Source organism: Paenibacillus sp. V4I7, assembly GCF_030817275.1.
GTDB lineage: Bacteria > Bacillota > Bacilli > Paenibacillales > NBRC-103111 > Paenibacillus_E.
The window spans coordinates 2,767,243-2,823,021 of sequence record NZ_JAUSZD010000002.1 but is presented as its reverse complement, the minus strand read 5'-3'; the positions used below and the strand labels follow the sequence as shown (position 1 = coordinate 2,823,021).

63 protein-coding genes and 8 pseudogenes (1 of these 71 only partly in view) are annotated in these 55,779 nt (G+C 43.5%); 12 read left to right on the top strand and 59 right to left on the bottom strand.

Annotation, left to right across the window (positions count from 1 at the left end; translation table 11 throughout):
* Positions 1–49 precede the first annotated feature (49 nt).
* From QFZ80_RS14075 to QFZ80_RS14040, 8 genes and pseudogenes are all read right to left on the bottom strand, one after another.
* Positions 50–334, bottom strand: a pseudogene (locus QFZ80_RS14075) (VOC family protein); the annotation flags it as partial.
* 219 nt (positions 335–553) lie between these two features.
* A complete protein-coding gene (locus QFZ80_RS14070) occupies positions 554–2,086 on the bottom strand; it encodes a type 2 periplasmic-binding domain-containing protein (RefSeq protein ID WP_307559459.1) in 1,533 nt (510 codons plus the stop codon).
* Between the two features lie 90 nt (positions 2,087–2,176).
* On the bottom strand, positions 2,177–3,037 hold the full coding sequence (locus QFZ80_RS14065) for a carbohydrate ABC transporter permease (protein ID WP_307546059.1): 861 nt from the start codon (positions 3,035–3,037) through the stop codon (positions 2,177–2,179).
* Entirely contained in the window at positions 3,031–3,999 is a 969-nt protein-coding gene (locus QFZ80_RS14060) for an ABC transporter permease (RefSeq protein WP_373460081.1), read from the bottom strand. The genes QFZ80_RS14065 and QFZ80_RS14060 overlap by 7 nt, the downstream gene beginning before the upstream one ends.
* A gap of 375 nt (positions 4,000–4,374) precedes the next feature.
* Positions 4,375–5,793 carry a response regulator transcription factor gene (locus QFZ80_RS14055; RefSeq protein ID WP_307559457.1) on the bottom strand — a complete coding sequence of 473 codons (1,419 nt, stop codon included), beginning with the start codon at positions 5,791–5,793 and terminating at the stop codon, positions 4,375–4,377.
* Between the two features lie 2 nt (positions 5,794–5,795).
* Entirely contained in the window at positions 5,796–7,181 is a 1,386-nt protein-coding gene (locus tag QFZ80_RS14050; protein ID WP_307559455.1) for a sensor histidine kinase, read from the bottom strand.
* Positions 7,117–7,449 (bottom strand): hypothetical protein, encoded by a 333-nt coding sequence (locus QFZ80_RS14045; RefSeq protein ID WP_307546062.1) that lies wholly within the window; start codon positions 7,447–7,449, stop codon positions 7,117–7,119. The genes QFZ80_RS14050 and QFZ80_RS14045 overlap by 65 nt, the downstream gene beginning before the upstream one ends.
* Positions 7,450–7,978: 529 nt before the next feature.
* Positions 7,979–8,242 carry a hypothetical protein gene (locus QFZ80_RS14040; protein ID WP_307546063.1) on the bottom strand — a complete coding sequence of 88 codons (264 nt, stop codon included), beginning with the start codon at positions 8,240–8,242 and terminating at the stop codon, positions 7,979–7,981.
* Positions 8,243–8,363: 121 nt separating this feature from the next.
* Between QFZ80_RS14040 and QFZ80_RS14035 the strand changes: the two genes are divergently transcribed.
* On the top strand, positions 8,364–8,831 hold the full coding sequence (locus QFZ80_RS14035) for a hypothetical protein (RefSeq protein ID WP_307559453.1): 468 nt from the start codon (positions 8,364–8,366) through the stop codon (positions 8,829–8,831).
* A 192-nt stretch (positions 8,832–9,023) separates the two neighbouring features.
* Here QFZ80_RS14035 and QFZ80_RS14030 read toward each other — a convergent pair whose 3' ends face one another.
* The 26 genes and pseudogenes from QFZ80_RS14030 to QFZ80_RS13900 form a co-directional block, all read right to left on the bottom strand.
* Positions 9,024–9,458 (bottom strand): ABA4-like family protein, encoded by a 435-nt coding sequence (locus QFZ80_RS14030; RefSeq protein WP_307546065.1) that lies wholly within the window; start codon positions 9,456–9,458, stop codon positions 9,024–9,026.
* 36 nt (positions 9,459–9,494) lie between these two features.
* Positions 9,495–10,382: a hypothetical protein gene (locus QFZ80_RS14025; RefSeq protein WP_307546066.1), complete on the bottom strand. Its 888-nt coding sequence runs from the start codon at positions 10,380–10,382 to the stop codon at positions 9,495–9,497.
* A gap of 148 nt (positions 10,383–10,530) precedes the next feature.
* Complete coding sequence (locus QFZ80_RS14020) at positions 10,531–11,040, bottom strand: TetR/AcrR family transcriptional regulator (protein ID WP_307546067.1); 510 nt, start codon at positions 11,038–11,040, stop codon at positions 10,531–10,533.
* 437 nt (positions 11,041–11,477) lie between these two features.
* A complete protein-coding gene (locus QFZ80_RS14015) occupies positions 11,478–11,810 on the bottom strand; it encodes a GNAT family N-acetyltransferase (protein WP_307546068.1) in 333 nt (110 codons plus the stop codon).
* 177 nt (positions 11,811–11,987) lie between these two features.
* Positions 11,988–12,431, bottom strand: a complete 444-nt coding sequence (locus tag QFZ80_RS14010) for a cell wall hydrolase (protein ID WP_307546069.1) — start codon at positions 12,429–12,431, stop codon at positions 11,988–11,990.
* Positions 12,432–12,607: 176 nt separating this feature from the next.
* Positions 12,608–12,844 (bottom strand): tautomerase family protein, encoded by a 237-nt coding sequence (locus tag QFZ80_RS14005; protein WP_307559449.1) that lies wholly within the window; start codon positions 12,842–12,844, stop codon positions 12,608–12,610.
* Positions 12,845–12,897: 53 nt separating this feature from the next.
* The gene (locus QFZ80_RS14000; protein ID WP_307559448.1) at positions 12,898–13,635 is read right to left on the bottom strand and encodes an SDR family NAD(P)-dependent oxidoreductase; all 738 of its coding nucleotides are present in this window, start codon (positions 13,633–13,635) and stop codon (positions 12,898–12,900) included.
* Positions 13,636–13,695: 60 nt separating this feature from the next.
* The gene (gene wrbA, locus QFZ80_RS13995; protein ID WP_307559447.1) at positions 13,696–14,355 is read right to left on the bottom strand and encodes an NAD(P)H:quinone oxidoreductase; all 660 of its coding nucleotides are present in this window, start codon (positions 14,353–14,355) and stop codon (positions 13,696–13,698) included.
* 78 nt (positions 14,356–14,433) lie between these two features.
* The gene (locus tag QFZ80_RS13990; protein ID WP_307559445.1) at positions 14,434–15,066 is read right to left on the bottom strand and encodes a DsbA family oxidoreductase; all 633 of its coding nucleotides are present in this window, start codon (positions 15,064–15,066) and stop codon (positions 14,434–14,436) included.
* The gene (locus QFZ80_RS13985; RefSeq protein WP_307546074.1) at positions 15,066–15,605 is read right to left on the bottom strand and encodes an NAD(P)H-dependent oxidoreductase; all 540 of its coding nucleotides are present in this window, start codon (positions 15,603–15,605) and stop codon (positions 15,066–15,068) included. The genes QFZ80_RS13990 and QFZ80_RS13985 overlap by 1 nt, the downstream gene beginning before the upstream one ends.
* Positions 15,606–15,675: 70 nt before the next feature.
* Positions 15,676–15,999, bottom strand: a complete 324-nt coding sequence (locus QFZ80_RS13980; protein WP_307559442.1) for an NIPSNAP family protein — start codon at positions 15,997–15,999, stop codon at positions 15,676–15,678.
* Positions 16,000–16,100: 101 nt separating this feature from the next.
* Positions 16,101–16,670 carry a TetR/AcrR family transcriptional regulator gene (locus QFZ80_RS13975; protein ID WP_307559440.1) on the bottom strand — a complete coding sequence of 190 codons (570 nt, stop codon included), beginning with the start codon at positions 16,668–16,670 and terminating at the stop codon, positions 16,101–16,103.
* A gap of 57 nt (positions 16,671–16,727) precedes the next feature.
* Positions 16,728–17,879 carry an MFS transporter gene (locus tag QFZ80_RS13970; protein WP_307564116.1) on the bottom strand — a complete coding sequence of 384 codons (1,152 nt, stop codon included), beginning with the start codon at positions 17,877–17,879 and terminating at the stop codon, positions 16,728–16,730.
* A gap of 101 nt (positions 17,880–17,980) precedes the next feature.
* Positions 17,981–18,538 (bottom strand): TetR/AcrR family transcriptional regulator, encoded by a 558-nt coding sequence (locus QFZ80_RS13965; RefSeq protein WP_307546078.1) that lies wholly within the window; start codon positions 18,536–18,538, stop codon positions 17,981–17,983.
* A gap of 89 nt (positions 18,539–18,627) precedes the next feature.
* Positions 18,628–19,256, bottom strand: a pseudogene (locus QFZ80_RS13960) (response regulator).
* Positions 19,257–19,285: 29 nt separating this feature from the next.
* Positions 19,286–19,990, bottom strand: a complete 705-nt coding sequence (locus tag QFZ80_RS13955) for a sensor histidine kinase (protein WP_307559437.1) — start codon at positions 19,988–19,990, stop codon at positions 19,286–19,288.
* A gap of 32 nt (positions 19,991–20,022) precedes the next feature.
* Positions 20,023–20,505: a hypothetical protein gene (locus tag QFZ80_RS13950; protein WP_307546079.1), complete on the bottom strand. Its 483-nt coding sequence runs from the start codon at positions 20,503–20,505 to the stop codon at positions 20,023–20,025.
* Positions 20,506–20,667: 162 nt separating this feature from the next.
* Positions 20,668–21,480, bottom strand: coding sequence for an SDR family NAD(P)-dependent oxidoreductase (locus QFZ80_RS13945; RefSeq protein WP_307546080.1), 813 nt, complete (start codon positions 21,478–21,480; stop codon positions 20,668–20,670).
* Entirely contained in the window at positions 21,473–21,904 is a 432-nt protein-coding gene (locus tag QFZ80_RS13940; RefSeq protein ID WP_307546081.1) for an alpha/beta fold hydrolase, read from the bottom strand. The genes QFZ80_RS13945 and QFZ80_RS13940 overlap by 8 nt, the downstream gene beginning before the upstream one ends.
* A gap of 365 nt (positions 21,905–22,269) precedes the next feature.
* Positions 22,270–22,503: a hypothetical protein gene (locus QFZ80_RS13935; RefSeq protein WP_307546082.1), complete on the bottom strand. Its 234-nt coding sequence runs from the start codon at positions 22,501–22,503 to the stop codon at positions 22,270–22,272.
* Positions 22,496–22,678 (bottom strand): annotated as a pseudogene (locus tag QFZ80_RS38965) (peptide-methionine (S)-S-oxide reductase); the annotation flags it as partial. The gene QFZ80_RS13935 and the pseudogene QFZ80_RS38965, both read right to left, overlap by 8 nt.
* Positions 22,679–23,622: 944 nt before the next feature.
* Entirely contained in the window at positions 23,623–24,708 is a 1,086-nt protein-coding gene (locus QFZ80_RS13925) for an LLM class flavin-dependent oxidoreductase (RefSeq protein WP_307546084.1), read from the bottom strand.
* A 43-nt stretch (positions 24,709–24,751) separates the two neighbouring features.
* On the bottom strand, positions 24,752–25,237 hold the full coding sequence (locus QFZ80_RS13920) for a MarR family winged helix-turn-helix transcriptional regulator (RefSeq protein WP_307546085.1): 486 nt from the start codon (positions 25,235–25,237) through the stop codon (positions 24,752–24,754).
* A gap of 12 nt (positions 25,238–25,249) precedes the next feature.
* Positions 25,250–26,023, bottom strand: coding sequence for a pirin family protein (locus tag QFZ80_RS13915; RefSeq protein WP_307546086.1), 774 nt, complete (start codon positions 26,021–26,023; stop codon positions 25,250–25,252).
* Between the two features lie 766 nt (positions 26,024–26,789).
* A complete protein-coding gene (locus tag QFZ80_RS13910) occupies positions 26,790–27,548 on the bottom strand; it encodes an extracellular solute-binding protein (protein ID WP_307564114.1) in 759 nt (252 codons plus the stop codon).
* Between the two features lie 115 nt (positions 27,549–27,663).
* Positions 27,664–28,188, bottom strand: coding sequence for a LacI family DNA-binding transcriptional regulator (locus QFZ80_RS13900; RefSeq protein WP_307559435.1), 525 nt, complete (start codon positions 28,186–28,188; stop codon positions 27,664–27,666).
* Positions 28,189–28,349: 161 nt separating this feature from the next.
* On the opposite strand from QFZ80_RS13900, the pseudogene QFZ80_RS13895 reads away from it, so the two are divergent.
* Positions 28,350–28,556: pseudogene (locus QFZ80_RS13895) on the top strand (transposase); the annotation flags it as partial.
* Positions 28,557–28,631: 75 nt separating this feature from the next.
* On the opposite strand, the gene QFZ80_RS13890 reads toward QFZ80_RS13895, so the two are convergent.
* From QFZ80_RS13890 to QFZ80_RS13860, 7 genes and pseudogenes are all read right to left on the bottom strand, one after another.
* The gene (locus QFZ80_RS13890; RefSeq protein ID WP_307559433.1) at positions 28,632–29,366 is read right to left on the bottom strand and encodes an aminoglycoside phosphotransferase family protein; all 735 of its coding nucleotides are present in this window, start codon (positions 29,364–29,366) and stop codon (positions 28,632–28,634) included.
* An 81-nt stretch (positions 29,367–29,447) separates the two neighbouring features.
* Complete coding sequence (locus QFZ80_RS13885; protein WP_307559431.1) at positions 29,448–30,233, bottom strand: DUF817 domain-containing protein; 786 nt, start codon at positions 30,231–30,233, stop codon at positions 29,448–29,450.
* A gap of 204 nt (positions 30,234–30,437) precedes the next feature.
* A complete protein-coding gene (locus QFZ80_RS13880) occupies positions 30,438–30,935 on the bottom strand; it encodes a hypothetical protein (RefSeq protein WP_307559429.1) in 498 nt (165 codons plus the stop codon).
* On the bottom strand, positions 30,932–31,360 hold the full coding sequence (locus QFZ80_RS13875; RefSeq protein WP_307559427.1) for a type II toxin-antitoxin system HicA family toxin: 429 nt from the start codon (positions 31,358–31,360) through the stop codon (positions 30,932–30,934). Before QFZ80_RS13875 ends, QFZ80_RS13880 begins: the two co-directional genes overlap by 4 nt.
* A 240-nt stretch (positions 31,361–31,600) precedes the next feature.
* A complete protein-coding gene (locus QFZ80_RS13870; protein WP_307546093.1) occupies positions 31,601–32,158 on the bottom strand; it encodes a YdeI/OmpD-associated family protein in 558 nt (185 codons plus the stop codon).
* A 15-nt stretch (positions 32,159–32,173) separates the two neighbouring features.
* A pseudogene (locus QFZ80_RS13865) lies at positions 32,174–32,603 on the bottom strand (VOC family protein).
* Between the two features lie 292 nt (positions 32,604–32,895).
* The gene (locus QFZ80_RS13860) at positions 32,896–33,663 is read right to left on the bottom strand and encodes a sugar phosphate isomerase/epimerase family protein (protein WP_307546095.1); all 768 of its coding nucleotides are present in this window, start codon (positions 33,661–33,663) and stop codon (positions 32,896–32,898) included.
* 206 nt (positions 33,664–33,869) lie between these two features.
* On the opposite strand from QFZ80_RS13860, the gene QFZ80_RS13855 reads away from it, so the two are divergent.
* Positions 33,870–34,169, top strand: coding sequence for a LysM peptidoglycan-binding domain-containing protein (locus tag QFZ80_RS13855; protein ID WP_307546096.1), 300 nt, complete (start codon positions 33,870–33,872; stop codon positions 34,167–34,169).
* Between the two features lie 464 nt (positions 34,170–34,633).
* Here the strand turns inward: QFZ80_RS13855 and QFZ80_RS13850 are convergent, their stop codons facing one another.
* The 4 genes and pseudogenes from QFZ80_RS13850 to QFZ80_RS13835 all read right to left on the bottom strand — a co-directional run.
* Complete coding sequence (locus QFZ80_RS13850; RefSeq protein ID WP_307559423.1) at positions 34,634–35,662, bottom strand: copper amine oxidase N-terminal domain-containing protein; 1,029 nt, start codon at positions 35,660–35,662, stop codon at positions 34,634–34,636.
* Between the two features lie 385 nt (positions 35,663–36,047).
* Complete coding sequence (locus QFZ80_RS13845; RefSeq protein WP_307559421.1) at positions 36,048–36,605, bottom strand: NAD-dependent epimerase/dehydratase family protein; 558 nt, start codon at positions 36,603–36,605, stop codon at positions 36,048–36,050.
* 94 nt (positions 36,606–36,699) lie between these two features.
* Positions 36,700–37,614, bottom strand: a complete 915-nt coding sequence (locus tag QFZ80_RS13840; protein ID WP_307546099.1) for an NAD(P)/FAD-dependent oxidoreductase — start codon at positions 37,612–37,614, stop codon at positions 36,700–36,702.
* Between the two features lie 134 nt (positions 37,615–37,748).
* Positions 37,749–37,934: pseudogene (locus QFZ80_RS13835) on the bottom strand (Rrf2 family transcriptional regulator); the annotation flags it as partial.
* Between the two features lie 234 nt (positions 37,935–38,168).
* Here QFZ80_RS13835 and QFZ80_RS38960 point away from each other — a divergent pair.
* Positions 38,169–38,330: pseudogene (locus tag QFZ80_RS38960) on the top strand (hypothetical protein); the annotation flags it as partial.
* 71 nt (positions 38,331–38,401) lie between these two features.
* Here QFZ80_RS38960 and QFZ80_RS13830 read toward each other — a convergent pair.
* Positions 38,402–38,902 (bottom strand): RrF2 family transcriptional regulator, encoded by a 501-nt coding sequence (locus tag QFZ80_RS13830; RefSeq protein ID WP_307559419.1) that lies wholly within the window; start codon positions 38,900–38,902, stop codon positions 38,402–38,404.
* 102 nt (positions 38,903–39,004) lie between these two features.
* On the opposite strand from QFZ80_RS13830, the pseudogene QFZ80_RS13825 reads away from it, so the two are divergent.
* Positions 39,005–39,576 (top strand): annotated as a pseudogene (locus QFZ80_RS13825) (NAD(P)H-dependent oxidoreductase).
* Between the two features lie 162 nt (positions 39,577–39,738).
* Here the strand turns inward: QFZ80_RS13825 and QFZ80_RS13820 are convergent.
* The 5 genes from QFZ80_RS13820 to QFZ80_RS13800 form a co-directional block, all read right to left on the bottom strand.
* Positions 39,739–40,446 (bottom strand): hypothetical protein, encoded by a 708-nt coding sequence (locus tag QFZ80_RS13820; RefSeq protein WP_307559417.1) that lies wholly within the window; start codon positions 40,444–40,446, stop codon positions 39,739–39,741.
* Positions 40,447–40,623: 177 nt separating this feature from the next.
* Positions 40,624–41,085: an NUDIX hydrolase gene (locus QFZ80_RS13815; protein ID WP_307546102.1), complete on the bottom strand. Its 462-nt coding sequence runs from the start codon at positions 41,083–41,085 to the stop codon at positions 40,624–40,626.
* Between the two features lie 186 nt (positions 41,086–41,271).
* Complete coding sequence (locus QFZ80_RS13810; protein ID WP_307546103.1) at positions 41,272–41,781, bottom strand: anthrone oxygenase family protein; 510 nt, start codon at positions 41,779–41,781, stop codon at positions 41,272–41,274.
* Positions 41,774–42,628, bottom strand: coding sequence for an alpha/beta fold macrolide esterase (gene mle, locus QFZ80_RS13805; RefSeq protein ID WP_307559415.1), 855 nt, complete (start codon positions 42,626–42,628; stop codon positions 41,774–41,776). The genes QFZ80_RS13810 and mle overlap by 8 nt, the downstream gene beginning before the upstream one ends.
* 70 nt (positions 42,629–42,698) lie before the next feature.
* On the bottom strand, positions 42,699–43,934 hold the full coding sequence (locus tag QFZ80_RS13800; RefSeq protein ID WP_307559413.1) for an MFS transporter: 1,236 nt from the start codon (positions 43,932–43,934) through the stop codon (positions 42,699–42,701).
* A gap of 198 nt (positions 43,935–44,132) precedes the next feature.
* On the opposite strand from QFZ80_RS13800, the gene QFZ80_RS13795 reads away from it, so the two are divergent.
* On the top strand, positions 44,133–44,300 hold the full coding sequence (locus QFZ80_RS13795) for a hypothetical protein (RefSeq protein WP_307559411.1): 168 nt from the start codon (positions 44,133–44,135) through the stop codon (positions 44,298–44,300).
* A gap of 427 nt (positions 44,301–44,727) precedes the next feature.
* Here QFZ80_RS13795 and QFZ80_RS13790 read toward each other — a convergent pair whose 3' ends face one another.
* Positions 44,728–44,892 (bottom strand): hypothetical protein, encoded by a 165-nt coding sequence (locus QFZ80_RS13790; RefSeq protein ID WP_307546107.1) that lies wholly within the window; start codon positions 44,890–44,892, stop codon positions 44,728–44,730.
* Between the two features lie 410 nt (positions 44,893–45,302).
* On the opposite strand from QFZ80_RS13790, the gene QFZ80_RS13785 reads away from it, so the two are divergent.
* Positions 45,303–46,766 carry an oligosaccharide flippase family protein gene (locus QFZ80_RS13785; RefSeq protein ID WP_307559409.1) on the top strand — a complete coding sequence of 488 codons (1,464 nt, stop codon included), beginning with the start codon at positions 45,303–45,305 and terminating at the stop codon, positions 46,764–46,766.
* A gap of 247 nt (positions 46,767–47,013) precedes the next feature.
* Complete coding sequence (locus QFZ80_RS38955) at positions 47,014–47,499, top strand: CBO0543 family protein (protein WP_373460080.1); 486 nt, start codon at positions 47,014–47,016, stop codon at positions 47,497–47,499.
* A 469-nt stretch (positions 47,500–47,968) separates the two neighbouring features.
* On the opposite strand, the gene QFZ80_RS13780 is transcribed toward QFZ80_RS38955, so the two are convergent.
* Positions 47,969–48,142, bottom strand: coding sequence for a hypothetical protein (locus tag QFZ80_RS13780; RefSeq protein WP_307559407.1), 174 nt, complete (start codon positions 48,140–48,142; stop codon positions 47,969–47,971).
* 390 nt (positions 48,143–48,532) lie between these two features.
* Between QFZ80_RS13780 and QFZ80_RS13775 the strand changes: the two genes are divergently transcribed.
* The 4 genes from QFZ80_RS13775 (at position 48,533) to QFZ80_RS13765 (ending at position 51,406) form a co-directional block, all read left to right on the top strand.
* Entirely contained in the window at positions 48,533–49,651 is a 1,119-nt protein-coding gene (locus QFZ80_RS13775; RefSeq protein WP_307546109.1) for a mandelate racemase/muconate lactonizing enzyme family protein, read from the top strand.
* 171 nt (positions 49,652–49,822) lie between these two features.
* Positions 49,823–49,981, top strand: coding sequence for a hypothetical protein (locus QFZ80_RS13770; RefSeq protein WP_307559405.1), 159 nt, complete (start codon positions 49,823–49,825; stop codon positions 49,979–49,981).
* A gap of 749 nt (positions 49,982–50,730) precedes the next feature.
* Complete coding sequence (locus QFZ80_RS38950) at positions 50,731–50,901, top strand: hypothetical protein (RefSeq protein ID WP_307546111.1); 171 nt, start codon at positions 50,731–50,733, stop codon at positions 50,899–50,901.
* Positions 50,885–51,406, top strand: coding sequence for a CBO0543 family protein (locus tag QFZ80_RS13765; protein WP_307559402.1), 522 nt, complete (start codon positions 50,885–50,887; stop codon positions 51,404–51,406). The genes QFZ80_RS38950 and QFZ80_RS13765 overlap by 17 nt, the downstream gene beginning before the upstream one ends.
* Positions 51,407–51,642: 236 nt before the next feature.
* Here QFZ80_RS13765 and QFZ80_RS13760 read toward each other — a convergent pair whose 3' ends face one another.
* The 6 genes from QFZ80_RS13760 to QFZ80_RS13735 all read right to left on the bottom strand — a co-directional run.
* Positions 51,643–52,002: a hypothetical protein gene (locus QFZ80_RS13760; protein WP_307546113.1), complete on the bottom strand. Its 360-nt coding sequence runs from the start codon at positions 52,000–52,002 to the stop codon at positions 51,643–51,645.
* 268 nt (positions 52,003–52,270) lie between these two features.
* A complete protein-coding gene (locus tag QFZ80_RS13755; protein WP_307546114.1) occupies positions 52,271–52,420 on the bottom strand; it encodes a hypothetical protein in 150 nt (49 codons plus the stop codon).
* A gap of 195 nt (positions 52,421–52,615) precedes the next feature.
* Positions 52,616–53,794 (bottom strand): GRAS family protein, encoded by a 1,179-nt coding sequence (locus QFZ80_RS13750; protein ID WP_307559399.1) that lies wholly within the window; start codon positions 53,792–53,794, stop codon positions 52,616–52,618.
* A gap of 201 nt (positions 53,795–53,995) precedes the next feature.
* Entirely contained in the window at positions 53,996–54,187 is a 192-nt protein-coding gene (locus tag QFZ80_RS13745) for a hypothetical protein (RefSeq protein ID WP_307559398.1), read from the bottom strand.
* 108 nt (positions 54,188–54,295) lie between these two features.
* Positions 54,296–55,195, bottom strand: coding sequence for a sensor histidine kinase (locus tag QFZ80_RS13740; protein WP_307559396.1), 900 nt, complete (start codon positions 55,193–55,195; stop codon positions 54,296–54,298).
* Positions 55,196–55,228: 33 nt separating this feature from the next.
* A protein-coding gene (locus QFZ80_RS13735; RefSeq protein WP_307559395.1) for an ABC transporter permease crosses the window boundary here: on the bottom strand, positions 55,229–55,779 show its 3' portion. The gene runs 211 nt beyond the window's last position; the window shows 551 of its 762 coding nt (coding positions 212–762); its start codon lies beyond the right edge, outside the window; its stop codon occupies positions 55,229–55,231.

The following is a 55,779-nucleotide window of genomic DNA, read 5'->3' as shown; positions in this document are numbered from 1 at the left end:
CTCCACTATCGTTCCTCGTTAGCGTAACGAAGGTATTGATTGTCAGAGTCTATCCACCGAATGAAATTCTATATCCATCTGGATCTTTAATCGTAAATTCACTAAAAAAGTCATTTAAATCAGGTCCTTTAACAATCTCTATTCCTTTTGTTTTAAACTCCTCAAGAATTCGTCTTACATCTATATAACAAAAAGCGTCAAAATATAATCCACCCTCGACCGAGGAAAAGGGCTTAACATCACTTTTATTCTTCGCAGGATGTAAAATGAAAGTAACCGCGTCTCTACTCATATGGACATGTTGTACATCAGATCCACTAATTCGTTCATACTTGAATCCAAGTTTCTTATACTATTCAATTGAATCTTCTAAATTACTGACAAGTAATACCATGGTGAGTCCTTTTATTTTCATTTCTTCCATAGCAATACCTCCAATTGTTTTTACATAAATCCTAAAGATTTATTCGAAGAGCAACCACATATACCAATAACCCCAATGACGAAAGAAACCCTCCCATCAGCTTGCGATGGAAGGGTTCCCTTGAACTGGTTACTTCGCGTAACCAAGCTCCTTCAATTGCTTATCGCCTTGCTCCAGAAGCTTCTTGTAGTTGAACTTCGTCTCCAGTGTGTTCAGGAACTTGTCGTAGTCGGCGGTTGGCGTTTTACCAACATAGAACTTCAACAACTCCTCCTGCACATAACGATTAACGTCTGCCGCGTTGTAACCATCCGGCGTATCGACGTTCGGGCCGTAGTTCTTGATCTCCGGGAACTTCGCTGTCTCCTGGATGTATCTCGCCTGATTCGGAAACTTCGTCGACAAATACTCCATCTCCGGACGCCCCGTAATCTGATACAGCCACGTGTAGTTGGCTTCGCTAGCCTTCTCGGTCAGCTTGACTTTGCTGCCATCGAGCTTGTAATGCACGTCCTGCACCCCATATTGCACCAGGTTCAATCCTTCGCCTTCGGATACATAGTTCAGCAGCTCTAAGATCCGGTTCAACTTGTCTTTGTCCTTCTCCAGGCTCTTCGGGATCGCGATGTAACCGTTCGGCCCGATATTGGCAGTGCGAACTGCCTGAGCGCCTTGCAGCGGCGGAAGTACGACCCAGTCCGCATTCTGATTCGCCGTCTTCCAGGTTTTCACCTGATCATCCTTCATAATGCTGGCCCATTGATCGAAGAAGATACCGGCCTGACCCTTGAATGCCTTGTCTTGTGCAGTTGTCACTTTCGCGCTCGAAAATTCCGGCTCGAACACGCCCGGCGTCGAGACGAACTTGCTAATCGTCTCCAGCGCTTTTTTCATGTCCGGGTCATACAAACTGTTAATCATCTTGTCGCCTTTGTTGTAGAAAGCCCCCGGCAGGCCGACACCGTAATAGCCGTACAACGGCGACATGACAGTGGCAAAATCGCCGACCAGGCCGAACGTATCTTTCTTGCCGTTTCCGTCCGGATCTTTCTCTGCAAACGCTTTCGCAGTCTCGTACAGCTCATCCATCGTCGTTGGCATCTTCATCCCGAGCTTGTCGAGCCAGTCCTTGCGTATCCAGTACGAATAAGGAACAAAACTCGGCGTTCTGGAGAAACCGTACGTCTTTCCGTTCACCTTCGCCTTGGTAAAGCCGTCGTCCCCGATTAGCTTCTTCACGCCACTCAGCTGTCCCATGTAGCTGTCCAGGTCCAGAAGCAGGCCGTTCTTCGCGAGCTGCTGGTACAGTGCTTTGTTTTTAATCTCCATCAGATCAGGCAGATTGTTCGACGCTGCCAGCACGTTCAGCTTATTATCCATGTCCGGCCCGTTCGCGATCAGATTCAGCTTGAAATCAACGTTCAGCTTGCTGTCGATCTGCTTCTTGACAAAGTTGTCGGCCGGGATAGACGAGGAACCGCCTTCTTTCAGCATTTCGATCGTAAACTTGGCAGACGACTTCGCTGCCTGCGGGGAGGACGAGTCTCCTGCGGCCGGTGAGGCCGTATTTCCCTTTTCTCCGCCTCCGCCGCAGCCGGCCAGCACGATGGCGCTGACGAACGATACGGTAAGAGCAGTTTGCATCCACTTTTTCTTCTGCATGTACAGATCCCTCTTTTCGAATAAATAGTAGAATGCCTATATGTTGAAATCAGCAGGCTGGAGCAAAGAACTGGACAAGCCTGCGTCAGATCAACCTTTAATCGCACCAATCAGCATACCCTTCGTGAAGTGTTTCTGGATGAGCGGGTAGACCACGATGACAGGGGCACTAGCCATAACGACCGCTGCCATCTGCAGCGTCGGTGTCGGAAGCGTCTCTTCCGCATTGATATTCTCGTTCTGCGTAGCCTGCAGAATTTCCCGGACGATGACCTGCAGCGGCTGAAGGTCCCGGTCCTGAACATACATGATAGCTTGAAAGAACTCGTTCCAATGCCCAACCACATAGAACAAGCCAACGGTAAGCATGGCCGGAATCGACAGCGGCACGGCAATCTGCAGTAAGACCCGCCATTCACCGGCACCGTCAATCCTTGCAGATTCAAACAACTCCTGAGGCAGCCCCTCCATGAACGTCTTGATGATGAGCAGATTAAACGTCCAGACCGCAGAAGGGAGAATCATCGCCCAGATCGTATCGAGAAGGCCGGTCGACTGAACCGCGAAGTAGGTCGGGATCAAGCCTCCATTGAACATCATCGTAAATACGATTAGGAACAGGAATAAGCTTCGTCCCCGCAGGTTCCGCCTGCTGAGCGGATACGCGAGAAGTACGGTCAGAATCATATTGACCAGCGTGCCAAGGACGGTAATCATAACGTTAACCATGAACGCCTTCGGCATCGCAGGCTTGCTGAACAAATAATCGTAAGCGAATAACGTAATCTCCTTCGGCAGCAGCACGAAGCCCCCGTTCTTAATCACAACTTCGTATGGCGTCAGTGACATGCTGAGCACGAACAGCAGAGGGAACACTGCGGCGGCGCCCACAATCGCCAGCAGGGTAATGATGACCATCTCGAAGATGACGTCCTGACGGCTTCTTACCATATGTTCTCTCCCCACTTCTTGGCAAGTTGGTTGGAGCCGATCACCAGCACGAGTCCGATCAGCGATTTGAACAGACCGACTGCCGATGCGAGACTGAAATTCATCTGCTCCAGACCGGTCCGGAATACCCACGTATCAATAATATCGGCGACCGGATACACCTTCACACTGTACATGATGTAGATCTGCTCGAAGCCTGCATCAAGAATATGGCCCAGCTTCAGAATGAGCAGCAGGATAATGACGCTGCGAATGCCCGGCAAGGTGATATGCCAGATGACCCGGAACCGGCCTGCGCCGTCTACCTTGGCGGCCTCGAACAACGTTGCATCAATCGATGACATAGCTGCCAGATAGATGATCGCTCCCCAGCCGATATCTTTCCAGATATCGCTGCCGATCAGTACCGCACGGAACCATTCCGTCGAAGTCAGGAAGGGGATCGAGTTCATCCCGGCTTCCTTGATCCACTTGTTTACGATACCGGATGTTTCGGAGAAGAATGCCAGCGCAATCCCATATATAATGACCCAGGATAGAAAATGCGGCATGTAGCTTAACGTCTGAATGAAGCTCTTGAACCGCTTGAAGCGGCATTCGTACAGCAAAAGCGCCATGATGATCGGCGGAATCGTGCCGAAAACGATCTTGTACAAGCTGATGACGAAGGTGTTGGTCATCAACTGGGTAAAGTAGGGGGATTCGACAAACTGCTGAAAATATTTGTACCATGGATCCGCCCAAGAGCTTCCCAGGAGCCCTGCCCCGAAGTTGTAATCTTTGAACGCGATCAAAATGCCGTACATCGGATAATATTTGTACACGGCGTAGAAGGCAAGTCCAGGCAGCATCATGATGTACAGCATTTTCATCGACCAAATGTCTTTCCATAAGCTGGAAGCCCCCGTCCGGCACCTGTTTGCCGCAAGTCCCCCCGAAGCTGCAGCTTTCTGTTCTCTCATTCCGATCACCTTCCTCTTCCAGTTCACTCGCTAGGATGTTTCAGCCTTCTTGTTTCCACTATACCAAGACTAAGGCTGTCGGATAATGAAGAGGTTTCGCAAAAAAACTGAACGATTTTGAGTTTCTGCATAAGGAGAAATATCCTAATCGATATGGTGTGGTTGGCCACATCATCGCCATCCGCTATATTCCCGCCATGTTAGCGGATGTACTTATCCACAGAAAAGTGCGACTTATATTTTCCTGGCAAGACAATGTAAAAGTGCAGGAAGCACGCTCCCTGCACCCGAGTAAGATAGGTAAGATCCTGAAGTCAATCATCGGCCAATTTCACCCGGCGCAGTTACAGTACGTTTAACCCGAACTTTCGACTACTACTTGTCCCGCTTGCGGAACTTACCCGGCGTCTCGCCGGTCCACCGCTTGAAGATGCGAAAGAAATAGTTCTCGTTAACAAAGCCGACCTGCTCATAAATATCCGTCAGGCTCAGGTCCGTCTCCAGCAGAAGCTTCTTCGCCTTCTCCACACGGCTCTTTTGCACATAGTTGATGAGCGTTTCGCCCGTCTTCTTAGGAAATAGCGCACTCAAATAATTCTCATCGATATTGACCAGCTTAGCCATCGACTTCAGCGTAATGTTCTCGCGGAGATTCCGGTGAATGTATGCGATGATCGTGTTGATGTCGTCCCGGTCCGTCACAGCTTCCTGCCGCAGCACCGCCGTATGGATGTCGTTGTCCAGCTTGTGATGCAGCCGAACAAGCAGCTCCCCGTGGCGGGGAATACTCAGAATCGAGTGCGACTCCATCAACGCCGGCCGGCCCAGCATGCGTGCGAACTTGCGGTCCAGGCGTTCCGCGGCTTGGACGACATGGACGAACAGAACGTCGTTCACCTCCAATTGTCGCCATAGCTCTTTAAGCAGGGCGCGTCCCCGATCCCATTCCGTCAGCTCAAGTGCGCGATTCAACTCGCTTTCCGTTCGCCACGGATAGCGAGCCTCTCCTTCGGTGCGATCCGCTCGTTCATCCGTCCTGCCGTACCATTCCGCATTCAGCGCGTACAGGCAATGCAGCCACGCTTCGTGCAGCCCTTCCGCCGGGAACACCGGCTGCCGGTACCGAGGATCGAGCCCGACCGGAGACAGAGCGTCCGCATCGTCCGACCAGCCGATCAAGCTCGTATGTCCGCACGACGAAATCTTCAGCCAATCGACGTCTGCCGATACGAACGCCTCCGGGGTCTCCACCTGATCGCCGAGCACAGACAGGACCGCCGCGAACTGTGGAAGCTCGCCAGGAACGACAGGCGGCGCTAGCATGCGTTCTTCGACCAAATCTTCGATATACGACCACAGCTTCTCTGTGTAGGAGTTCAGCTGCACATGCAGATGCCGCCGCTTGCGTTCCGATTCCTGCCGGAGCTCGCGTTCGATCTTCTCCAGCATCTGTCCCAGCGCCTGCTCATCGGCGGACAGCTTCAACAAATACCCGGAAGCGCCGAATTCCAGCGCCTGCCGCGCATATTCGAACTCGTTCACGCACGTGAGCATGACGAACTTCGCATCAGATACCAACTTCGCCTGCCGAAGGAGCTCCAGACCATCCATGCCGGGCATGACGATGTCCGAGATAACAAGATCCGGCTGCTTGCTCTGGATGAAAGCCATCGCCTCGTTACCGTCCTCCGCCTCCCCCACCAGCTCAAACCCGAACTCCCGCCAACGGATCTGATTGATCAAAGTTCTGCGAACGAACGGTTCATCCTCCACCATCAGTACCTTCCACATCATCTTCACCCCTCCGAATACGGCTTCGAATACAGGAACGGCATACGAATGCGGACACGGGTCCCTTGTTCCAGCGGGATCGTCTCCAGAGAAGCCGATCCGCGATAAAGCAGCTGCAGCCGCTCCCGGAGATTCGCCACACCGATCCCTTTGCGCTTGGACAGGCGAGGCAGCTTGCCGGAGGCCTCCAGCCCGATGCCGTTGTCTTCAACATCCATGACCAGCGTAGCGCAGTCCCGGTAGATTCGGATCGTGATCTCGCCGCCGGTCTTCATAAATTGCAAGCCGTGCACGATACAATTCTCAGCGAGCGGCTGCAAGCTCAGCTTCGGAACCAGCGTATGCACGAGTTCTTCCTCATGCCCAATCGTAAACTTGAAGCGCTGATCGTATCGGAAGTTCTGGATATAGGCATACGCCTGAAGCAGCTCCAGCTCGTTCTTCAGGAAGATCAGATCCGCGTCGTCGCTCAGACTTGCCTCAAGCAGCCGTCCGAGCGCTACGCATATTTCCGCCGTCTCCATGTCATTCTTGCTTGTCACATTCCATTTGATCGTATTCAGCGTATTGAGCAAAAAATGCGGATTCATTTGCTGCACCAGCATCTGAAACCGGATTGCCTCACGCTGGCGTTCTTCAAGCTTCAGCTGCTGCACCGCCTTCTGCAGGTCCTTCACCATTCCGTTGAAGGAGTCGGCCAGTTCCCGCAGCTCTCCTTGGTATTGAGCCGCCGGAACATGCGTGTTGAACTGCTTGGACACGACCTCCGACATCCTCCGCTGAAGCAGGTTGAGAGGACGAGTAATGGCAGAAGCGGTGAGATACGTAATGACGCCGAAAACGACCGCAAGCATCGCAATCGTAAAGAGCGCTTGGTGCTTTAAGCTCTCCAGGTCACCGAAATATTGATCCAGCGGTAGCTTGCTGATTAACTCCAGCTCGGTGCCTGGCAGCTCCAACCGGTGGGTGACGAAACCCGTCTCCTCAGGAAGAGCGCTTAATCTTCCGGTCGTGGCCACGATCTCCCCCTGCTTGTCCATCAAATAATACAATTGCTGCACCAACAGACCACGGGATTTCTCATAAAGCAGCGCTTCGACGTCAATCTCCTGCTTCAGCCAGCCAATCGGCTTATTATCGATGGAGGCTCGCAAGATGGAATACATCGTTTTGCCATTCGGATGCACCCATGTGCTCTGCGACTCGTTAAGCAGGGCAAAGCCTTCCTGCTGGACGAACTTCTGCGCATCCACCTCGGCCCCCGTATTCCATTTGTACACGTTCCCATGATCGTCCGCGATGACGATCCGAACGAACTGTGTGTAGTCAATAACCTTCGAACGCCCTTCGAGCCAGCCTTGGATATTCCCTGCCCTTGTCAAGTCGTCCATCGTCTCGGGGCTTCGAATCACTTCTTGGATCGCCGGGGATCGCTCCATCTGCACATACATCTCGAATACGTTCAGCCGCAGGTCGAGGAGCATCTTCTTCATATACTCCGCCTGCTGCAGACTCTTCTCGTTCATCTCCCGCCGCAGCAACGACTCGATCCGACTGTGTTGGTAGATCTGGAACGACAGCAGAGGAAGCAAAATCAGCAGCAGGAATGCCAAAAACAACCGGTTCCCCAGCCGCTTGGGGACGAATCGGTTCCACCATGTCGACATTGTTCGATCACCTCGCCCGGAAACATCTGTTAGTGAGTCTATAATAATATCTCGGAGTAACCATATTTGCTTTCCCTATCTGGAGGTTGATGCTTCATATTACACCTCTAATGTCTTTGCTTTTATATTACCATATTCAGGGTTTTCCGATCTGCTTTTTCTTTGGAACCAGTTAGAGTAACGAAAAATGGAGCAGCTGCCAATTGGCAAACTGCTCCTTTGTACTTTGAACTTTTGTTCTCCGTAATTTGTACGAATAGTTACCCACTATTAAAATCGAACGATGTTGGTGGACGAAGGACTGAGAAATAGTAATCCTCAGCCGAGTCCCATCGAAGATGCCATTCCACATCGTCAGTACCCTCTCTAATATTATGCCTATTGCGGCGAAGTTCGGGTAATACATTCACGAGAACTGTAAGATCGACAACATCGGATAGTTCAGGGAGCGAGCTATAATTCCCTCGAGAATAATTACTTCTGAAGGCTCTTTCGTAACAAAGTACAATGCCATACCATTATCAGTTGAAAAAGGAAAAAGGGTGATATTGTGCTTTTTCACCTCTAATCATTGGTAACAAGGCCTTATTTCGCATACGTTGCCAGTTGATACAATGACGACACTTTTTCTCCGATGTATAGGAGTCCCACTCATCGTACTGGATGTACTCCCTCGTCTCGGGAAGCCCAACATAGGTCTGCCCGCAGTCAACCTCCATGAAATGCCGAAAATCTTCGGTCGTAATATCCGGTTTCTTTCGTATCACGGTCAGCACCGTGATCATAGGTTCTTCACCTTCCAAATACTCAAGTATTGTGTGAGTGTGGCTACTTCATTAGAGTCCTCTATTCAACGTTTTCTGTCCCTTGAATATGGTTTGCTTTTGCTGGATAAGCTGATAAAATATGGAGGGGAAAATTATTAACTACAGTGACTTTCAATTTTCCGCAAATCGATGGAAGGACTTTTTAACCCCTAAAGACAAACCTCTGGCTCAACTTATTAAGATGGATCACGAAAGGATCTACACTTCCGTCTTATTTTTTGCGCTTACAAGCCAGGAACTGTTTCAAGTAGTGGTCGATTTGTCCAAACGGGATAGATCTATCAGAAATAAGCTTGTTGACCTTTATCATGCTCTATCTTCGAAGGATTTACCTGAGTACGTACAGCCATTAGCACAAAATATAAAGAACTTATTTTTTCTACCTGTTGTTATGGATCTAATAAAGAATATCTCCCCATCCAAAACCAGTAAATACATGGAGAAATATATGAATAATCTAGTTTATGAGTACAAGGTGGAACATCAAGATGATAACGAGAATGCAGGGGTGTTAACAGATTTAGGCTTAAAAAATCCAACTATGTAGCCACAGCGATTTCCCTATCCTCAAATATAAAGCCCAAGTCATTCACATAACGTTCGAAACGTTCGAGAAATGCTAGGAAAGTCCTTTATTCTACTTTACTACGCCCTGCAGGACATATGTACAAAAATAATTATTTTGTAAGCAAGCAACAGGCTGCCGCGGCAGCCTGTTTGTCGTATTTCAGATAAAGATTCAGCTAAATTTGACCCGTTTCCGTACAGTCCGCAAAGCAAGATAACACAAGAACCCTAATGGACCGAACATAAGAATAAGAAATAAGAGGATTGACTGCACCGGAAGCAGCACATACCTATGTTCCATATTATCCCGATAGACGTAATGGCCGACCGCCTGATCGAAGCAGAGAATATGCAGCCACACGAGCAAAGCAAAGTCCCGGACCGACATCAGCCGGATGACTCCTTCTACCGAACCGAAATCTTGCATAAAGCCAAAGCCCGAGCTTCCGATAGCCGCAATGATCCCGACAGCGTACAGTACAGCGAGATAGATAGGAAAAATAGCCGAATTCGCCAGAAACCTTGTTACCCTCCATGTTGGAAGCAGCATCATAAGCAACCAGAACGGCGTAGCTATGCTAGCGAGAGCAAATAACTTTTCATACATAATGGAGATTCTCCTTCTTTCCGAGCAAAATTAGTTTTAAAGGGGATGCGGTGTTTCAGACACCTTCGTCGACCTTAAGAGTTCGAGACCCGCGGTAACAAAGGTGGCCAGCCAGACGATCAACGCGACTCCAGCAAGGAGTGGCAGTGATGTCCATTCAAAAACGGGACGTCCGAGGGCGGTTTGCAGGCCAATCAGTAGGATTGAAATCGACCAAAAGATGCCGCCGATATGGATTATGCGTCTCGCACGCTGCACATCGGAATGTGCCCTCTCAAGCAGCCACCCGAGTAACGGTAATGCCTGCAGCGCGTGAAATCCTAAACCGTGTAGGACGATCAAATTACCTGCTGCGCCTGTATAGCGCCCTTGCACCACAATCATCCACAGGCCTGCGGCGAAAGCAATCATGGTCGAAACAAACGCATAGCGGATACCGAGTACAACAAGCGGTCGTTCATTCGTCCGTCTTCGGCGAAAGAACGGGATGGCGAACAGTGCAGTCACTACGATGATCAACAGCGAATCGATGCCGAATAAAGCGCCAGCTATATTATCGATGATCGATCCTTCACGTGAAAAACGAGGATTAATGCCGCGAAAGTGCTGTATGGTTTCGATCCCATAAGCATACAAGGTAGCCGGTATGAAAAACCATCGAACATTTCTTCGTTTACGGGAGTTTAGTCCTGATACCGGTATTATCGCAGCAATCGACAAAATGAACATCGCAATGGCAGCATTGAACGAAAACGCTCGCTCCACGTCACCTTCCGGCAAAATGACCGATCCATACAAGCTGATGTACAGGGCGATGCCTGCCGCAAGTGCGAAGCCTACAAGACCGACAATGACAAGTAGTTTTTCTCCAGCGAACAACTTCATCTCCGTTGCCTCGGATATTGGGTTAATACTCTTTCTCATCCATTGATCATTCCTTTCTGATTTTTTCTCCCCATTCGCGCCGTAATTTATTTATTAATAAATAAATTATTAAGGAGATAAAAAGGCAGTATCATTGCTGCCTTTTTAGTGTGTATGCTGCTGGTTCATTTGCGGGAGCTAGGGTTCATTAATCTTTAAAACAAAGCATTTCAGGTAAATCCAATACTTCCGATACTGTGATCAGGAAGCCCATGCCAAAAAATTGGCTGGCCGCCGCTTCAGCGTTCGGAATCCCGGCATTTTCAAATTTAGCTACGATGGATGTAAGAATGATCTTGAATTTCTCTCTGACATGCTCCCGAATTACGGGCTCGGAAATAGCGTGTGATTGCATGACCATAATAATTTCATCCCGATGAGCGTACATAATTTGCATGAACGCATGCCCAATCGTATGCATCAATTGATCGGCAGGAGCCTCGACCTGGGAAAAGGTTTCGTAAATCCGACTAACTGCCCGGTCGATGACAGCGTTGAAGAGTTCTTCCTTATTTTTAAAAAAGTGAAATACATAGGGCTGTGTAACTCCTGCTGCTTTGGCCACTAGTGCCGTCGTTGCCTTATAATACCCCAACTCCGCGAATATCCCTACGGCTTTATCCATGATTTGTTCTTTGCGATCTTCGCGGACGACCATAGCTACCACCTTTCTTTCTTTATTTATTGATAAATAAATAATATGCAAGTATGGAGCAAAAGTCAAGGATATCATTCACAAGGCTGTCCTACTCAGAAGCATCCCAAACTTACGAAATGTGGTGCTAGACATCCACAATCCTGAAGATAGAGTTGAGAGAAAGCGCAAATCTGAGGAAGTATACGAAGAGCTTAAAAAGAAAGGTTGGATTGCGGATCTGACCGAAGGATTTCTATATGAGACCGTAGGACGCTTTCATCATCCGATACATCAAATGAACAATTGAACTATTAGTACTTTCAAATGATGCTTGGGGTAGAAAATATACTAATAATTCCCTTTCATTCTTTGTATCCTGCCCGTTACTTCAACGAGACAAAAAGGTGCCGCAACTAACATTCTTCAGTAGCGTAATAAAGTGCTCTGTATTGTTCATTTTAGACGTTAATCGCAAATAAGCGGACTTCTTCATCTGTACCCGCATATGGGATCATGCCTTCAAAATGCAACCCCAGCTTTTCTAATAGTTTGGCCGACGCATGATTATCTTCAGAGGTTATAGCCACAATGCGTTTTAGCCCTAAAACACATTGTGCATAACCCCTCACTGCGGAAGCAGCCTCAAAGGCGTATCCTTTACCCCAGAACCTAAGTAGAAAAGCAAATCCAACATCTACATCTTCTTCTAAGAAATCTCTTTTTACCAACCCACAAATTCCGATCGGAATGCTACTATCTTTCAATTCAGTCAAATAAAATCCGAAACCCAAACGGGCATACTAGCCCTGCCAACAACAATATGAAGTGGGATGGGGATTCCACCGCAGATTTTGCCAGTTTTACGCATGAAGCTCCTCAAATCAAGAAAACTTTAGGACCGTGAACATCGAAGGCTGCCGATGATCGGCAGCCTTTGCTTGAATCCTGAGCTCTTTTCGTTCATAAAATTAAAACGTATTATATACATTTTCACATTCTTTCGCGGTCGGTTCATAAAAACAATGGAGCTTGTATCGTCCTACGTGCGGCTGATTATACCAGGTCGGCGGACATGGCAGGGGAGCTTTGGCCGTTCCCGGACGAAAATACCAAAGGGAGAATCTGGCCGGCCAATTCCGCTCCCCATTCACAGCCCTTCGCGCCAGACGGCGTTCACTCTCTCTTGCCTTTTGATAGTACATACCATGAAGCAACGCTTCGAACGCATGCGGCTGGTTGATCATTTGGGGAATTGTCCGGAGTTGTTTAAAATCGGAGCAATTCGCTCTTATTCGGTTAATGCCAACATTTCCAACAAGGAGCATACCCTTTTCGCCTTCGCCCACCGCTTCGGCTCGAAGCAACCTTGCCAACATATCAATATCCTGTTTCCTAGCTTTTACGACTGCCATCGGCTCACCTCTTTAGAATTGTATATCTAGACACATCATATTGTAGGTGAAGCTGATGTGTTACTGGGATAAAATTCGTGTCAATTGTCCGTGACATTAACTTTATCCCATAAAACAAAAAAAGCCGCGATTTACGCGGCATTTAATAAGATTATCTTCTTGTTACCCTATAGCGATTACTTCCTCTTATCGGCAAGCTGTTGGCGATACTCCAACACAGGCTGACCGCCCCAACCCCAATTCTCGGTGTCAACCTCTTCGATAACTACGAAAGTTGATTCTAACGGCTTGTTCAGAACGTTGAGCAAAAGCTCGCTGACCCCTTTAATAAGCGCCGCCTTCTCTTCCGCTGTGACAGACTCACGATTTGGTGCGGTGCCCTCACGGGTCACTTGGATCGTAACGAACGGCATGGATATTCTCCCCATTCAAATTAAATTAGTTTTATATCTGCTGTTGCATTTGCTTAGTGACCAGCATTCTGTCCGCCATCAACATAAAGGATCTCACCAGTTACGAAGTTGGCTGAATCCAAGTATAAGACTGCTTCGACGATATCATGTGACTCACCCATGCGTCCCATAGGATGCAATTTAGCTAGAGCATCGTGTGATTCAACAGGGTGCATTGGTGTTTTAATTACCCCAGGTGAGACTGCATTCACCCGAATTCCTTTGGAAGCATACTCAATGGCTAATGATTTCGTCGCCGATTTCAGACCGCCCTTCGTTAATGAGGCGAGTACGGAAGGAACGGCAACCGATGGTTGGTCAACCAGACTCGTCGTTATGGTAATGATGTGTCCCGTTCCTTGTTTAAGCATCTCACCCACCGCACGTTGGGTAACGTGGAAGAAGCCGACGACATTCGTGGATAAATACGTTGCAAAGTCCTCTTCTGAATATTCCGTAAATGGCTTGGACATGAAAATCCCTGCATTATTAACTAGGGTATCGATGCGTCCATAGTGAGCCAAACTTTCGTCGATTAAGCGCTGCGCGGTCTTAGGATCTGCAACATTACCGGCAACAAACCGCACTTGTTTTCCTGTAGGATCAATTTCTTTTGCAACTTCAGCCAACGCTTGTTCGCCGCGTCCATTGATGACTACATTCGCTCCTCGATTCACCATCTCAATCGCCATAGCTTTCCCAAGACCGCTGCTTCCGCCAGTTATCACAAAAACTTTTCCCTGAATATCCATGTGTTATTTCTCCTTATGAATTTCTAATTATGAAGAATAAATTAAGCGTAATGAATCTTATTATTGACCTAAACCGTTTTTAACCCATTTAGCAACAGTTACTGTACGTTTTGCTTGATGTTCAGCGGCCGCGCGCACGTCTTCCTTCATCGCTCCATTTTGATCCACTGTTACACTTGTACCGTATGGATTCCCTCCAGCAACAAATACCGATGGATCTGTAAATCCGGGAGCTGCCACAATCGCACCCCAGTGGTACATTGACGTGTACAGTTGAAGGATTGTTTGTTCCTGTCCAGCATTCGGATTTTGAGCGGAAGTCATGGCACTCACGACTTTATTCACCGTTTTGCCTTGGAACCAAAGACTACCTGTTGTATCGAGGAACTGTTTCATTTGAGCGGGAAGATTACCGAATCGGGTAGGCATACTAAAGATGATCGCATCAGCCCATTCCAAATCTGCCAAAGACACGGTAGGAATATCTTTGGTTGCTTCAAGATGAGCTTTCCAAGTTGGACTACCATCAATAACGGATTGTGGCGCAGTTTCCGGTACTTTTAGAATTTTTACATCTGCCCCAGCTTGAAGACCTCCTTCCGCTGCCCATTGAGCCAATTGAAAGTTAGTACCATTAGAACTGTAATAGATGACGGCTAAATTCACTTTTGATGACATTTGTGTAGTCTCCTTTTTAAATAGTTTTTGAAATATATTCATTGGTATCGCTCCAAACTTTTTTTATGTTGTTCAAATCCATGCATTGTACTCAAACAAGTCTATTATAGTCATCGTGGCTTAATTATTCTCAAACAATTTAATAAATTCATCTGGAGATTGTAGTCCAGATAAACTGATCTCCTCATTTATTACAAAGTAAGGAACCCCTCTAATCCCCAACTTTTGCGCATTACGTTGTCCTAATTCAACTTTCTCAATTCCATCACCATTCATAAGCCGCTTTTTTAGCTCAGCATCATCGTTAGTGACCCCGCTTGCTTTTGCTATTTGCACAAGTGCATCCACATCTCCGATGTTAATACCCTCTTCAAAATAAGCAGTATAGATATTCTCAATTAATTGCTCTTTCTTGTCCTCTGGAGCGATAGCTATTAATTGATGGGATAAAGTCGTATTGGGCATATATTTTACAATATCCATATTATATTTAAGGTCATAACTTTCCCCGTATTCGTTATATTGCTTCAATCTTGCTTCGAATTGAGGAATCCCGCCTAATCTGCCAATCATAACCTGCCGATAATCTTCACCTTCAGGACGAATACCAGTATTAATCTGAAAAGCATGCCAACGGACGGTTGCCTTTTTATCTTTGGGCAATTGTTTCAAAGCGGTTAACAAACTAGATGTTCCCATACGACACCAGGGACACATCGTATCCATATAAACGTCAATGATCAAGTCATTCATTAACTATTCACCAATGTCTTTACAGTTTTAATATGATGAATGTAATCGATGCTGCTCTGTGCTAATCGTTCAGCTGTAACATCAGAAGTATCGTTTAGTGCAAAGTGAGGCAAATAAGAGGCACTGATAAATCGAGCAAGCGCTTCTATCGGTCGTAATATTTCTTGCAGTGTAAAGCGATTGAACCCGCTTGCTTGATACGACTCTTCCGTACCGTAAGTCGAGATCGCAACACCGATTTCTTTACCTGCTGTTTTATTGCCATCTGGTCCGTAGGCCCAGTTGTATTGCAATACGGAATCAAACCACTTTTTGAGTAATGGCGGTGTACTGTACCAATAAAGCGGATATTGGAAAATAATCCGGTCATGCGCCTCAATCAACAGCTGCTCACTAGAAACATCGATATTTTCGTCTGGATATGCCTTATATAATTCATGAATCGTGATATCATCATGCTTCTGCAATTCTTCCAACCATGCTTTATTCCAGTTGGATGCGTCGATATTCGGGTGAGTAACGATTACTAAAGTTTTCATTTTATTTGCTCCATTTCATCATTTTATTTAGAAATCTTTTTTAAATTAAGGACAGGTTTCCAGCATGATTTCATTTATTCTCGAAAAATGATACGTTTTTCATAAATATACTTTCTTGTTTGTCCACTAATGGTCCATCAAGTTCTGTAATTCGCTTTAGTTCTATCCATTCAGGATCGTTGCGGAAACGATCGTAGTTGAGGTTACGCAATTCCATATTGGCATGCTCGACAACATAATAAAGACGGTTATTTGTTTCTTCAACGTCTTCCCAAAAATGCGTCACTTTCATGCCATGATTCATAAATAATTGAATTACATGATCTCTGAACCTATCTTGTATTGCCTGCATCTTGCCAGGATTCATATGATACACACGCAGCTCATACAACATCTCTTCACCTCCTCATTCAGTAAAATGACTCCTATTTCCTTCTTTTTAATCTATCTATTAAAAGGTAGGTTAAATTTTAAAAAAATATCCGCCTTTATTTTTTAAGTTAAAGCGGATAATAATCCTTCGGCTATCATGTTAAACTTAGCTAAATCCCGAAAACTTCTTGCAAGTAACTGCGCACCTTGAAGCGAAGCAAGAAATTGATGGGCTTGCACATCCGCAGCACCTTTAAAGTTTAGATGCTCTTCTCGCCGTCCCTGTTCCATGACTCTTTCCAACCATTCTAAATTAGCGGTGAAAAGCTGAGCCAGCCCTTCTCGTGTCTTACCTGATAAAGTAGCCAGGTCAGTTGAAAGCATGACGCCTAGACAAGTACAATAATCTTGAACAGGGCCACCGTAAAGCAAAGTGAATTTTCGTAGCTTTTCCAAATTGTTCTGTGTTTCGGTATCGATTTGAGCTATTGCAGAAATAAAATGTCTGTGATACCGTGCAATCAGCGCTTCCCCTAAATCCTCCTTGTTTGGGAAATGGTAATGAATACTGGCAGTGCGTATCCCTACTTTTTCTGCAATGTGTGCATAGCTGAATCCGTTAAACCCGGCATCCTGCACAATGGATTGGGCAGTATCCAAAATAATCTCTGCTGTATTCTTATTATTGTTCATGTTTGTATTCTACCTTTTAGTAGATAGTGTGTCAACCCATTTCATTCAGGGTGGTGATTATTGTGATATACCTTTAGAATAAAAACGATTAAATTTGACTGAATAAATTAACACATAGATAACCATTAGCGCAGCAAACAAATTTAGAAGAATCAACGAGAAGTTTAAACTAAAAAATTGAGTCAGCACTCCGACGCCAACAGGGGGAACAATGAATCCTGAGTATGCATAGAAATAAAATGCCGAAATGACTCGCGGACGTTCTTCCGGCTTCGGCAACTGGCTGGCAAATCTTAAAGAAACTTGAAACGTCCATCCGGCGCCAATTGCTTGAATGAATATGCCGGTCCAAAGCAAAAATAAACTCGCTGTCTGACCAGAAATAACAACAATCCACGATCCAATGGCAAGAAATAGGATTCCTATACGCATCCGTGTAACGGGATTACGCGGCCAAGGAAAGAACTGCATCAAGGCCCCCCCGCCTAGAAGCACCAATATTAACAACCCGGAAATAGAGAGATTGGTGGTGTGAATAACATTCTTAACGAAAGATGGAATAAGAGAAAACACACTTCCACCTAACGTGAAAAGAATAAAAATCGGAAGTCCAATAAAAGACAAGAACTGGGAACGAATATTTTCGGGAACACCAAGCGAAATTTTAGTTTTAGCCGGTTTCTGTGCTTGGGAATCTTCGCGCTTCGGTAACATTTCCAGAAATACCAAGGAACTCAATAACATGCCGAGCAGAAACCAATATGGCAAACGAAGAGGCTGAAAATGCATATATTGCACAATTAAGCCTGAAATAGCTGGGCCAAGGCCAAAACCGATGTTTACGATTACTCCCGATAACTTAATTGCTGTACCCACTTTATCGTGTGAGGTTTGTTTTAATAAAAAAGCGCTAGCAGTACCTGTAAAAGCACCATAGGCGATGCCTTCCAAGATCCTTGCCGCATAGAGCATCCATACGTTGAAACTCCCTATAAAGAGTAACGTCGATGCGATGGAAACCCATATACTGAAGCGAAGAACCCTTTTCAACCCCCAGGCGCTCCCTCTGGCGCCCACAACAAGCAAGGTCGGCAGCAGGATAGCGGCATATACGGCGAACAAAATGGTGATTTCCAAACTACTCAGCTTATAATGCTCCCCATACAAAGGGAATAATGAGGAAATAAACGTAGCTCCACAGGACATCATAAGAACAACCCAAAGCATTCTTTTCATTTTAGTAATTTCCCCTTCTTACTTTCATTATTTTACTTACTAGTAGATAAGTAATATTCATAGATAAACCGCCTTTAACTTTTAATAAGACGGTTTATCTGATTCAGAACTTGGGATACTACATCCTTCCCCAATGTTCGTTTATATTGCAGAGCACCTTTTATACATGACAGAATGGTATAAGCTAGTGCTTCAACCTCTTCTGATTTTTGAACGATATCTTCATTATACCCTTCTGTAAGAATACTTATTAAAACCTTTATTTCAAACTGACTTACCTCCTGTACCTTTTGTCTAATAATATCTGGTAAGGATACAAAATCAGATTGTAGAGATGATATTGGACATATCCCTTCCCCGCATATTTCAATTTGTCTAGCAATGAAATGCATAAGCTTCTCTTCTACTGTCATCGTAGAATTATTAATAAATAGTAAGTAATTCTCTAAATTTTGTTGTATCCGCTCGATAACGGCAACACCTAAATCCTCCTTTTTTTCAAAATGATAATGAATGCTTGCCTTGGTTACGCCCAATTGCTTAGACAGATCATCATAACTTATGGCAACATAACCTTTTTCTCGAATAAGTTTTAGCGCTAGGTTTAATATTTGTGTTTTTCGATTTTCCATAGCTGTAATATAACTTACTAGTAGATAAGTGTCAAGCCTAATGGAGCAGAATTCTCCCCCCGCGAGTTAATGATTCCATTATAATATCGCTATAAAAGATGACGTACGGAAAATACGGCTGCTTGTGTCCTGTCGCGTAGCCCTAGCTTCGCTATCAGATTGGAAACGTGATTTTTCACGGTACCTTCCGTAAGATACAGCAAGCCTGCTATTTCTTTATTATTGAGCCCTTGACCCAATAATGCGAGTACATCTTTCTCTCGTTCAGTCAATAGTCCCAACTCATCCGGCTCATTTTTACTTAATGGGTGTGCCTGTTCCGGGCTCCAATCCGACATTTTTTTTAATTCTTTGAGCAGCATCGCCGTGATATCGTGTTGAAGCACCGTCCCTCCACTGTACACCGACTGAATCGCACTGATGATCGCCTTCGATGGCATATCCTTCAATAAGTATCCATGAACGCCTTTCTCTAATACTTTCATAATGAGTTCCGCGTCATCGAAGTGGTCAGAATCAATACCTTCGTCTCCGGAAAGTGCTTGAGGATCAATTCTGTTCCTTCCATGCCGTCCATTCCTGGCATTCGAATATCCATCAACACTACATCCGGTTCCCATTCGATTACTTTCGAATAGGCATCTCTCCCATCCTCGGCAGTTCCAACCACTTCCATACCCGGCTCTAAACCTATGATGGTCGCAAGACCCTCTCTCATGAGCCGCTGATCGTCGACAATCAGGATTTTCAATTTTGTCGCTCCATTTCCGTTTTAGAATAAGGAAGCTTAACTTCAACAGCAAAGCCTGTCTTCTGATCCATCCTAAAATGCACTTCTCCGTTCCACTCCTTCACCCTTTCTTGCAAATTTATCAAACCAAACCCCGGCTTCAGTTCGGCAGGCAGCTCCCCGTCATTACGTATGCTTAGAGAAAATCCGGTTTCGGCATAGGTCAACAAAATGACAATATTGGTCGCATGGCCATGCTTCTGAGCATTGGTAAGGGATTCCTGTACAATTCGATAAGCCGTCAATTGAAGATCGCCCGGGAGGGCAACGGGTGTACCTTCGACTTCAAGAACAGTATGAACCTTTGCAAATTTGGTAAACTCTTCTGCTAAGCTGGTAAGGCTTTCATTTAAAGAAGTAGATGTAATAGACTCGTCTCGTATAGCCCTTACGGATAGACGTACCTCTTGCAAGGCAGATCTAATTAAATCCTCAGATTCCAAGTAGGCTTGCTCACTGCGTAAAGAATCCAGCCTGCTTAGCTTGCGAGCCACTTGCATTTGAACCAACAATGCCGTCAGTTTATGACCAACCGTATCATGAATATCCCGTGCAATTCTCACTCTTTCCCTTGCGGCTGCCCATTCCTCCGTTTGGAGTGCATACTCCTGCAGCCGCTCGTGGGATTGCATCAATTGTGCATACAGTTGCATTGTATCCATACGTGCCCTTTGATGGAAATTAATCAAAGAGCTCACAATACATGCGAATACAATGAACGAAGAGGAAATAAAATAGCTTGTTTCATCAACCGTTGATACAAATACCAATCAATGCTGCCCATCGTAACGATATAGAGTAATAGTAATAATATACCAGAGATGATGAGCACTCGGGTATTCTTTACAAACATGAAAATGGCTAAAGCCGTAATTCCAATAAATAGATGATTGGGGAATTTGCCGCCGATATAAACATAGCCATAAGAAGCGGATACCAAGAAATCGATGATCAGGAGGTGTAATAGCCAATGCTTTTTCATGCTGGAGTAAAATAGATAAACGAAAAGGAAAACCATCAAGGAAAATATAATAAAACTTAGTCTCCAAAAGATCGCAATCGAGTTTTCAAAATAAAACATCCCAGTCAGGACTAAATCAAATATGAGCTTCAGCCCGAAAAGCCATCTCAACGAAAGAGGATTCTTCCATACGATATCCGTTACTTTCAACATCATCTATAACTCCCTTATCATACAACTCCATGTTTGTCTGACGAAAGTTGAACAAAACGAAGCTTGACCAGGACAATCAGTCAAGCTTCGGCTTCTTAGGGTATACATAACCGCCTTACAGTAACCTTTTTAAAGTTATCTAAGCATATCTCTCCATTTCGCGGATTAGTCCGCTTCAGCCGAACGCTCCCACCATGTATTAACCTCTTCAAGCCGCTTGGTATAGGCTTCGCGAATCGTATATGCCGCTTGTGAGCCAACGGCCAAGCGAAGCGGCGAATGATCGCTTTTTATAACAGAAATGATCAATTCCACTGCTTTTGCTGGGTCTCCGATCTTGATGTTCGATATTCCTTTCTCATATGCTTCATACAGGTGAGCATATTCTTGTTTCTTCTCAGTCTGCTCCAGCGAGTTACCCAGAAACTCGGTAGCGAACACGGCAGGCTCAACAATCGTCGTCTTGATTCCGAAGCTTGCGAACTCTTTCTCGAATGCTTCGGAGAAGCCTTCGACGGCAAACTTGGATGCAGCGTACAGGCTGTACGGAGGCATGGACCAGGTTCCGAAGAACGATGAAAAATTAACGAAATGTCCCGATCCTTGACGTTTAAAGACGGGGAGGGTCGCTCGAATGACGTCCAGTACACCGAACACGTTGACGTCGAACTGCTTCCGGATCTGTTCATCCGTATACTCTTCCAGCATGCCGAACAGCCCGTATCCGGCATTATTCACAACAATATCGATTTTACCGAAAACGTCAACGGCTTCTTGAACAGCGGATTCAATTTGACCCTTGTTTGTAACGTCCATGGCAGCAAGGTGAACACGATCCGGTGCCATTTTTTTAAAATCCTGAATAGCTTCAAGTTTACGCGCCGTCGCGACGACTTTGTCCCCTGCTTGAAGCAGCTGCTCCACAAATTGTCGCCCAAATCCTGTCGAACTTCCTGTAATCAACCATACTTTACTCATCGTCTTGTTTTCTCCCTTTTAGTTTTTCCAAAAAATGTGTAAAAAAATTATAAGTCATGGATTTGCTTACGCGTCTCCTAACATAACCGTAGCGACTTGTTCCGGAATATCGAATTGTAACCAATGACAGGCCGGTTGAGTAGGCAAATGGAATCGACATGCTCCGGATGTTCGATCGCATAGTTGACCGCCGCGGGACCGGATGAATCATGCCCACCGGAACGATTTTGTCGAGTCCCAAGCTTTCGACTACCGCATGGAGATCGCCTAATTGCTGCTCGAAGCTATATTTTGCTCCAGCTGGTTTGTCGGAAGCGCCAAAGCCAATGAAATCGAATACGACGACTCTTCTTCCTCCTGCAACCAGGTAGGGAACCACATCATCGTAAATATGCAAATTGTCAGGAAAGCCGTGCATTAGCACAAAGGCAGGTCCGGTACCCGCGTAATCTCGAACATAGATGCTGTTCAGACCGCGGTCGATTCGATGCTCTTGAAAGTTCGTGTCATTGTGTTTATCCCACCCTTCTAGTTGATATACTTGGATTATGATTTCCTGTATTTATCAAGAAATACAGAAGCCGTAATGGCAATATAACAACTTTACTTACTAATAGATAAATTATGTCTCAAAAAAATTTAGCTTCTTTTTTCGAAGTGGTAATGAATTCTTGCCTTTGTAACGCCTAAGTGCTTAGATATATCGTCATAACTAAATTGCAACATATCCTTTTTCGCGAAACAGATCCAGCGATAGGTCAAGAATTTGTGTATTTCTGTTTTTCATATTCAAAATACTAACTTACTAGTTGATAAGTTGCCAAGAGTTCTTAACTCCTCTACATTTTCCTTCTTATTAAAATCTTTATTAGAACCTATCTTTGCAGGAATTATCACTTCCCTATCGTTGCCCCAAGTTTTATCCAAAAATATATAGCGACCAGATCCGAGCTCACTTATCTTGTAGCTGATTGGGGTTTTTTTGTAATAATCCTGATGTTCCACTTCAGCTTTCTTCTGCATAGGTGGGATTTTCCTTATGTCCTCCCGTATAACCACTTTTAACACGCAAGACACCGTCAAGCTTTTCGAAAGACTCTTCCATATGCCAGAAACAACCACCCGCAAAAATAGCGGTTTCGTAAGGCGTGCTCGAATCTTCATTAACTGTAGTTAAAACCTCTTGAGCATTCGCTATTTCCTTTTTCTGAAATGAACTGTAAAAGGAATAACCAATAAAGACTAATAGGGCAATGGTAAACATAAATAATTTACTTTTTTTAAAATTCATTTTCTTCTTCACCTAAGTGGTACTATTGGGGATCGTACCTCCCCTGGATTAGTTGTTCAAAAAACAATTAATTTCAAAAAAAGATCCAGCCGTTAGAATAATGAGAAGAAACACAATGATTAATCGCACCGTCAAGTTAGATTTTTTCACAAGCATCAAATCCACTCTCCTTTTTTTAGGCGCTCGGAATGAACGCGTTAGTTTTTCACTTATCCTTCTTTATTTTCTTACACTTGCATTTTAACAAGAAAAGAACGGAAGCAAATCTGTGGAAAGTCATGTATTCACAAAGAAAAAGGCAGAACATTTGGTCGCCAAAGCATGATAAATCTCACGCTCTATGCCAAAAGTCATGCTCATTGAAGTTTGTCGTTACTGTTTTTACTTTATTTTTCAAAACAAATTATCGGCGATACTCTAAGGGCGGGTAGCCCACCCCATCTAAACTATGAATCTTCGTGTATATATTGGCGACATAACGATGGTGAATTTAAATGGGATGATGGTATTTTATTTACAAACTAAACTTTTGGATAGTTAAAATAATATACACGCCTTTTAAAGAAGAGCCCTTTTGAGCCTCAGTCGGGAAACAATGGAAGTTCTTGTCCTCATCAAGGGACAAGAACTTCCATTGATAAAACGAAAAAGCCGCGCATAGCGCGGCTCCGTATCAACGTATGTTTTTGTCCCCCGTCAAAATAATAAGAAAAGGAACTCAAATTAACTTCTACTCTGTTTCTAATTTGTCCATTAACACAAACTCCCCATTAATGGTGACACAAAGTTCCCCTTATTTTAAGGTTTGAGGGGAACTTTATGTCATATCAATTTAAATTATCATGTTGATTCTAAAGGGTTTGTCGACTGTTATTATCATCAGAAAATTTTTCTTCAGCTTCCCATCTTGCGACCTCTTCACGAACTCGCGGGGCGACTTCCGTTCCCAATAGTTCAATGGCTTTCATAACATCCTCATGTGGCATGGTGCCGGCAGGTAAATGTAGGAAAAATCGTGAGAAGCCTAAATGTTTTTGCATATAAATAATTTTGTTGGCCACCGTTTCGGGATCGCCTACGTAGAATGCGCCTTCTGGGCTGCATGAGGCATCGAATTGTGAACGGCTATAATGTCCCCAACCACGCTCTTTACTCATTGAATTAAACACTGCCTGAGTGGGTGGGAAATACTTCTCGGCTGCAAGCGAGTTACTCTCCGCAATGAACCCGAGTGAGTGTACGGCAATCGGTAATTTCGATGCATCATGTCCTGCACGAGTAGCAGCGTTCTTATAGAGCGGCACGAGCGGAGCAAATTGCAAGGGGCTCCCGCCAATGATCGCCAAAACAAGAGGCAGTCCCAGTTCCCCTGCTCGTATTACCGATTGCGCATTACCCCCACTGCCAAGCCATACGGGTAAAGAGTTCTGAACCGGACGCGGATACACACCCAGATTCGTAATGGCCGATCGATGCTTTCCTTTCCAGGTTACCTTCTCCGAGTCCCTTATTTTTAATAATAGTTCCAATTTTTCCGCGTAAAGCTCATCATAGTCTTTTAAATCATAACCAAACAATGGGAACGCATCGACCATAGAGCCTCGACCCGCGATAATCTCAGCACGTCCATTTGAAATACCATCGAGCGTGGCAAATTGCTGAAACAAACGTACTGGATCAACTGCAGAGAGCACGGTAACCGAGCTGGTTAAGCGTATCCTTTTAGTCATGGACGCCGCTGCCGCCAGCACAACGACAGTAGCGGAATCCGCAAATTCCTTACGATGATGCTCACCGACCCCAAATATATCCAACCCAACCTGATCGGCAAGGACGATTTCTTCAACAACCTCACGCAACCGCTCCGCATGACTTATTGTCTTGCCCGTTTTAACATCCGGAGTTGTTTCGACAAATGTATCTACACCTATTTCCATTTTCAAATCCCCCTAAATATAAAATTATAGTAAAATCCTTCTTTCAAAAAGAATCTGATCCATCATTATTCGTATTGCCTTCACGATTCTTGATACCATATCCAATTTTCTTCAGCACGTGAATAAGTTCGAGCTTCTCCCCGTCCGTTGCGAAGGACAAATTGTCGGAGAGCGTTTGAACATGCTTTGGGAAGATATTATCGAAGTAACGTCGTCCTTCCCCGGTCAATGCCACATTTGTTTTACGTCGATCACCCGGGATGGGGAGCCGTTCCACGAACCCCTTCTTCTCCAGCTTATCGACCACGTAGGTGATACTCCCGCTGGGAATCGAGAAAGTATCGCTTATTATCTGGATGGAATGCGGACCTTTATTGTAAAGAAACTCGAGAATTCGGAAGGTTTCTAAACTGAGACCATAGCTGTCAATGGCACGTTCTAAGCTTACGAACAGCACTTTCATCGCGTTATTTATAACGCGTATCAGTCTTAAATCAAGAGCCTTACCCTCAGCGTCGCGATCAGCCATTCTTAAGCCCCCTTATTTGCGTTTATCATACAATGGATATTCCACTTCTGTAGGGACTTCGATTAGAAAAATTCGAAGCTTCTCTCCTTCAGCACGGATGCTGATTTCTCCCTCCTTTTCACATTGAACGATGGCAAAGTCTTTATTCTGAAATGTAACGGGATCTTGTCCAGGCACTAAAATGGAACCACCGGCGCCTTTAAACGACAATCCTGCAAGTGTCTGGTTCGGCAATAGCTTGTGGACGTATGACGCTCCTGGCTGAATCTCTACGTCAAACATTCGCGCAACAGCCACTAATTGTAGGACGGGTGAACCTTCTCCCAATATCGTCTTTACATTCACTCCATCCTGATGTGTCTGAGGAAACTGCTCGTGCTTGAACAGAGAATAGTTTGGTGCACGTTTTACCGCTTCATTCAAATAAGGCTCAAGCCAAATTTGAAAACCCTGGAAGCCCGCTTCGACGCTTTCGGCGTGCTGAACACCCGAGCCCGTTTGCATGAGTTGAAGATCACCAGGACCAAGGATACTTTCGCTTCCAGTTGTATCTCTGTGAAGTCCTTGGCCAGCTATTCCATAAGTCATAATCTCAAACCCAGAGTGTGGATGAAACCCGATACCTCCTTCCGCTTCGGCTTTTCCCCAAGCCCAGTAGAAAAGAGGACCAAGCCTAACCGTTACAGCTCCTTGCCCTGGGAACCCTAGAGGTTTCTGAGCCGTTATTTTGCCGTTATCGAATTCTTCTTTCGCTTGATATTCGGGGCCTAAAATTTGAATGTTCATTTGAAAGCTCCTCTATTAATCTTAATTTTAAATCCTAATAATATATATCCTAAAATTATTTATTCTATCTATATTTAGAATATATCTAGTTCATTTATTTGTCAACATGTGAAAGAAGCCTGAATAAATGGATAGCGGGTAATAACATCGAGATAATGTTCGTGTCAATTTCGAAAATGGGATAAAGTTCTTGTCAGTTAGCCGTGACAAGAACTTTATCCCATAAATCAAAAATGCCGCGATTTACGCGGCACTTAATGATATATGTTCTTGTGCATCTCAGCACGCATCCATTGAACACCGGTTAAATCAAGCTCTATGTCGATTTGCGACCGATTCTTCATCCTCCAACTTTTTCGGTTCTACGCGAATTCCACATGAAGCTTACGACATTCCTTATGCAAATGAAGGGTTTAGGTAATATGGCTCTTCGAATAGCTTGGTGTCACAGTTCCATCCGCAATCAGCAGTGTCTTCATCGTTGCTCCTCCTTCAACTTGAAAAACACCTTTCCCCTATAAGGGAAAGGTGCTCATTCCAAAGTATGACTTAATGTGACGAAACTTTATCGTCCTTGATCATCGTTTGGATGTAAAAATATCCCATAAAAGAGCACAAAACAAACATAAATACTGCAACGTATAATTTTCATCTCTAAAACTTTCGTGAATCGCCAGGATAATTGGTGCTATAACGACAAAACATAAAAGCAAGAAGGATGGGATGACTAGCGAAAGCCCAAAGATCCCCTGTTTCATATTTTTATTCATTGGCCTGCAACTTCTTGCTGCCAGCATTTTTGAATTTCTTTACCCAGATCACCTAGGTTGAAAGTTCGATAGCCTGCTGTCACATCCTTAAACTCATCTCTCAGTTTCGAAGGCATTTCCGACCATTTGATTCCTGGGTACCCGTACATTTTCTGAGTAATAACGGTTTGTGCTTCAGGTGTTAGTACAAAGTCTAGGAACTTAGCGACTGAATCTAAGCGCTCGGATAGCTTAGGAGCCATGAGATACGTCGGTCCTCCGGTGAAAGACGGGCTAATTTGTGTCAACTTCGTCGTTTCTGGAAGCAGCTTTTTGCTGATTTGCTCAAGCCCTTGATCGGACCATGCCGGGATCATATCTACCTCGCCGTTTGCCATTAATTCCAAAGTGCCTTGGTTTTTCTTCGGATATACGCCTTTTTGATACATCCTCGGATGAAGCTCCTTCAGCAGCTTAAAGCCTTTATCCCATTGCTTCGTCCATTTTGGATCTTGACTCGTGTTCGCTTCCGGTGGAAGGAAATTATAAATGACCGTTTGTACAAAAGAATCCCCAGACCCGCCGGTTGCTGGATCATTATAGGCAAAGCGGCCTGGATTTTTGCTAATCCACTCATAGAGCTCATCAGTCGTTTTGGGAGGATTCTTTACTTTCTCGCTGTTGTAGGCTAATACGACGGCTGAGGCACGGTAAGGAACGCCCTTCCCGTCCAAGTTCTTCAAATTATTTTCATCAATTTTACCTAAGTTGGGAATTAATGTTCCTCTAAAGGCAAACTTGCATTAGTCAGAGCCTGCTTACAACCGCGGATACGCTCACGATTGCTGCTGTTATCCATATCCTCTACCAGGATGGCGATCCGCTTGTGCCCTAGCTCCACCAAATGATTCCCGCCGGGTTACCTCCGAGGTAGTCATCGACCATCACGGTATCCACAGCCAGCGTTGGCATTTCACCTGTAATTAAAGCCATAGGGATATTTTGCTGAATCAGCTTTTTTAAGAATTGATCATTTTGAATCCGAGTTGCGGAGGTAATGCCGTCTACCCTCTTTTGCGTGAGCAGAGATAAATATTTCACTTCTTTGTCTGGGTCATTATCTGTGCTGCAAATAAATACACTAAAACCGTATTCATGTCCCAGATCCTCGACAGACCGGGCGATTTCAGCAAAAAATGGGTTTGCTAAATCCGGTAGTGTGAATCCAATCGTGTAGGTGCTTTTTCCCGTCAAAGCGGAAGCTACCATGCTCGGTTGGTAATTCAGCTGCTCCATTACACTGAATACGTGCTTTCTCGTCTTATCGCTAATTCTGCCTGTCTCGTTAATCACTTTAGATACGGTTGCGATGGACATCCCGGCGGTTTGGGCCACATCGTAAATGGTCGGTTTCATTCCATGCCCCTCTCAAACTTAGTTCCATTTCCCTGACACTCCATGTTGGATCTATCATACGATAAGTATAAAATCAGCTATTGTATTCTTGGTCAAAAATATTCTTGAAATTCAAATTATATCCTTTTTCTCCTGTAAAAAATCGAATTATTTAATTACAAGAAGTCATTGCTGTGCTTCATCGCATTCCTTATGCCAAGCAGATGCTTGTCATTAAAAGGATTAACGCTATTTCATTAGCTGGTATTTTAGGAGAATCCGGGGATTTAAGCGGTTTTGATCATGGTAACACCTTGCTTCGTCATGCGGGGCTCAACCTCACGGAAGCCAGTTCGGGGAAGTGGCGTGGAGCTCTCGTTCTACGTAAGTTGATTGGACTTCTAAAGATACGTTCACTTGTACTATTATAAGCATGTAAAGACTGAGGAACGCCTAAACCCAACCTATTCGTTAGGGCATTCACCTACTCTAGCCACAATAATGACAGATAGATAATCATGTATCATTTCTCGGGTAACATTCATTTCGATAAGATATAAGTCTGCCAGCGTTTTCTTAAATCGCAGAAGTGTTTCTCTATCACCTGCATCTTCTGGAACTGGTGTATATTCCACCAAAAAAACAGTTCTTGCAACATCATACAAAAAATCTCCATGGCACACATTCATGAAGTCTATAACCAATGCATGCCCGTTTGAAAGTAATATATTACCCGGATGAAAATCACCATGACAAAGTGTATCTCCATCTTTCAATCTATCCAGGATTTCTAATACTGCTTCTTGTTCCAATAAATTAGTCGATGGCGCTATTAATATATTGGATTTTAAAAATTCTTTGTAATTCATTACATTGCTAACTTTGTTCTGAACGATTGTCTTGTGCAGCCTTGCCATAAGTTCCGCACATCCCTGGAGGTCACCTGTTTTCAAAACCCAATCCAACAGGGATTCGCCCTCCACTCTGTCATATAAAATACCCATTCGCCCTTCGCAACAAATAATTTCATATGCCTTTGGTTTTGCAAAATTCATACCATTGATTGCCTTCGCGTTTTGAAACTCTCTTTCTACCGCTTTATTTGGATAGCCCTGATCGAAAAGCTTAAGCACTGTACCTTCTTCCCATTCATATACAGTTGCCGTATTGCCTTCACCAATTATTTTCCCGTATTTCAATTAAGTCACCATGCCTTTCAAACCCATTTTCACGCTCTACCGTGCTTCTGTTATTTAACAATCGTTCTGCGTTAGCGCAATCTAGCAGGAAAATAAATCGTTCCTTGTTCGATTAGCTTTAACATGTTTAAGTTGAGCAACGATGATGACACTAATGATTACGAGAAGGAACCATGAGCTGATCTTGCTGAAACTAACCAGTTGCCAGGTTTGGTGCTGATCAGGGTATTTCCAAGCGTCAAAAAATGTGGCTATATTTTCTGCTAACCAAATGAAAAAACCTACAATGAGAAAAGCGAGAGTTAAGGGCATTCGATAAGTTATAGTCCGAACCCGATATATGATCTGTGTTTTCCAGAAGACAATAAACACAAGTGCCGTCAACCACCAACGAAAATCGGGAATAAAATGATGTGTGAAAAAGTTGAAATAGATGGCTCCTCCTAACAGCACCGAGGACCTAAGCCCAGGCCAGCCGGTCATGTCCATCCGCAGTCTCCGCCACACCTGACACATAAAGCTTGCTACACTTGCATACATAAATCCGCTATAGAGCGGGACACCGAGCAACTTCGTATACCCAGGCTCAGGGTATGACCATGATCCCATCCATACCTTATATAACTCCAGCAACAATCCAATAAAGTGAAAAACACAGATTACTTTGATTTCATCACGTGTCTCTAATCCGCTGCGGTACATGAAGTATTGCACTCCAAGCAGTATAAGTAGAATGGCATCATAACGATAAATGAATGGTACCGCTATTACGTTAGAAAGAGCTAAAGTTCCAAAGATCGCAACAGGAAATATGCAGCTCATCGTCTGATGATAGCCAAAATGCAGGAGTTGAATGATTGGTTTCAATTATGCTTATCTCCTCCCCATGCATGATGTTGAGCGATTATATGATATATTGGTTACCATTATATTTCTTGCTCTTTTGTCTTAGATCAAGAATAAAGGCAAAATCCCTATTTAAAAAGAGAATTTTTTTCGTTTAATATTTCTTATTTTTTGTTACTCCACATAGGCATATTATGCGTAATGTCCATTTATATCTGTCTAAAGTCAAAGTCCATCCCTATATCCTATTTCATTAGTTATCTGATTCATTAATTCTACAATTGCAGGGTCTGGATCTGAAAAATAATAGATACTATTATATTTGTTGGAAACATCTAACTTCCACCAAAGCCAATGAAGTCTTGATTTATTTCTTATTTCTGACTTTGATACAACGAAGTAAACACTTCCTTTATCATCAATAAATAAATCTCTTCCCTTATCAGAATTATAAGCAAAACTAATTATTTTAGCTGCAGATTTTGTTTTTTCAAAGGAGATTCTTCTAACATCCTTAATTTTGTTTAAATCAAAATACTTCTGTATGAGTGTTTGGTTCTTGTAATATGTACCCCCTTTATAAAAATATAAGGTTTCAGCACCAAGCCCAAAATCAGAAAATTTCATTGTAGAAGGAACTACAGATTGAATCTTATATAATAAACAACCAAAACCAATAAGAATTATTGCAATCAAAATATATATAGACTTTCTTAATGTCATTGTAACCTCGCTGCACTTGTTAGTTTTACTTCATAAGGTGCTTTATATAAAACGTATTTATTGGTCCACTGTTGAGATGTAACTACAATCTTATCCTGAGTGTTCTCCTTACTAAAAATATATCCAGACCCCATCTGCTCAATAAAAATAAAACCTAAAGTTTTCATTCGTTTGATTAGTTCAGTTCCGCCTTCTTTCTGAGGTCCATTATAAATATACCAATTGTAGTCTCCTTGATCGGCTAAAAACACAATGGCATTGTGACTATTAAAGATTTTCTCGTATGCTTGTCTTTTGGTAACACCATCCAATGGTAGATCAGGTAAGTACAACTTAAAGTAAGAATAAATTGCGGCAATCAACAGTATTAAAATTAATATGCCAACAATGATTGATGTTGATTTCTTAAACCTTGTGATCTGCATTGAATTTCTCTCCTTAAACTAAATCTGGATTCACCTGCTAAGGTTACTTATGTACATAATAGACGATTTAACTAATGAAATGGTTACGTTAAACTGCCCGTTAACGTCAATGGAGGCTGCCGTTTGTGCCGGCAGCCTCGTTTCGTTCTGTATTGAGCTATAGTTCTCCGTTAGCCATCCATGCCCCTCGCAGGGCACCACAGATGAATGAAGATTCTTGGTCGACTACTTTCAGGTAGTTTAATACCCTAATAGACGACCATTATCATTCCACTGTCCATACATTTTATTTACACGAGTATGTTCAATAAACTTTGTCAATCGATTATGATACAACGTTGCATCGTGCCGCACTGACTGGATATTGTCAATTTTGACTCTAACATATAGTTCTGGCAAGGCTTGAAAATTGTGAAAGAGCGCTTCGTCCTGACGCATTTGCGCTAAGATATCTTCATGAATTATAAAAGATTCGGTGTTCATATCGGGCAATACTTTATTTCCAGATTCTGTCATGATGCCTAGTTTATCTAACCGTCGGACACGTTCTTTATTGAGCTCTGACCAGTTGCTCTTTTTTTTCCTGGGTGAAAATCGTTGCGCCGTTTGAGTGTCAGCCATTTTTTTACGTGTGCTATCAATCCAGCCAAAACACAAGGCTTCTTCAACAAAGTCTAAGTAACTTACGGAATGATGATTTGTAGTTAACCAACAATAATCTTCTGTAATGTGATAGTCACTTAGCCACTTTCGCCATTCTTGTCGAGTGTGAACTTGTACTATTTTATCTATTACCATTTATTCTGGTCACCCCTAGATTCTGGAATTCAACATCTCCAAATAGTGAGAATTGTACATAATACCCAGCACGTTACCAAATGGATCCGTGACGGAAGCCGTGATGAATCCCTCCCCACGATGTACAAGCGGTTCGTACTCTTCCGCTCCCATGGCCATCAAATTGTTAAGCGTGGCTTCTATATCATCAACATGCCAGTACATAATGGTCCCACCGGGGCCAGCCGTTGCACGCGCAGGAGCAAAACGGCGATCGATCAGACCTAGTTCGTGCTGGTAGTCTCCAAGGCGAAACTCGGCATAGGCTAGTTGACCATCTGGTCCTGATCGTTCGAAGTAAGGCGAACTGCCCAGCAGCTCAGAGTACCACGCCTTTGCCGCCTCCATATCATCTGCCCAATAACTGATGGTCGCAAATCCCTCGTAATGTTTGTTTTGCACTCATACTCAATTTCCTCCTAAGTTAAATATTATTGGTTTTATTGTTATTATAAGCAACCATTACTGACACCAATATGTCAGCAATGGTTGCTTTTATTCTGAATGTTTTAGACACTTGTCGTATTGATGTCTATGGACGTGAAGATATTTTCATTCAATTCCTCACCTATGTCAGTCATTTTAATAATATTACTCTAGTAAAGCTCATTCTCTTCTTTATCTTAAGTGAAAAAAAGGCCACCGATCCACCGGCAGCCTTGTTCTGGTCGTTTATTCAGCTATAGTTCTACGTAACTTCAACCTTTTAACCCTAATTTTGCAAGATTGGCAAAGCTGATCTTCAAACTTTCGAAAGGATTGCGGTCATAACAGTCGTCCTGCTCTACCGCAGCCCACTCCACGCCGATCTCCTCGCATGCTTGAATAATCCCTTTGAAATTCATATTACCTTCGCCGACTTCCGAAAAACGCTGTTTCCGATCCGGTGTCACAATCATGTCCTTGAAATGAACAACCTTCATTCTTCCTTCCATCTTACGAATCCACTCGATGGGATCGGCCCCACCAGCTTGCACCCAATAAACGTCCAGCTCGAAATCCACGCTATCTGGGTCCGACTCCTCAAATAAAATCTCCATGCCTGTTTTTCCGTCATATTTCGCGAACTCAAAGTCGTGGTTATGATAGATGAACTTTAACCCAGCACTTTTCAGCTGTCTCCCAAATTCCGAGGCTTGCTTTGCGAAAGTGGCGTAGCCTTGGCTGTTTTCGCGAAATTCCGGCGGGAGGCCGCCTAAACCGACATATTTGCAATTCCATGCTTTATGCTTCTCGATGACAGTATCCATATCGTTCAACAGCTCGTTGTACCCGATGTGCGTCGCGCAGATCGTCAAGCCTTCCTGATCAGCAAGCGCTTTAAATTCTTGAATGTCGATCGGTCCGACACCGGAAGCTTGTACGGCCTGGTACCCCATTTGCTTTACTTTTTTCAAGCTTTCGCTGATGTCCTTTGGGGTTTTCAGAAAGCTGCGAAGCGTATACAATTGCGCGGCGATTTTCATTCATCTCACTCCATTCGTCAAATTTGAGTCATTTCATATATATCATGGAATATGGCGCAGAGCCACAATAAATTGGACGACAAGCATCCCATTCTCAAATGCAGGGATGTACTTCTAATAAATAGGCTCATGCCATAGGCAATATGACCATTAGGCACATAGGATGATATCGGATTTAATATAATTTGCAAAGCGAGGAATTTACGATGACTTATGTTGTTCAACCCGGCGATACCTTATGGTCCATAGCAGCAAGATTCGGCACAACGGTTCAAGCTATTATGCAAGCAAACCAGCTCACAGATCCTAACTTCGTTTATGCCGGCTTAAGACTATTTATCCCTGTACCTGGTCCTGGTCCTGGCCCGGGACCAATATATCCGCCGGGCCCACCTGCAGATCGTGAGCTGGAAAGAAGAGTTACACGGTTGGAACGTGAGGTTACAAGGCTGAACAATCAGGTCGAACGTCTCGACAGACGGGTAGACCGGCTGGAACGCCCTTGATAAGCTTGTCCCAAACCAAACAGACAGGCTGCAGCCGTACTTGACACAGCCTGTTTGCTATTTCATTGCTTCGGCGGCTCATTGAAGCTCTGCCATTCAACCTCCCACTCCATCTATACACAGCGGTCAACCTTGTTTCTAACGTTTAACTGGTATGTATCATTCACGTTAGTCGAACCAATAAACTTTTAAACACGGAATATTGGCTTACAACGAAGACCTTGATGAAACAGCCGGATAAGCATAACATTATTGTATAGAGTGATAGACCACTAACTAATGCAATACTAATAAGCAGCTTCTACACAGAGGCTGCTTTTTAATCATCTTATAATTAAACCAATCTTTAGCGGAGTAGCGGGCAGCCATGATGCAGTCCTTATAATATTAAACTATAGTTTTCCGTTCTTATAATCCCCAAAAATCAGTGACAAGAAGTCACAAAATATGCTGCTAGTTTGATGCTATTTCGAAAACATCGCAAACTCAAAGTCACCGATAAGTAGGTACGAGACCGTTTTTTGCTTGTTTTCATTGAACAAAAACGATATGTAATACCTGTTCCTCACTGGATCTTTGGACAAAGACGAGGATTCCAGCTTGACTAATGTTTCGGTTAGGCTTTGATCCTCTTTCCAAAAGACATAGGTGGCATACTGATCACTATCTTCACTGTCCTTTTCAACACTCGCCCCATACTTTTGCTGGACATACATCTTGGGGGTGAGCAGGTTTACATTTCGGACCGTAGAAAACCTTGTAGATAAGTTATTTTCTGAACTGACCATTAGCCCTGCCGCTTTGCCATCCCTGTAATATACTACGAGCCCCTCATAATTATATTTTCCAAATATATTCTTTTCTGGCTGAATTCCAAACAACTTATCGATCTCTTCTTTCGCCATGCCAAGACGAATCTGCTTTTTCAAGACCGCATCGTATATGGATAAATCCTCAGTGCTAAAACGATCAGAGGAAAACGTGTCCTTCAAGGCGTTTGTGCTTATAGATATTTTATTATCCCCGTGCCAATATACCTTACAGCCGAGGCTCTCTGCCACAAACCGCAGCGGAATCATCGTAATGCTGTTCAAGATAACCGCTTCTACATCAAGCATTTTTTCTTCGTTATCCACAACGGCCTTTTTATTGCCGATTTGCAAAATTATTCTTTTGCTTTTGTATTTGATGTCAATGATACTCTCGGCTTCGTCCCACTTCAAGGTACCCCCCAGCTTTTCAATAATGATTCTTATAGGGAGTAAGGTAGTTCCCTCTATTAGTACCGGCGCCGTCTTAAACTCTGGATCAATTTCCTCTGTCTTCCCATTGAAAATCAGCTTCGGATTGCCGATTTCCAAAATAAAAAATCCATACTCACCATCTTCAGGGACGAGCTTATTTTCGTTTGCGGGCTCAGCGGCAAATGTACTATTCATTAATAAACAAAAAGCAAACATAAACAGTAAAACAACACAGATGCGTTTTCTCATTTCAGCGTCAGACCTCCATATTTATCCTGAATTTACCATTCTAATTTAATCATTCGTTGGTAATCTGAGTTATAAGGGGAGGGTAACGCTAAAACAGCCTAAAAAGGATACCGCCAAGGAATAGGTGAATTTTGCCGAACCTGTACACAACATTATCTTTTTCATTCTCAAATCGCAGCGTTCCTTCAGCTCCTAGCTCTCACAATAGGAGCCGATCTCTACCTGAGACAAATCGGTGCTCTCCAGCAGCTCGCAGGAGACCGATCCGCATGCGCAGGCATGTTAGACCTGCCCATTAGCACAACAGGTCACCGATTTTATCACCGGCAGCCTAACTTTCAGTATCAGCGAAAGGCCATCCATCCACTCGATACATCCCTATATCTCAAGCTTCTAACATCAATCGCTTGCTTACTTCACGCTCTGGGAAATCCAAGATTGGATCGATTCTCCCACCGGCTTCCAGCCAAGTAGATTCCGGGCATGAACAGCACGAACCCGGCTGTTGGTAGCGAGTGCAAACTGTGCGAATCCCCCCCAATTCCCCGACGGCTTCGTCAAATGACCAACTGACCGTTTGCCCTCCATATCCCAGGGCTCTACTTACGAATTTGGCCAGTTGACCGAAAGATTCTTCCCCATTTTCCGCATAGAAGTAGGATGCGGACGGAGCCTTCTCTACAGCAAGCAGGTACAACTTCGCTAGATCTTTAATATGAACATTGGACCAGCGGTTTACACCCTTACCGATATAGACGCCCGCGCCCATTTCCTTGGATTTTCGGATGATAAGCGGCAGGTGAACACTTTCCCTTGGAAGGCCAAGCGCAGTTCCATAGATCATACTTGGTACGATCACGATACTCCGTATGCCCTGTTCCACACCTGCTTTTCGTATCTGTTCGTTAATCATGACGCGATCTTTTTGCGGATCTATCGGCACAAACGGCGTTTCTTCTTCATAAATTTGCTGACCTTTAGACCCATCTATAGACTCTTATTCTGTTCACAGATTGCAGACTCGCTAAAATCACCGGTTAATGAGAAAAAGGTTTATTCCAAGCCTCTTCATTCAGTTCATTGTTAATGCCCACACCTGCCAATGAGCCCAAAGAAGCAGCTGTAATGGCCTGATGAAGTTGCGATGCTGCATCACCGGCACTAAAGACGCCAGGAACATTCGTTTTACCGAAATTATCAACGATGACAGTCCCTGCTTCCGTGATCTGGCAACCTATTACTTGCGGCTGGTCTGATCCGGTAATAAGCTTCGGTCTAAAAAATATCCCAGTGCATGGGATTCTTGTACCGTCCTCCAGAACAACTTGCTGCACCATGCCGTCGTTAGATTCGACAGACTGGATCGGTGTGTCAAATACAGGAACGTTATGTTGATTTAGTTCCTCACGTTGTGCGTCCGTCATTTCATCAGGACCATTGGTACAGATTGTAAAATGATTCGACCATCCAGATATTATTTTGGCCATGTGTAGTGCATCCGCTCCCTTGACAATTAAGACAAGCGGTTGCTCTCTAAGTTCCCAGCCATCACAATACGGGCAGATAAAGGCGCTTTTACCATATACATCTGCCAGCCCTTTAATATCCACTGGGAGGTCCTTCATACCTACTGCAAAGAGCAGCTTTTTGCTTCGATAGGTCTGTCCTCGTGCAGTCGTAATTTGAAAACAACCATCGGTTCCCGTGATCGATACCGCAGTATCCTCCACAAAGTAAACGGATGGATATGATCTAATTTGTTCCTTCGCAATTCGCCTAAATTCGCTTGGACTTATATGATCTCTAGTAAGAAAGCCGTGGGTCTGACGAGCAACCCCATTTCGCGGACGCCCTTCATCAATAACCACCACATTTTTTCTTGCCCTGCCTAGTACAAGAGCAGCATTTAGACCTGCCGGTCCTCCGCCGATAATAGCACAATCGTGAGTCATCCTGATTCTCCCTTTCGCTTTTCAATATTTATATTAGAGACATAATAGATTTATTATATCTTTAATAACTTTTGTAAAAATGACGGATCCTTACTCCGTTTGATTAATTTCGACAAATCCGCTATTTTTTTGTTCTACAGATACTGCTCCATCTGACGTTCGGCATCGATCACAACCTGCTGGATCAGACATTCGCTTCCGTGATTCAGGCTGCTTTCGAACAAAGAAGCGGTCCCTTCGATCGCATGGATGATATCGAGAAAGGAGATATCATCCTGCTTCTGTCTGAGGCGGTATCCACCGTTTGCGCCTGGAATATTTCATTCAGCATCTACATTAACGACTTTATGAATCCATAATAACTCTAATGTTTCTGAAAGGCAAGCATTTATTCCATACAATCGCTCATTTCCCAGTATCCAAGCAGCTTTTGCGCTATCCTGTCCGTCCCTCGGTTTACTTGAATGAACAAAAAAATGAGTTGCCGCGAGGCAAGCTCCATTACTATCGTTTCTCGTTAGCTCAATCATTAACTATATACTTGGTGGTCTGAGCAAATTCTTGAGTTATCGGGCATTAGTCAGGAATTCAAAGCAATGTGGCAGCGCCAAGAAGTGATTTATGTCCCCGAAGGGCATAAGATCATTTATCATCCAACTGCAGGAACAGCCGATAAAAAAATACAAGAAGCCCGTTTTTTTGTTTTCTTTGAGTAGCCCATCCAATCAATTTATTAGGATGTTTCACATATACGATGTCTTCATCTGAGTACGTGATTAATAACCAACTACTTTGGCGCTGAAAAATATTTTCGTGTATCGTTGCGTATTTGTCTTGGCAGGACGCGCTCCAAATCCTCATTCAGCCATTTTAGCGTCTTGCTTCGCAGAAACGACCTCATGTGTTCTTCTGCCTCTAGCATAACTAAATTTATCGTGCAAGGAGGCGTATCTGCTGTACAAGACGTACACTCTTTATCTTGGTACAGAATGCCGTTTGCAATTATGTTTTTGCATTGAAAAATAGGATTTGTGCCTTCAATTGCATCGATTACGTCCAAAAATGAAATTTCTTCTGGAGATTTGGACAAACTATAACCGCCCTTAACACCAGGAATGGATTTAACGATGCCAGCCTTTGTTAATTTGCCAAACATCTTAGAGAGGTACGTTTCAGAAATTCCTTGAAAAGCGGAAAGTTCTTTTATACCAATGCTGGAATCTGGTGGAACTTCGATTAAATATACAAGGCAGTGCAGTGCATATTCAACACCAATACTATACTGCATGAAAAACCTACTCCTTAGAACGAACTTTAGTTAATATTTATATTAAGATATAAAAAAAAATGTCAAATCTGTACATACCTTCACCCATTAGGAGATATTACTATGACCAAAACACTTATTATTAATGCCCATCCGAAAGTGGATTCAATAGACTCTTATACATTACTGGTTTTGAATAAATTTTTAAAAACGTATAAGGAACTAAACCCAATGGAAACTATTGAATAGATCAATTTATACGATATTCATATTCCCATGGTAGATCGGACACTATTAAATGCAAGAGAAAGACTAACAAAAGGAGAACCACTTAGCAATGAAGATCAACTAGTATTAGATCGGACAGTTGAACTTCTTAAGCAATAGATAACATCATTATTCCTCGTGAGACCTATAAATTTACCGAAAATGGCTCCGTAGGCTTATTAAATGACGGCAGAAGCCTCTTAGTTATTCAGGGAAGCGGCTCAATTTATACAAATAACGATTGGTATACAGAGGTTGAATACTCACACAAATATCTGAAATCCATGTTCAATTTTTTAGGGATTGAAGATTATCAAATTATTAGAGCTCAAGGTACTGCCATTAGAAATCGGGAAATCGTAATAGAAGAAGCCTACAAAGATGCTGACCAAGCTGCCAGACATTTGTCTGGTTTAGTTAGGTCATAAAGGGATACTAAAAGTTAATGAGAGTTATAGCAGCCGTCGAAGACGGCCATTTAGGTCAGTGATGTGCAAATGACTCGCTCTGATCAGGTCCGCTGCAGCTAGTTACGCGAAAATTCAAAAGAGCCCAATGAAATTGGGCTCTTTTCTGTGCTTATATGAGGGTCACATACAGGCTGGCCGTAGCAATTGCTTTTCACAATCATTTGATTTAATCCATACTCGAAGTGGACCTATTGGTGTCCATCCAGATAAGAGTGCTGATGTTAGATCATCGCCGTTTTCATAACCCACCATCGGTATCCCAGGGAAATAGGTAGAAACAATTGGAACAATATCTGACCAAATAATTTTATTACTATTTGAAAATACATTGGATATCCCCACAGCATTAGCACTCAAGTTAGCTATGAATCCTGATAATTCACCATTTACCTCGTGCATAAAGATTTTCACATCTTTTTGATCTAATAGTTTTGCTTTTATCACTTTTTGCAATCCGCTTGCAAAGGCCCACTTTGCTAAATCTTTCTCTGACGAAACAACGGTCCATTCCGTTTGAACGTAATCAACATCGGCAACCGGTGAATGACAAATCCATTTCGCCTCAAATAATACTTTAAAACCAAATGGCACTATATTAAGATTAGCAAAACTATCTTTTATACTGAATATTTCTCTATTACCTATAAAATTTATCACTTCTTCACTCGTTGCATGACTGCTTGAAGTAATGATATCGGGGTATAGTTCGGGTGCTTTAGAAAGCAGTCCCCATACACGCTCACTTGAAATTTGAGTAAGTCCATGCAACTCACAAACAATCCCACACCAAACAATATTATTTAAAACCGCAGTATCTACGTTATTCAATTTAATCCCCCTTTGCTTCAAACTTTCTTGCGGTTGACTTTATATGCTTATATTACTAAATGGCTGTTCGAAATGCTTGGTAAAGTTCAAGTAAGTACCAAACTATCCTGCTGCCCGTTTCTTCTCACAATTTTTGGCCATCAACAGGATGTAATAAAAAGCAGTCCATTCATTCGTTTACCTTTTACGAAGTAAATCAGATTCTAAATACTTTGCGAGGTAAATAGTATTTGCAGGATTTAAACTCGGAAGATCGTCCACATCACAAAAACTTACCTCATGTGATTCGGATGAATCGCTCACCAATTCTCCTTTGTAATCATTGCAAAGATACAGTGCTGTTACTGAATAAAGTTCGTCTCCATTTTTTAGTTTTAAATAAAGATCTGGACCAGAAAATAACTCCAACAAGGTTAAACGATTTAAGGTTAACCCAGTTTCCTCGTATACTTCCCTAGTTGCTGTTTCCTCCAATGACTCCCCTGGCTCCATAAGACCGCCTGGTAATCCCCAATTACTATCTTTACGATGTTGCAAAAGAATTTGGTGGTTATCGTTTTGAATGATAACAACTGCACCAACTAGAATTAAAGGTATTGTTCCAACTAATGAACGTAATTCCCGAATATATTCGCTCATTCTGTCACCCCCACTCATCTTCGATATGGCATTTTCCACCATGTTAGCCTGCCTGTTAACTGAGAAGGCTGCCGATCCATTCCTGTCGGCAGCCTTCTCCTTATGTTTATTAAGCTATAGTTTGTTGTTGACTGAACAAACGTTCCGCGTTAGTTGAATCTCTCTCCAACTGACGGGTGTGTAATTTTAGGCAGAGAAATTCAACATAGAGCCTACCATTTGCGAAGAGCGATGATAAAACAAGCCAGAGCAGCGATTGAAGCTATCGTTCGTACATGATTCCAGGGCATCCAACCGGCAAGATATTCTCTCCACACTCGAGTTCCCTCGGGATTCCCTGAAGTCACAGAGGCTAAGGTATCGTTTTAGGGGTACGTTAAATACGATTGTCACCAGAAATGCGCCGACGAAAATGAGCAGACTGCCTGTAAGCACATATGCTGCTCCAACCGTACCTAATTTGATGGATGATGCTATTCCCAGGATGATGCTTAGAAAGGTTGTGCCCATGAAGACCAAGATAAACAACGATTGTAAGATAGTGGTATTGATGGACTGCATGGCAGATATGCCTTGCTCTGCCGGAAGCCGGGCTATCGAGGTCATTATGAATGCCGAGAAGGTAAAAAATATGCCAGCAAGCAAGCCGGATCCCATTGCGGACGCAAAGGTTAAATAATAGAGCAGGTTATTCATGGTTATTCATCTCCAACTGGGTGTGATTGAAAATCGCGTCAATGATGGTATCCCAGTCTTCATGGTGAAGCTCATGACCAGTCCCTTCTAAGGGTAATAAAACCGCTTCGGGTATAGCGCAGGCAAGAGCGACTCCATGTTCATAAGGTATAATCGGATCCTCAGTACCGTGAATAACCAGAGCGGGGACGTCGATGTCGCCTGTTCTTACCAAATAGAATTCTCCCCCCGTCACCATGCCGTGATTGTTCATGCTCGCCATATTACGGCTTCTTTTGACTTCTTCTGAAGCTAAATCATAGATTCTTTTCTCATCAATCGTATGCTTCGAACCCGCGAGAACTTTCCATTTGCCAACCGTAAAAGCAATGACCACTGCATCATTCGTCCAATCTGTCGCCGCCGCATTGGAGAAATAATCCATCACCTTATCTTCCATCGGTGGGAGGTCTGGGGCGAAATTCGATGTAGAGAGTAGCGAAACGGTCAAAACTCTTTCTGGATGTCGCAAAGCCAGGATTTGAGTCAGCATGCCGCCCATAGAGATGCCTACAATATGGGCTTGTGCGATTCCAAAATGATCGAGGATATGGATAGCATCGTCAGTCATATCTTCAAAGGTGTATTCAGGATAGCCGGGTTCGTAGGTGACGGACCGACCGACATCACGATTATCGTAGCGAATGATAAAGCGTCCTTTGGCTGCTAGACGTCGGCAGAAGTCTTTTTCCCACCAAACCATGGACGCTTGAGCACCCATGATCAGTAATATTGTCGGGTGTTCCGGGTTGCCGAAGCTTTCTGCACAAAGTTCGATTCCGTTTATTTTAAACAGTTGTTCGCTCATTTCAAGATCTCTCCTCACTGTTAAAAAAATAAAAAACACAGGCCGACTGCCTGACGCTTCTAAACCTCAATCAGGCAACCTTCGTCTTTTCACGACCGGCGCTCCTTTTATACAGCACCAGCAGCACCATACTTGCCGCGAACGATAGAACAATTAATAGGAACGGCAAGGAAGGATCGAGGCGGTAAGCCCATCCCCCAATAATGCCGGACGGTGATACGACAAGCAGAATCAGTACAGACAGCATGGCAAATACGCTTGCGCGGTTTTCGTCGTCAATGGCGTTCGCGACCGCCGCTTCCAAATACGGATACGTCATCATCGTACCCGCCGCGGCGAGAACGGTGCTGACGATCAGCCAGAACATCATCCCGGGGAGCGGGAGGATCAGCAGTAGATTGGACACCAGCGAAATGAAGAAGCCCCACAGCATGACCGAGTGAAGTCTGTTATCGCTCAGCTGGGGCAGCAGCAGCCACATCGAGAGGAGCATAATAATAGAAGTTATGGCCGGGAATATAGACACAAGACCACTGTCCAGCTTAAGATCATCCACTAGAAAGAGCGACAAGTAGGTGCCTTTCATCGTAAGCTGGAACTGGAACAGAATATAGACGCCGAAAATCATCAGCAGCGACTTATTCTCCCCCATGCCGCGGATAACCCCTTTGTACTCACGCAGCCCGGCTATAAAACCTACGCTGCGGGTTTCCACCATTTTACGAAGTCCGATCTCCGTCTCGCGGGTGGCAAAATGCCGTCCGACGAATTGAATCGTCATGCATACGCAGGCGAGCACATACATGATCCGCATGCCGGGAATCAGGCCGTAATGCGCGACGAGCAGTCCGCCGAGCGGAGCGAACAAGCCGCCAAGCATGGCGACGAACTGAAGAACGGAGAAGACGAAGGTCCGGTCCTTTGGATCGGTATCCTCCACAAGTAAGCAGTAGAATGCGGTATGCGGAACCCGCTGAAAACCGTTCACGACGGCCGCGACGATAAAAAACCAAATATTTTGCGATACCGCCCATAGCAGGGTGCCGACCGTCCAACTGAGCAGGTCAAAATAAAGTAGCGCCCATTTCCTGCCGAGCCTGTCAGTCAGATAGCCGCTGATGAAGGATGAGAATACCTGCACAAGCAGGGTCAGCGTGGTGACCCAGCCGATTGTCGTCTCGCTCATCCCCATTTCAAACATATAAATAGTAGCATACGTGCTGAACATGCTATACGGGATTAGAAACAGCGGCTCGTACAGAAGACAGCCGCGCGCATTTTTGGGAAGCCTGGATAAGCTAAACATCTTTTTCCTCCATTCACTCTGTCAACTAGCCTTTAACCTTACTAAATAGTTCGGTCGGAATGGACAATTATCCTTTTTTCAAACTCTAATAAATACTTTAAAGACCTGGCGATAACGAAAGGGTTCGCAACGACACTTGATGACGTGGCCAGTATAGCAGATATAGTCGAGGCAGAAATGAACCGGTGCTATACGAGCATGGAACGGAACGGCTCGCAAGAGTGGAGTGGGAAGCGCATCGTCTTCGTCATGGATGAGCTGGCTGATTTAAAAGCAAGGCTTAAAGATCCGCATGCCGGAATTAATTCGGCTATTAAAACGTGCCTGATGTTCAAGAAAAATTACGTATTTGTAGTCTGGATGTGATGATTCCACTCTTCTTTTCGAATTACAATCTGTCAGACTTCGTAAAATAAGTATTAGACTGACCCAAATATAAGAAACAGCGGCAGCCATGGACTGAGAAAATAAGTCTGAACTGCCGCTGTTTTATTGAACTCGTTTCCCCGTCGGCTTAATGATTTATAGCGATCCGAGAAAGCTTTTAGGTGATTATAGACATTTATCATCTACCAATTATTAATTACATACACAAGTTGAATTGAAAAAATAACAAGGTAACTAACATTTAAAAGGAAACATACTTCATAAATAAAGAAAAGAGGAGCTGCCGCGAAGATAGCCCCTCAACTATAGTTTATCGTTAGTTTAACTACGGATTCTGTTGGATCTCCTAACAGCAAATCAATAATAAAGCCCTGAAGTTCATTAAGCCGAGATATCAATGTCTTTATTAAGTTGTCTCATCTTCTTGCTCATCGTATTTGTTAATATGAGCTGTGACGGCTTCTACAGCTTCATTCACATCAGTTGTGGCAGCAACCTCTTTTACTTCATCCTCAGTTTTGTCCAGAAAGTTTGCTTGATCGGCTTTAATTGCATCTAAGCTGTTACTCATAAAATCCCTCCATTATTAAGGTATGGTTGATTCTTCAAATCCAATATAGTTTTTGCCTTTGGACCTGAAATTATACCAAGATATGGGACGTCAAAATCAGTGATTTATACTCTAATAAAAGCATTTCTACGAGATTCATTTAATAGTTCTAGCATCGTAAAAGAATGTTTTTCTTCAGGAAAACGTCTATTCATCACATCAGCAATAGTGTGCCAACTGAATCTCCTTCCTTTTTTTACTTACGCAATGCCCATATTTCTCTTACAGGAATTAGCAGCCCGTCAAATGCAATGAATATCTTTATTTTTCTCCGTTTTCCTTCAAATTCTTGGTTTGTCATGCAATAAGGTGTTTGATACGCTTTGGATATCTCAGCGTTAGACCTAATCCATGGAAAAGGGGACGTCCCCATGCGTACACAGCGTTTCAATTTAACAGAGACACAGCGTTTTTTACTTCGAAATGTTTCCATCATCGGTCTCGGACTCTTTATCAATCAAATGTTGCAAACCGTAGGCAGTATCATACTCGCCCGGGAGCTCAACGATCCCGATCGGTTTGGCGAGGTCAACCTATTGCTGCAAATTTTCGGTATGATCTCGCTTTTTCTCAATTTCGGCTTCAACTCTTCCTTAATTTATGCGTTTTCGCGAAAACCTCTGGAAGCGGTTCAAACGAATTTCCGTGTCGCCTTAACAGGCAGCACCCTTTTCAGCCTCTTTATTGGATTACTGCTCTGCGCCTTAGCTCCGCTATTAGCGAACTACTACCATTTGACAGAGCTTCGAGGGGCATTGATGCTGAGCTCGATCATGTTTTTTTTCAACTCGATTCTAAACATTGGCGTTGCTTCCTTCTCAGGAAACCGAGATTTCGGAACGCAAGCATTCTTTATGGTTATCACGACGGCACTGTCCACGATCGGTACGGTACTTGGCGTGCTTTTGCCTCGTGGCGGCATTAATTTGCTTGAAAACATTTCACTTTGGATGGGCGTAGGGGCACTCCTGACAGCCTCTTTTATTTGCATCAAAGTTGAACGTGTGCATAAACCTCGATGGTTCGGTCCGCTTCCGATTCAGGAGATCAAAAGCATGCTGGCATACGGGCTGCCTTCCTGGGCTGGCAATATTGCGAAGGCGTTTCAGCAGCCTTTTCTCGTCATGATGGTAGGTTCCAGTTCCGTATTGGCCGTAGGTTATCTAGCAAACGGTTTTCGCATTACCGGCTTTATCGGAATCATCACATGGGCGTTCATGATAGTTACACTGCCCTTTGTTGCAGAGAGATCGCAGGATGTTGAAGAAAGCAAGCGGCGTGGTACGAGTTGCATCCGTTACAACAACCTCTTGCTTTATCCGTTAACAGCAATCATTTGTTTATTTCCAGATCAGATTAATGGATTTTTATTTGGCTCGGATTATTCAACAGGCGATTCCGCTGCGTACATTCGCTTAATGGCGCTAGGCGTCCTCTTCTCATCCGTTGGCCGTCTAGGGGGAAGTATTATGGCGGGTATTGGCAAAACGAAATCCACCTTCTGGGTCATGATTGCCGCCGGGATTTTCGTTGTTATTTTTGTACCTATGGTTGCTTCTAGCAGTCCTGTACTCGCAGTTTGGATATATACCGGAGGCTGGGCCGTATCCGCCCTGACAATGATCGGATTTTATTACTATGAAAAGTTTTCCCTTAACTGGTGGAAGGCTTACGGCGAGCCATTGCTGCCGACACTAGTGATGATTGCGATTATGGTGGCCGGTCGATTTGCAAATAGCTGGTTTCCCCTCTTCGTTTGCGTAGGACTTCTTGCTTTAATCAGCTTCACGATAAGGATCGAGAAAAATCCTAAACCTAGGGTAAATGCTGCGTAAGGTGTTAATATGTCGGAACGAACTCTTGTGTTGGTTGGAGTTGTTGTATCAGAGTGATAAGGAATCCATAAGGAATCTCTTAGCGCTTCAAATAACAGCCTTTGAAAATTATCTCCTCATAACAAATCGTTCTTCGTTAGAGCTTAATAAACCCTACGTGTACGTATTAAACATTCTCACTCTTGGAAATATATAGTTCATGAATCATTTTTACATTTAGGTGAGATTTTTGAAATGAGGTAGCCAAATGTTTAATCAAATTATTCAATGGTCTGCTATTGTTCTTTCTTTAATTATTTTACTCATAACCTTAAAGAAATCACTTATCAGAGATTGTTTATACGTATTTCTAATTACCGTGTTTTTTAGCAGTTTTATTCCCGTAATTCTAATTGAACAGCATTATTACGAACATCCCGTCCGATTTCTCAGTCAATACTTCTCATCAGCGGTTTTGTTCGATTATCTTGCATTCCCAACGATAAATGTTCTCTTCAACCTAACAACGAAACGTTCGAAGCATGTCGGGGTATTGGCACAGGCTTTTTTATATAGTGCTCTAATGACAACAGTGGAATTTCTTTTAGAAAGGTATACCGAATTAATTAAATACTACAGTTGGACCTGGATGCACTCTTTTGTAACTTTATTTACATTTTTTTTGTTCCTGAAACTGTTAATGGTCCTTATCCGAACAGCGGGAGAAAGAGAAAGGAGCAAAGGAGTGGGTTGAATCAGTCAAACCCATTTGGCGTGGAAGTTCATGGAATTTATTGTTTATGTGAGGTGGTAGAAATTTCACGAAGATAACTCTTGTACTAGAGAAGCACCGGACAGACAAAAAGCCCGAAGGAAAGAATCCTCGGGCTTTTTTCGTGCTTTTATTAACCACCTAAATTATGTTTACATTATCAATGCCATTATTTCTGCTTCTTCTTTTTTCTACTTCCATGATTTGGTTTGTTATCTTTCTGGTCTTTAGCGTGATTTTCTTGTTGTTGGTCGTGTGTTGACATGATTTTATCCCACCCTTAAAGTCATTTTGAAGCACTATTATTGTGTGCATTTAAAGGGTGCACCTATACAATGAATTCCTCGAATACTGGTAGCTGGCGGACTGACTGGGTAATTCCTAGTTCCAAGCACATTTACAGCCTCTTCAAGTAATCCTTTGCGAACCTCTAACGGCAAGCCCGTCACATCTACGTTGCGGTGTACAAAATATCAAAATCGAAGTAGACAACCTTTTGTTTTACATTGCTAGACTTAAAACGATAATTGCATGCTTCGAAGTCAGCTTTTTCATGTTCATCTAACGCCACAATCTTAGCTAGCAAATGTGGATGAATCGTCAAAAGCATTGGAGGAATAAACATTATCTTCATCACCCATAATAATGTTACACCTTAGAGCTATTGATGACTAATGGTACTTGAAGGAATAAAGCCCAAGGATACTCCTCCCCTTGGGCCCTTTAAAATTGGCTTATAACAGAAATGACATTTAACTCTCTGTTCGATATGCTCAATCCTACAACTATTTTTGAGTAGTCATAGCATAGATATGTGGAATAATTACACCACCCCCCGGCTTCCACTCTTGAAACTCCGCTGTTTTGTAAGCATCTTCGAAGAATGCATTATATATTGAAAATTTACTTTGCCATTGCTTTGCACTTTGTTGGCGTCCGCTTGTTCAATTGCATGAATAACGTAATAAAGAATTCGCAGGGTGTTAGATCATACAAATTATGGGAGGTAAACCCTTTGCAAATTCATAAAATCGAAACATTTCCACTCTTATATCGTCTTCCCAAACCATATGGAGATGCCAACGGTATAAAAGCCTACCGCACCTGTTATCTGATCCGAATAACGACCAACACTGGTATCGAAGGTTGGGGTGAATGCGTCGATTGGCTGCCAACCTTGCAAAAAGGCTTTCACGAACGAATCATTCCTTATTTGATCGGTAAGTCAGTCACTGACAGAAGCAATTTAGTTTCGACTTTGAAAAAATGGCATTCCCGCTCGTCTGCAGCCGTGAGTATGGCTTTAACCGAGATTATGGCCAAATCATGCGGTATATCGGTGTGTGACCTTTGGGGAGGTAAGTTTCGAGAGAAAGTGCCCGTCTATGCCTCATTTCAATCCTATTCGGAAGAAGCAGATTGGAAAGATCATTCCCTAAGGATTATTGAAAAGGTACTCAATCAAGGATTTGATAAAATCAAATTAAAGATAGGCGGAAAATCAATCTCCGAGGATCAACAACATATCGTTTTAGTTCAGACCTTGTTACAAGGTAAGATTAATTTGGCTTTGGACGCCAATCAAAGTTATGACGTAAATGCTACTTTACGCTGGCAGTCTCTACTTGAAACTTGGCCCAATTTTCTATGGTTTGAAGAGCCGCTGAAGCTCCGATACATTGCTGAATACGCATTGTTAAGAAACCGTTTGTTTGCTCCTTTAGCCGGCGGCGAGAATATTGAAAATGCAGCAGATTACATTCCTATTCTTAACCAGAATGCTTTGGATTATATTACTCCAGATCCTCTGCATATAGCTGGAATAGACAGTTATAGGGAAGCATTAAACTTAGCAAGAAGTTTTGGGATTCGCGTAACGCCACATACTTATGACGGAGCGTTATCACGATTATACGCTATTTTTGCTCATGCCAATTTGGAGCCTTGGAGCAAAATGGGAACGGACTCAATCGAACCTCTGGAATGGGACGTAATGGATAATCCTTTTGCTAAATTGGTCCCGGTTCGTCCATTGAATGGGGAAGTCGCTATTCCAAGTGGTAGTGGAATCGGCATCGAGATCGATCTTGATATACTTGCATTTTATCATTGGGACGGGAGCAATTATGTATAGTACAAAATATACGCATATTTCGAGCTTTGTTCTCCTTTAAGGAAAAAAAGATATGCCGCGAAACGAGCTTCTCAACGATCGTTTTGGGTACAAGGCGATGGACTAGAGCCCTTACCAATTGAATAAACGCCTACAGGACGGACATACTAGCGCCTGAAAGGAGTGTTGAAGATGGATCGTCAGAAAGAGACCGCAAGTGAACGTTTGCTATCGGACAAGTCTGAGATTGAACAAGCAAACATTCGAATGGATCGCGAATACTACGGAGATACGGACATAGACCATCCGGAAGAAACAACGGTTCCGTTCATTAACCGCAATCAGAGCTGATTACTATGTAAGCAAAAAAAGGATAATTGAAAACCGTTTAAAATTAGACCGACGAAGTGAAATACGCTTTCGGATATTTATATTCTCATCAGACTCAATTAGCATTCCTCTAATAGCTCCAACGCCATAAAAAAAGGCCAACCTAATAATACAAAAAACCTTGGAATGAAAAAACTTTTTACTTTTTATTTCCGAATAATTTTCATATCATTTAATACATTTTATCTTACTACAGTACTGTTTCAATCCATCCCAATTGCCCCATATGCATCCTCGACACTTCTTAGGTTGCCTAGGTTTTATTTCAATGCTCATATATTTCCCCCTAACATGATTCAATTTACATTAAATTATCCAACAATTTTATAAATATACTAATAAACAATAAGAGCCTAAGGCATTTCTTGAGCTATTATGTTTCTGGTTAAATAACCAAAAAAAAGCGCCACCGGATCTTTCCGACTACCCTTAGCTCTACATCAGTGCAAAAATATTGAATAGTAATGCAAACTGAGGAAATATTAAATATAACAATTTTTAGAAAGATGATAATATGCAAAACCGAGCATAGATTTTATTAACGTCTGCAGAAATCGCAAATAATCAACCATTGCCCCGCATTCAGATAAACTAATGTTGTTCCATGTTGCCACGTTAAACTCAGCCGGAATTGCACATTATGGCAGAAGTCTTGGTCAAACTCCTAGGACTGATTCGGAGAAATTTGCGTTCGATTTAAATCGGAAGTTTTGAATTTTGCAAAAGATGGAACAGATATTTTAATACAGAATGGTTGGTTGGAACAGCCGCCACAAGCAGCTGAAAGAGATAAACTAGCAAAATCATATTCCAACCACACAATGAAATTCCTAAGGTTAATAATAATAGAATCATGTTTATTGTATGATAAAGGTAGGTAGATCCATGCATCTTACTTTAGCTTTAATTACCATACTAACAGCATGGCGATGGTCCGATTGGAGGAATTGGAGGCAGTTCCACTCTTCTATGTTATACACTACTGCAGCTGGATTCTTGTATGAATTTTTAACTAGCTGGGATCAAGCATTGTGGGTCTTTCACCCAGATTTCTTATACAACCAATCTGTCACAATTATTATTTATGCTGTTGTCACAATTCCACTTTCAATCTTGCTTTATCTATCTAGATACCCCAAAACAATTGGAAAGCAAATTGGACACACATGCCTATGGATCGGCATCTATGTTTGCGCAGAAGTCATATTATTTGTATCAGGCAGGATAACTTATCAAAATGGATGGAATATGGGTTATTCAGTTATCTTTGATATGATAATGTTTCCAATGATTAAACTACATCACTCTCGGCCACTAATAGTGTACATAATCTCCATTCCCATTGTTTATGGTCTACTATTCTTTTTCCATATTAAGCTCATATAATCTGTCTAAGTGTATTTCATATTCACCGGTGTTCATGTACCTTTTGGCAGTAGAATAGCATCAGTATATTACTTTCGTCAGCCCATACCTTAAAGAAACATGAAAAGCAGATTATATTTGGGCATGTTAATTAAACCTATAAAAACAAAAAACCGCACTTCCCTTTTTCAGGAAGAACGGTTTATTTTTATTTCTTTATTCCTTCCAGCAAGAGGCCTTTTGCCGATGAGAGTTGTCTAATATCCTCCGCCGTATCCATATCCATACCCAGGATAATAAGGATAATATGGTTGGTAGTATGGGTAAGGTCTGAAGAATGGAAATACAAAATGAATAAATGGAAAATGCTGCCGGCGATATCGGCGATATCTCCTTTGACCATATGGTTGTCTGGTTGGATCATTTTCCCTTTCTTCGCCATCAACCTCTTCAGGAACTAACATAGTGACGCCATCATCGTCCATATCATCGATAATTCCCTCAAACTGTGACCCGTCTCTCATTTGCGCAATAACATGGTACTTCAAATATCTTTGACATAATGTTTTTGCATCGCCACCCATAGGGTTAGCTTGAATAGGATTCATTTGATACACGCGCCTATCCCTCCTTTAACTATCGTTAGGATATTCGCCCATTATAGAAAATGTTCATGTATTTATGAAAAAAAACACGGCACTAGAAGTTCTTGATATCCAAGATCAACACTCCACATAAGGAAAAGACCTTCTTATTAGCTAAGAAGGTCTTTTCCTTATGTGGATTTTCATGATAACCACTTTATCTTACAGAAGTGTTAAAAAAAGGCTGTAATCTATTCTAGTGAACTAGTCAAAGAAATCAAAGGCATCGTTGGGCTAGATTTCAGCACCAATATCTCTCAGGCCAATCAGCACCATAAACCGAAGGTAGAAGAGCGAACATGATCAAACCACTGTAAAATACTTTTAATCCAGCATCTACGGTATGCTTTTTAAGTTTGGTCCACTTCTGATACCTTGTATCTTCACTCATTATTATCCCATCCTTTTGATTATAGTGACAATACGACATTCCTATGAACGCTGCGCAGCATTCTATTAATTCTAAGATTGCCTTCATTTGATAAATATTACCAAATGTATCATGCAATATAAATAGTACAAAAGATGCAATTATTATTATAGAGGGTTGTCGATTTCCTTAATCCCATCACCTCACTTTATTATTTTAGCCTTTTTTCGGAACGGCGCAAATAACGGAAACGAGATTGATGTCTCCGGCGCCCAGACCGATGTACCATTCATCCGAGGCGCTCGATACGACCCGGGGTATGTGCAGGGACAAGCCGTTCATGTCCGGGTTCGGCGAGAAACCGGACATGAACGGCTTGATCCAATCGGTCGTTGACTCATGCCGTTCGCAGCGCAAATGCTCAGAGTTTCCGATAATGTCCTCGATCTCACGACCGAAGAAAACTTTCAGCGCGCGCTTTTGTTCTGACGGTATATCCAACGAATCGATCAATTCGAACACTAGGGAGAAATGCTCCCAACAATGGACAAACCGGCTGATCGCATCGGACGTCTGATGGTCCGAATCCGGCTCGCACATGACGACGACGGCCGGACGAAGCGAGCAAAGCTTGCGTAATACGCCATTCTTGCCTGCCGATCCCACATGCGTATCGCGAATGTGGTGCAGCGCGAAGGAAGCATTGACAAGCATGCTGCCACCTACGGCCAACCTACTCCAAATCTCGTCGGGCATTCTCTCGACTTCGTACGGAATCGGATGAAAAGCGACGCGGATTCCGCAGCTTTCGGCGGCTTGCATAACGTTCTCCTGCGCTTGCTGCAAGCACTGTTCGTTCGGTTCGATCGCAAACAGCTCAATCAACGAAGGGCGTCTATCTTGAAGAGCCAGCTCCTGCAGTAGCGATACGATTTGACGTCCGGTGCCAATCCCGATCTCCAGGAACGAAACAGGTTCGCCGGGATGGACATAGCGGGCCAGCAGGCTGTTCGCAAGGCGCGAAGCGTTTGCGACCAAAGGATATTTTTGCGCTAGCAAATTAAACAGCGTGATCTGCGGAACATCGTACTTCCGCAAGTAGAGGTTCATTTGTTCGTTCCTCACGGGGTCCAGCCTCTTCATCAGGGCCGCGGCGAATAAATAAGGCAGCATATCGCCCGGATTCTCCTCGATCTCCAATGTCTCCGCGAAACGGGCAAGCTGCGTCCGGGCAACCGTTCCGCCTCCGTCAACCATCGATTCGAGCAGCAATGACCGGAGCTTCTCGTAAGAAGGTAATTGCAAAAGCGTCATTATTATCATCCTTTCTAGTGGTCCAATGCTAATAAGCTTACCATCCGCAACGTCCCGATGTCTTGGGAAGGACAGTCCCATGTTTCGGGAAAAAACCGGGAATACTTCCCAGGGAGCCGACCGGCTCAGTCTTCGGCTTGCTGGACAGTGTTACTACCTTATTTTCACAGATCACAGCGACAGGCGGTATTATCCATAGGTATAATTTAAAGTATACTTTCGGTCGATTTTGCCGAAGAGGAGCTGATTTGCATCGTGACATAAGTAGTGTAAGACGAGGGATTACTCCCTCGGACTCCCCGTCAAACCGTGCATGCGGATTTCCCGCACACGGCTTTCCGAGGCTAACTTGGCCACGATCGAAGCGCGGGACGTATTGATCAGATATGCCGAAGGACGCATACGCTTCAGCTCTGTCGCGCTAGTCAACGCCACTTGCTGATAGTCGTCTAATATCACACAGCGAAGCTTCATAATAAATTTGCCTCCTTCATAGTTCGCATAATTACACCAATCCTAAGCAGACGTAGGCAAATGCTTATACATCCCGCACGAAAGGACCCCCTCATATTAGGGAGCCTTTCATATTTGTTTATTTAACTTCCACTCGCATTTCATGACAAGATGATCCCCGAGTAACTCTGCGGTCAGCTCTCCATTCATTTTGACCATTAGGCTTCTTGCAATAAATAGTCCCAGTCCTGTTCCTTTGCCTGATCGAGATCGATCAGCCGTATAAAATCGGTCGAACAGGATGTTCAAATCGCTTGGTGTCAAATGTTTAGCTTCGTTGCGAATGGACAATACAACCGTCGACTTCAGCATCTCCATGCTGATCCAGATTGGTCCATTGGAATGATGAATCGCATTGGTGATCAGATTTTCAACCACACGCTTTATGGCAGATTCATCCGTATTCAAGACGATCTTTTCTTCGGGAAGTTGAATGATCGCCTCCCTATTGTGTTCATTCATCCTATCGTAGAAGCCCAATAAAATATCAGGGATTAAGGCGGCTATATCCACCTTCGCCATCCTTAGCTCATAATCCATAGATTCGATAACAGATAACTCGAAAAACTCGTTCAGCAGCACCTGCAGCCTCTTGGTTCGGCTTTTGGCAATCGACACATATTCTTGCTTCTCCTCTTCGGACAATTGATTGGATTCCAGCAGCTGAATATACCCGAGAATGGAAGTTAACGGCGTTCGCAGGTCGTGTGAAATGTTCGAAATACTCTGTTTCAGTTCGTACTCCGTCCGTCTTCTGAGCGATTTCGCATCTGCTACCAAATCCATTAGGTTGTTAATTTCCCCCGCTAGTTGTTCGAGGTCGCGTTCCAAAAAAACGAGGTCGATTTTTTTCCCCGTTAATCCATGATTGTAGTCGTGTAACTGATGATGAATTCGCTTCATTTCTTTCTTCAACAGATATAAGCGAATGAGAGCAGCGGCCGCAATGACAACTGCAACTATAACCACATAAACCAACCTGATCTCACCCGCTTTCCCTAATTACTTAATTTCTTTCCGACGATACGCCCATGCGCCAATAAAACCGAAACAGGCAAAAGTCATCACCGGCACCCCTATCATCCGAAGCAGCTGCCCACCTTCTGGTGCAACCGTCCCCACATCGTACAGCTGCTTGAACACTGTATATTCATACAAATTTCGGATGAAAGGGATATACTGACCCACTATACCAAAGAGGAGGTCAATGCTTAAGAATAGCACGATCGTAATGGCAATGGTTTTACCACTTTCGGCCATAAGCGTAGCAAACAATGTGGCTATTGAAGCAAGCGCTGTGACGCATAGAATGGTAAGTCCAATCGTTCGGATGACATATATAAAGCCCGCTTCACCCGGCAACTCGCCAAATCCGGAGAACAGCGTACTAACAGTCATGTTGATAACAGGGAATATAAGCGCAAGTATGACGGTACCTAGACTGAATACCAATAATTTTGCCGTAAAAATCCTGCCTCTTCTATTCCCGCTTGAAGCAATGCTTTTCATGACTCCCGTGGAGTACTCACTTGAAATAAAGAAGCCTGCCAGTA

Excerpts from the sequence above, each read along its gene's own strand:
- QFZ80_RS14070 (WP_307559459.1), bottom strand. The coding sequence starts at position 2,086 with ATGCAGAAGAAAAAGTGGATGCAAACTGCTCTTACCGTATCGTTCGTC.
- QFZ80_RS14065 (WP_307546059.1), bottom strand. The coding sequence starts at position 3,037 with ATGGTAAGAAGCCGTCAGGACGTCATCTTCGAGATGGTCATCATTACC.
- QFZ80_RS14060 (WP_373460081.1), bottom strand. The coding sequence starts at position 3,999 with ATGAGAGAACAGAAAGCTGCAGCTTCGGGGGGACTTGCGGCAAACAGG.
- QFZ80_RS14055 (WP_307559457.1), bottom strand. The coding sequence starts at position 5,793 with ATGATGTGGAAGGTACTGATGGTGGAGGATGAACCGTTCGTTCGCAGA.
- QFZ80_RS14050 (WP_307559455.1), bottom strand. The coding sequence starts at position 7,181 with ATGGACGACTTGACAAGGGCAGGGAATATCCAAGGCTGGCTCGAAGGG.
- QFZ80_RS14045 (WP_307546062.1), bottom strand. The coding sequence starts at position 7,449 with ATGGTGGAACCGATTCGTCCCCAAGCGGCTGGGGAACCGGTTGTTTTT.
- QFZ80_RS14040 (WP_307546063.1), bottom strand. The coding sequence starts at position 8,242 with ATGATCACGGTGCTGACCGTGATACGAAAGAAACCGGATATTACGACC.
- QFZ80_RS14035 (WP_307559453.1), top strand. The coding sequence starts at position 8,364 with ATGGAGGGGAAAATTATTAACTACAGTGACTTTCAATTTTCCGCAAAT.
- QFZ80_RS14030 (WP_307546065.1), bottom strand. The coding sequence starts at position 9,458 with ATGTATGAAAAGTTATTTGCTCTCGCTAGCATAGCTACGCCGTTCTGG.
- QFZ80_RS14025 (WP_307546066.1), bottom strand. The coding sequence starts at position 10,382 with ATGAGAAAGAGTATTAACCCAATATCCGAGGCAACGGAGATGAAGTTG.
- QFZ80_RS14020 (WP_307546067.1), bottom strand. The coding sequence starts at position 11,040 with ATGGTCGTCCGCGAAGATCGCAAAGAACAAATCATGGATAAAGCCGTA.
- QFZ80_RS14010 (WP_307546069.1), bottom strand. The coding sequence starts at position 12,431 with ATGGCAGTCGTAAAAGCTAGGAAACAGGATATTGATATGTTGGCAAGG.
- QFZ80_RS14005 (WP_307559449.1), bottom strand. The coding sequence starts at position 12,844 with ATGCCGTTCGTTACGATCCAAGTGACCCGTGAGGGCACCGCACCAAAT.
- QFZ80_RS14000 (WP_307559448.1), bottom strand. The coding sequence starts at position 13,635 with ATGGATATTCAGGGAAAAGTTTTTGTGATAACTGGCGGAAGCAGCGGT.
- wrbA (WP_307559447.1), bottom strand. The coding sequence starts at position 14,355 with ATGAATATATTTCAAAAACTATTTAAAAAGGAGACTACACAAATGTCA.
- QFZ80_RS13990 (WP_307559445.1), bottom strand. The coding sequence starts at position 15,066 with ATGAATGACTTGATCATTGACGTTTATATGGATACGATGTGTCCCTGG.
- QFZ80_RS13985 (WP_307546074.1), bottom strand. The coding sequence starts at position 15,605 with ATGAAAACTTTAGTAATCGTTACTCACCCGAATATCGACGCATCCAAC.
- QFZ80_RS13980 (WP_307559442.1), bottom strand. The coding sequence starts at position 15,999 with ATGTTGTATGAGCTGCGTGTGTATCATATGAATCCTGGCAAGATGCAG.
- QFZ80_RS13975 (WP_307559440.1), bottom strand. The coding sequence starts at position 16,670 with ATGAACAATAATAAGAATACAGCAGAGATTATTTTGGATACTGCCCAA.
- QFZ80_RS13970 (WP_307564116.1), bottom strand. The coding sequence starts at position 17,879 with ATGATGTCCTGTGGAGCTACGTTTATTTCCTCATTATTCCCTTTGTAT.
- QFZ80_RS13965 (WP_307546078.1), bottom strand. The coding sequence starts at position 18,538 with ATGGAAAATCGAAAAACACAAATATTAAACCTAGCGCTAAAACTTATT.
- QFZ80_RS13955 (WP_307559437.1), bottom strand. The coding sequence starts at position 19,990 with ATGGATACAATGCAACTGTATGCACAATTGATGCAATCCCACGAGCGG.
- QFZ80_RS13950 (WP_307546079.1), bottom strand. The coding sequence starts at position 20,505 with ATGATGTTGAAAGTAACGGATATCGTATGGAAGAATCCTCTTTCGTTG.
- QFZ80_RS13945 (WP_307546080.1), bottom strand. The coding sequence starts at position 21,480 with ATGAGTAAAGTATGGTTGATTACAGGAAGTTCGACAGGATTTGGGCGA.
- QFZ80_RS13935 (WP_307546082.1), bottom strand. The coding sequence starts at position 22,503 with ATGCAGAAGAAAGCTGAAGTGGAACATCAGGATTATTACAAAAAAACC.
- QFZ80_RS13925 (WP_307546084.1), bottom strand. The coding sequence starts at position 24,708 with ATGGAAATAGGTGTAGATACATTTGTCGAAACAACTCCGGATGTTAAA.
- QFZ80_RS13920 (WP_307546085.1), bottom strand. The coding sequence starts at position 25,237 with ATGGCTGATCGCGACGCTGAGGGTAAGGCTCTTGATTTAAGACTGATA.
- QFZ80_RS13915 (WP_307546086.1), bottom strand. The coding sequence starts at position 26,023 with ATGAACATTCAAATTTTAGGCCCCGAATATCAAGCGAAAGAAGAATTC.
- QFZ80_RS13900 (WP_307559435.1), bottom strand. The coding sequence starts at position 28,188 with ATGAAACCGACCATTTACGATGTGGCCCAAACCGCCGGGATGTCCATC.
- QFZ80_RS13880 (WP_307559429.1), bottom strand. The coding sequence starts at position 30,935 with ATGACATTAAGAAAGTCTATATATATTTTGATTGCAATAATTCTTATT.
- QFZ80_RS13875 (WP_307559427.1), bottom strand. The coding sequence starts at position 31,360 with ATGCAGATCACAAGGTTTAAGAAATCAACATCAATCATTGTTGGCATA.
- QFZ80_RS13870 (WP_307546093.1), bottom strand. The coding sequence starts at position 32,158 with ATGGTAATAGATAAAATAGTACAAGTTCACACTCGACAAGAATGGCGA.
- QFZ80_RS13860 (WP_307546095.1), bottom strand. The coding sequence starts at position 33,663 with ATGAAAATCGCCGCGCAATTGTATACGCTTCGCAGCTTTCTGAAAACC.
- QFZ80_RS13855 (WP_307546096.1), top strand. The coding sequence starts at position 33,870 with ATGACTTATGTTGTTCAACCCGGCGATACCTTATGGTCCATAGCAGCA.
- QFZ80_RS13850 (WP_307559423.1), bottom strand. The coding sequence starts at position 35,662 with ATGAGAAAACGCATCTGTGTTGTTTTACTGTTTATGTTTGCTTTTTGT.
- QFZ80_RS13840 (WP_307546099.1), bottom strand. The coding sequence starts at position 37,614 with ATGACTCACGATTGTGCTATTATCGGCGGAGGACCGGCAGGTCTAAAT.
- QFZ80_RS13830 (WP_307559419.1), bottom strand. The coding sequence starts at position 38,902 with ATGCAGTATAGTATTGGTGTTGAATATGCACTGCACTGCCTTGTATAT.
- QFZ80_RS13815 (WP_307546102.1), bottom strand. The coding sequence starts at position 41,085 with ATGAGCGAATATATTCGGGAATTACGTTCATTAGTTGGAACAATACCT.
- QFZ80_RS13810 (WP_307546103.1), bottom strand. The coding sequence starts at position 41,781 with ATGAATAACCTGCTCTATTATTTAACCTTTGCGTCCGCAATGGGATCC.
- mle (WP_307559415.1), bottom strand. The coding sequence starts at position 42,628 with ATGAGCGAACAACTGTTTAAAATAAACGGAATCGAACTTTGTGCAGAA.
- QFZ80_RS13800 (WP_307559413.1), bottom strand. The coding sequence starts at position 43,934 with ATGTTTAGCTTATCCAGGCTTCCCAAAAATGCGCGCGGCTGTCTTCTG.
- QFZ80_RS13795 (WP_307559411.1), top strand. The coding sequence starts at position 44,133 with ATGGAACGGAACGGCTCGCAAGAGTGGAGTGGGAAGCGCATCGTCTTC.
- QFZ80_RS13790 (WP_307546107.1), bottom strand. The coding sequence starts at position 44,892 with ATGAGTAACAGCTTAGATGCAATTAAAGCCGATCAAGCAAACTTTCTG.
- QFZ80_RS13785 (WP_307559409.1), top strand. The coding sequence starts at position 45,303 with ATGCGTACACAGCGTTTCAATTTAACAGAGACACAGCGTTTTTTACTT.
- QFZ80_RS38955 (WP_373460080.1), top strand. The coding sequence starts at position 47,014 with ATGTTTAATCAAATTATTCAATGGTCTGCTATTGTTCTTTCTTTAATT.
- QFZ80_RS13780 (WP_307559407.1), bottom strand. The coding sequence starts at position 48,142 with ATGTTTATTCCTCCAATGCTTTTGACGATTCATCCACATTTGCTAGCT.
- QFZ80_RS13770 (WP_307559405.1), top strand. The coding sequence starts at position 49,823 with ATGGATCGTCAGAAAGAGACCGCAAGTGAACGTTTGCTATCGGACAAG.
- QFZ80_RS13765 (WP_307559402.1), top strand. The coding sequence starts at position 50,885 with ATGATAAAGGTAGGTAGATCCATGCATCTTACTTTAGCTTTAATTACC.
- QFZ80_RS13755 (WP_307546114.1), bottom strand. The coding sequence starts at position 52,420 with ATGAGTGAAGATACAAGGTATCAGAAGTGGACCAAACTTAAAAAGCAT.
- QFZ80_RS13750 (WP_307559399.1), bottom strand. The coding sequence starts at position 53,794 with ATGGGACTGTCCTTCCCAAGACATCGGGACGTTGCGGATGGTAAGCTT.
- QFZ80_RS13745 (WP_307559398.1), bottom strand. The coding sequence starts at position 54,187 with ATGAAGCTTCGCTGTGTGATATTAGACGACTATCAGCAAGTGGCGTTG.